Consider the following 56,540-nt stretch of genomic DNA (forward strand, 5'->3'; position numbering starts at 1 on the left):
CCATCGCGGGACAGGCCGACACGCGCGCCGCGAACGCCTATAACGCGGGCGCGGTCGGCGCGCAGCAACTCGTGCAGGCCGTGCCCGGCATCGACAAGCTCGCGCGGCTGAGCACCGAGCAGGTCGCGTCCATCGGTTCGCAGGATATGAACGACAAGGTCTGGTTCGCGCTCGCGCGGCGCATCCAGGCGCTGTTCGACCGCAACGAAGCCGACGCCGTGGTCATCACGCACGGCACCGACACGCTGGAGGAAACCGCGTTCTTCCTCGACAACGTGCTGCATACCGACAAACCGGTCGTGCTGGTGGGCTCGATGCGGCCGTCCACGGCCACGAGCGCCGACGGCCCGAGCAATCTCTACGAAGCCGTGGAGGTGGCGGCCAGTCCGTCCGCGCGCGGACGCGGCGTGATGGTCGTGCTCAACGACACCATCCAGTCGGCGCGCGGCACGACCAAGACGAACACCACGAGCGTGCAGACGTTCGCCTCGCCGAACAGCGGCCCGATCGGCTACGTCGATCCGGCGAGCGTGCGCTTTCTCACGCCCGCATTCCAGCCCGATGCGCACAAATACGCCCTGCCCTCCGGCGATCAACTGCCGCGCGTCGAGATCGTCTACTCGCACGCGAACATGGACGGCGTGCCGGTCGAGCACGCCATCGCGAGCGGCGCAAAGGGCATCGTGCTCGCGGGCGTCGGCGACGGCAACACGTCGCAGAGCGCGCTCGAAGCGCTGCAACGCGCCGCGAAACAGGGCATCGTGGTGGTGCGCTCGACGCGCGTGGGATCGGGCTTCGTGAACCGCAACGTCGAGGTCAACGACGACACCAGCGGCTTCGCCGTCTCGCTCGATCTGAATCCGCAGAAAGCGCGCGTACTCACACAACTGCTGATCGCGAACGGCGTCACCGCGCCCGCGCAGGTGCAGAAGGCGTTTGCCGCGACTTACTGAGCGCGCTCAGCCAGTCGACGCATCAAGGGCGCTCGCCGCGCGCAAGGCGCGTTTCGATCTCCGTGACCACGGGCAGCAGATCCGCGACGCTGTCGATCACGTAATGCGCGCCCGCCGCGCGCAGACGCTCGATCGCCGCCGCGCGGCGCAGCGCGAATTCGTCGGGGGCGAGCGCGTGCACTTCATCTTCGCTCAGGCCGAACGCGTTGCCGCTCACCGCCACGCCCACGGCCCAGGTGCCGCCGTTGAGACCTTCCTCGATGCCGACTTCGGTGTCGTCGACCTTGATCGCATCGCGCGCGCGCCACACGCCCAGTTGCGGCAGCGTGCGATAGATCATGTATGGCGACGGACGGCCCTCTGGCGTGTCGCCGGTGCAGACGATGCTGTCAGCTTCGAAGCCCTGCTTCGCCGCGCCCGGCACGATCCGGTCGATGATTTCGCGCGTGTAGCCCGTGGTGGAACCGATGCGCACGCCATCGGCGCGCAACTGCTTCGTCACGGCGGCCACGCCCGGAATCACGTCGCTGTATTGCGCGGCGACGGCCACGTTGCGCGGCACGAACACATCGTAGACCGCATCGATATCGGCGTCGCCGGGCACGTGGCCGTAGCGTTCCTTCCACGCCTGCGCGACGCGCGGCAGCGCCATCAGCGCCGCGATATGCGGACGCTTGGCCATGCCCATTGGGCCGCGCGCTTCGTCGATCGAAATCGGCACGCCGAATTCCTCGAAGGTTTCGACGAACGCGCCCATGGGCGCGCGCGAGCCGTAGTCGACCACCGTGCCGGCCCAGTCGAAAATCACTGCCTTGACGTGTTGCATGATCGTGAATCCTGAAGTTGCGCAGATCGCTGCGCGGCAAGAAAGCGTGCTTGAAACCAGGGCTTCGGCGCTCAGGCCGCAAGCGCCTCGCGGGCGTCCAGCGAAGCGTGCGCGGGTGCGCCGTCGGGCACGCCGAGCGTGCGCAGCGCAGCGCCGCACGCCTCGACCACGCGACGCATGACGTGCTCGTCGAGCGCGCCGATACAGCCGATGCGGAAACTCTCCACGTTCGTCAGCTTGCCCGGATAGATGATGAAACCCTGCGCCTTCATCAGCTCGTAGAAGCGTTCGAAACTGAACGACGCATGCGCGGGCGAAAAGAACGTGACGATGATCGGCGAGCGCCACGCTGCGGTCAGCAGCGGCTCGAAACCGAGCGCGCGCAGGCCGTCGACCATCACATCGCGGTTGCGCGTGTAGCGCGCGAGGCGCCCCGCCTGCCCGCCTTCGATCTCGAACAGACGCAGCGCTTCGAGAAACGCGGCGACCGCGTGCGTGGGCGGCGTGAAGCGCCACTGGCCCGTCCGGTTCATCACGTCCCACTGATCGTGCAGATCGAGCGCGAGCGAATGGCTGTTGCCCTTCGCGGCTTGCAGCGCGCTTTGCTTCGCGATCACGAAGCCGAAGCCCGGCACGCCCTCGATGCACTTGTTCGCCGAGGACACGAACGCTTCGCACGGCAGCGTGCGCACGTCGAGCGGCACGGCGCCGAATGCGCTCATCGAGTCGATCAGCAGACGGCGGCCGTGGCGCGCGGTCACTTCGGCGATTTCCTCGATCGGATTGAGGATGCCCGAGCTGGTTTCGCAATGGACGACCACGACGTGCGTGATGTCCTCGTGCGCGGCGAGCAGGCGATCGACGTCGGCGGCGCGCGGCGGCAGGTAGTCGCCCGTGTCGTGCACCGTGTGGCTGCGGCCCAGATAGCGCAGCGTGGTCGCGATGCGCTTGCCGTACGCGCCGTTGGCGAGCACCAGCGCGTGGCCGTTGCGCGGCACGAAGCTGCCCAGCATCGCTTCCACGCAGTAGCTGCCGCTGCCTTGCAGGGGCACGCAGTCGTAGTCGCCGTTTGTGTCGCCGGCGACGGCCAGCAGTGCGGCGCGCAGACGCGCCGTCATCGCGCGGAAATCGGCGTCCCACGAGCCCCAGTCGCGCTGCATCGCGGCTTTGGTCGAGGCGGCCGTGGTCAGCGGGCCGGGCGTCAGCAGGTACGGATCGGCGTGGGTGTTCAAGGCGGTGCTCCAGTCAATCGTCAGCTCGGATGCCGCTACGGTACGCGAATGAAACCCATCGGTAAAATCGATATAATCGATGAGAGTATCAGCCGAACTTATGGTCTGCCGATGACCGTTTTAAGGCGATTCGATGAATTTTCGATGATGTGCGCGAAGGAGAATCTGCCATGCAGTACGCGCAGTTGCGGGCTTTTCATGCGGTCGCCGAGCACGGCGGGTTTTCGCGCGCCGCGCAGGCGCTTTCGCTCACGCAGCCGGCGGTGTCCGACCACGTGAAGCGGCTGGAGCAGGATTTCGGCGTGAAGCTGTTCGAGCGCGCGCCGCGCGGCGTCGAGCTGACCGATCTCGGGCGGCGGCTCTATGCCATCACGCGGCAAATGGTCGGCGGCGAGCGCGCCGCGCGGCGGCTGCTCGAATCGGCGGGCGCGCTCGAATCGGGCGAACTCGCGCTGGTCGCGGACGCGCCCGATCTCGCGATCAAGCTCGTCGGTGCGTTCCGGCGCCGTTATCCGGGCGTGGTGGTGAAGCTGGCCATCGCGAACGCCACGGAATGCATGCGCCGCGTGCTGGCGAGCGAAGTGGACGCGGCGATCACGGCGGCGCATCAGGTGCATAGCCGGCTGGAGACACGCGTGCTGCGCGAGGAGCCGCTGGTGGCGGTCGTGCCCGCGGACAGTGCAGCGGCGAAGAAGCGCCGCATGACCTACGAGGAACTGGTGCGCGAGCCGATGATCTTTCGCGAAGCGCATTCGGTCACGCAGCAACTGCTCGAAGCGGAACTGGTGCGCAAGGGGTTGCAGGTGCATCCCGTGCTGTACGTCGATGGCCGCGAGGCGCTGCAGACCGCTATCGCGCAGGGACTGGGCGCGGGCGTCATCGCGGGCGCGGAGTTCGGCGAGTCGCGGCGCATCCGCGCAATCGCTTTGGTCGACTGCCAGGTGCGGATGGTCGAGTCGCTGACGCGGCTCGCGGATTCGTCGTCGAATCTGCTCGATGCGCTGTTCGACACGCCGCTCGATTGAGCGGCGCGGGATGGGTGCAGTGTCGGTGCTGCGTTGGCGCTACGCCACCACGATATCGGCGCCGACTTCGTGCAGCAGGTCGCGCAAGGTTTCCGCCTGATCCATGCGCGCGCCGTGCCGTAGATGGATGCGCAGCGCGCGGCCCTCGATGCCGTCGATCGGACGCACGAGCCGCAGCTCCAGTGCGAGACCGAGACCGTCGGGCGCATCGGCCTCGACCGGTTCGACGACGCGGGGCGAGAAACAGGCGGATTCGGACATGGCGCGGACCTCGTCGGTGAAAGGCACGGCTCATCGTAACCATGCGCTCGCGCCGCGCCAAACGAGAAATCCGCGTATGCAAATGAGCGCGCGGCGGGAGACGTTTGCTGCGCGCGCGTTTTGCGCCGTGGATCGCGGCGCGCATGAAATCACACCGTTGTCCGGCTGATGCAGGTGGTCGGCACCGCCGCCGGCGCGTATGACAAACAAGTGGCACACTGCACGGACCGTTCCGCCCAGTGTGTGGACGGGATCGGCCGGTGCGCCGATCGACAGGAACAGTTTATGGAACGCCCTTTCACCGATCGCCGCGAGGCAGGCCGCCTGCTCGCGGCGCAACTCGCGCCTTATGCCGGGCGCCGCGACGTCGTCGCGCTGGCGTTGCCGCGCGGCGGCGTGCCGGTCGCTTTCGAGGTCGCGCAGGCGCTGGGCGTGCCGCTCGACGTGCTGCCCGTGAGCCGGCTCGGCACGCCGTGGCAACCCGAACTCGCGATGGGCGCGCTGTCCTCGAACGGCGCGCAATACGTGAACGACGCGCTGATCCGGGAAGCCGGCGTGAGCGAGGCGCAATTGCAGAGCGCGCTGGCGCTCGCGCGTATCGAACTCGGTCGGCGCGAGGCGCGTTATCGCGGCGAACGCGCGGCGCTGCCGGTCGCGGGACGCGTGGCGCTGCTGATCGACGACGGCATGGCCACGGGTGCGTCGCTCAAGGCGGCGGCGCGCGCGCTGGCGACGCTCGGTCCGGCGCGCATCGTCGCCGCGCTGCCGGTGGCGCCCGCGGGTGCGCGCGCCCGGCTCGGCGACGCCGTCGACGATCTGGTGTGCGTGCAGACGCCGGCGTCGTTCATCAGCGTCGGCCAGTTCTACTTCGATTTCGATCAGGTCGACGACGAGACCGTGCGCGAGTTGCTCGACCGCGCGGCGAACGCGGGTGCCTGACACAGCAGCCTGACGCGCACACGTTGCCCGCGCAGCGTTTCTATCCCGATCACGCCGAACGCATCACGCCGGATGCACCGGCCTGGACGCCTGCTCGCCCACCACGGTCTGCCAGGGCCGCACGCCCCACGACTTCACGAGCCCCGCGCGCACGTAGGGATCGGCTTGCGCGAAGGCTTCGGCGGCCGCCGGGCTGTCGCCCTGGAACAGCAGCAGCGCCGTATCGGTCGGCTCCGCGAGCGCGCCCGCGAGCAGCAGTTCGCCGCGCTGCGCCGCGTCCCATGCGAGACGCAGATGCTCGTCGCGGTAGGCGCCGCGGCGTTCGAGGTAGTCGTCCACGAGGTCGTATTTCAGCAGGTAATGCATGGTCGCTCTCCGTTGGCGCCGGTCGTCAAAGGCGGAATGACGAATCGGCGGGATGGTGGATCAATCGTCAACAATGGTCAGGCGAAGGCGGTTTCGACGCCGTCTGCCGGTGATTGTGCCGCACGCGCGTCAACCGAAGGCATCATCAGCTCGTTTTCAGGTTGGCTTTGCCATAATGGTCGCGGCGATGGGCAATGACGATCCGGCCTGCTCGCACCACGAACCACAACGTCCAAATCCCATGGGAGTGAACGATGAAGATGCAATCCGTCATTGCTGCAATCGTGCTGGGCGGCGTGTTCGCCGCGCCGGCGTTCGCACAGACCGCCGCGCCCGCTGCGCCGAACAGCCAGCAGTCGAAAATGAAGACCTGCAACATGCAGGCCGGCGACAAGAAAGGCGACGACCGCAAGGCCTTCATGAAGGACTGTCTCTCGGCGGGCGGCGGCGCGCCGGCGAAGATGACGCAGCAAGAGCGCATGAAGGCGTGTAACCAGCAGGCCGGCGACAAGAAAGGCGACGATCGCAAGGCCTTCATGAAGCAGTGTCTTTCGAACAAGGGCTGATCGCACGCCCGATCGCGCAGGGGTCCTGAACGACTCGCTTTGCATCTGCGCTGCGCGTACTTTTCGTTCCCGCGACGCGCCGTGGCTCATGCTGCGGCGCGTCGTTTTTCATGGTGCGCCGCACAGTACGATGCACAGCGCGATGCGCACGCCCTCGCCCCTGCGCCGACGCCGCGTTTTTCTCCTATGATGGCTCCAGCGGCCGCCCTTCCGTTACACGAAAACGCACGCCCTCGGGCCGCCGCCTGGACGCGAGAGTCTGGATGATGCGCACGGCATCGCATGGAGGCGCGGATGGTCTGGAGATACAAGAATCGGTGGTTCCGCCGCTGGCTGGTGGTGATCGTCTTCTGGCTTGTGCCGGTGATGATCGTCGCGGTGCGCGAGATCCAGGACGAGATGGCCTATAACCGCGCCGATCTCCAGCGCGCACTCACCAGCTGGACATTCACCGACGCCGAACGCAGCGCCGGCGCGCCGCTGCACTGTCGCGGCACGCCTCAGGCCGCGCGCGCACAAGGCTGCCCGGCCGACGTGCTGGCCGAAAATGCCGCGCGTCACGCCGACGCGCTCAGCGAATACGCCGTGCGGCGCGCCACGCTCATGACCTACCTCTGGCATGCCTTCGTCGGCTATTGGGTCGTGCCCGCGGCCGGCCTGCTCGCGATCGGCGTCGTGCTGGGCGGCGTCAAGCGCGCACTGCGCCGCCCGGCGGCCGCCGCCAAACCCCTGCCGGAACGCTGATTTCTCCCCTGCGGCGCGGCCCTCGCCTGCCCGGAACGCCTGTCCCGGCTCAAACGGCCGGATTCGGACCCTGTGATATAAATGTAAGGCTGACTCCGTCATCGGCACGGCCATGGCGGTAAGGCGTCCGGAAAACAGAACGGAGAAGAATATGCAAGCACGTCGCTTCATCCTGAAGACTTCCATCGCGGTCGCACTCGCGGCCTCGGCTCTCGCAGGCTGCACCACCACCGGCAACCAGCCGCCCACCGAACAATCCAACGACTCGCGCCGCCAGTCGATCGACGCCAGCGTCGACGGCACCATGTCGCGTCTGTATCAGACCGTGCCGGGCTCGCGCGAACTCGTCGGCAAGGCGCGCGGCGTGCTGGTGTTTCCCTCGGTGGTTCAGGCTGGCATCGTGGTGGGCGGCGAGCACGGCGATGGCGCGCTGCGCGTAGGCGGCGGCACGGTGGGCTACTACAGCACCACGGGCGCGTCGGTGGGCGCCACGCTGGGCGTGCAGTCGAAAGCGGTCGTCTATCTCTTCATGACGCAGGACGCGCTCGACAAATTCCGCAATTCGGACGGCTGGTCGGTGGGCGGCGACGCCTCGGTCGCGCTCGTGAAGGTCGGCGCGAACGGTTCGATCGACACCACCACGGCCACCAAGCCGGTCGAGGTTTTCGTGCTGACCAACAAGGGCCTGCTCGGCGACCTCTCGCTCGGCGGCACCAAGATCTCGCGCCTGAAACTCTAAGGCGCGGCAAGTCGCGCCCGGCACGCGCGCAATGCAAAACCGGCGGCCCATGCCGCCGGTTTTTTCATGCTCACCACGCCATGCTCAGGTCGCGGACGTGTCGATCACCTTGAAGCGCGAGCGCTTGTTCGCGCGGATCACCGCCTGATACGCCTCCACGTATTCCTGCGCCATGCGGCGCGACGTGAAGCGTTCTTCAAAACGTTGCCGCACGCCCGCGCGCGGCACGCGTGCCAGGCGGTTCACGGCGGCCACCGCGCCAATCTCGTCCTCGACGATGAAGCCCGACACGCCCTCGTCCACGACTTCCGGCACCGCGCCGCGATTGAACGCGATCACCGGCGTGCCGCAGGCCATCGCCTCGATCATCACGAGCCCGAACGGCTCCGGCCAGTCGATCGGAAACAGCAGCGCATGCGCGCCTGAGAGGAATTCGGCCTTCTGGCTATCGTTGATTTCGCCGATAAACTCGACGAACGGTAGCGCGAGCAGCGGCTTGATCTCGCGCTCGAAATACTCGCGGTCGGCTTCGTCGACCTTGGCGGCGATGCGGATCGGCAGGCCACAGCGCTCGGCGATGCGAATCGCCGTATCCACGCGTTTTTCCGGCGAAATACGGCCGAGGAACGCGAGATAACGCTGCTCGACCGGCTGCGGCGTGTAGAGGTGCTCGGGCAGCCCGTGATAGACCGTGCGTAGCCATTTGGCCTGCGGAATGGGCTGGCGTTGCGCGTTCGAGATCGAAATCACGGGCGCGGTATTGAACGTGTCGAAGACCGGCTGATGCTCGGGCAGATCGAGACGGCCGTGCAGCGTGGTCACGAACGGCGTTTCCTGGCGCTTGAACACCGAAAACGAGTAGTAGTCCATATGGAAGTGCAGCACGTCGAACTGGTCGGCCTGGCGGCGCACGAGTTCCATCAGCAGCATATGCGGCGCGACCCGGTCGCGGATGCTCGGATCGAGCCGCAGCGCGCGTGGCCAGACGGCTTCGAGCTTCGCGCTCGTGACCGAATCGCCGCTGGCGAACAGCGTGACGTCGTGGCCGAGTTCGACGAGCGCCTCGGTGATGTACGACACGGCGCGTTCCGTGCCGCCATAGAGCTTGGGCGGGACCGATTCGGTCAGCGGGGCGATCTGCGCAATTCTCATCGGGTTCTCCAGCGAGTGTCTCCGGCAACGGCTGTCGCGAGGGCGTTGGCGATGCAACCTTCCAGCGCATCGACCGATTATGGGGCCGCACGGCTGGCCCACGAATGCCCCGGTTGCGCGCGCACCACATACGCCAAGCCAGGCCGGGACAGAACCGCCCGTCCCTAATCAGCCGATGCAGCCGATGCAGCCGATGCGCGCGCGCCATCTTCATTATTCGGGAAGCGGCCTGGTCGGGCCGCAACACTTTCAATTGTTATACAGACTTACACGCGGATACATCCTCGCTTTCTCGCATGGTCCGCGCGCCAGAGTGCGATTACGCGATTACGCGACTGAGCGCGGCAAGCACAATCAACGTAACGGCCACTTCCAGGCGGGCACGTCGAGCGCATCCTCGTCGGCGAGCGCGGTCGCGCCGAGGCGCCGTTCCAGCACAATCGACTGGCTGCCCGCCTCGCGTTCGAGCGCGGCGACCAGCCGCGGCGCATGCGAGACGACCAGCACCTGCGACTGCGTCGACGCCCGCGCGATCAGCCGCGCAAGCGAGGGCAGCAAGTCCGGATGCAGGCTCGTTTCGGGCTCGTCGAGCACCAGCAGCGCGGGCGGACGCGGGCTCAGCAGCGCCGCCGCGAGCAGCAGATAACGCAGCGTGCCGTCGGACAGCTCCGCGCCGCGCAACGGCCGCAAGAGCCCGTCCTGGCGCAGCGCCACCTCGAAACGCCCTTCGTGGTTCACGATCTCCGCGCGCGCGCCCGGAAACGCATCGCCGATCGCCGCATCGAGCGCCGCGCCGTCGCCGATCTCGCGGATCGTCTGCAAGGCGGCGGCGAGGTTCGCGCCGTCGTCGGAAAGCACCGGCGAATGCGTGCCGATCTGCACCTGACGCGCGGCCGCCTGCACGTCGGTGCGGAAATGATCGTAGAAGCGCCACGAGCGGATCTGCTCGCGCACCGCGATCATCTCGGGCGCGCTACGCGGGTCGGCGAACTCCGTCATCATGCTGTCGAAGCTCGCCACCGGCTGGGCGAGCGTGGTCCAGTCGTCGCTTCCCCCGCGTCCGCCGCCCTCGCCCCGGATGCGGATCATCGGCCCCTGACGATCGACCAGCAACGCCGACGGCCGCAGGATCGGCCCGCTCCAGATGCATTCGCGCTTGATCACCGGATCGAGCGCGAACTGCGAGGTGGACGCCGGCGGCGGCAAGCCCAGATCGATCGCATAGCCGAAGGTCTCGCCCGCGAAACCGAGCTTGAGGCTCACCGCGTCCTTGCGCACCGTGCCCTGCACCGCGTGCTCGCCCGCACTCACGGCGCGCGAGAAGCGCTCGGGTCCGGCCCAGAGCGTCGATTGCAGACCGCCCTCGCGCGCCAGCGACGGAATCACACCGCCGCGCGCGGTCAGCGCGAGCAGCCGCAAGGCGCGATACAGATTCGATTTGCCACTGCCGTTCGGTCCCGTGATGACGTTGAGCGAGCCGAGCGGCACGATGAGTTCGCGCAACGAGCGGTAGTTGGCGATGGCGAGCGTGGTGAGCATGTGTCGATGAGCCGAGGCGCGTCGGGTGTGAAGATCCACGCAGGATCATACGCAATCGACGCGCGACGGCAGGCAACGATGCAACGATGGGCCCAACCTTAGCGCTGATGCGGCACGCGCGCGAGATCGCTGAGGAAACGGTCGCGCCACACGCCGAGGTCGTTGCGGCGCAGCGCCTCCATATTGGTGTGATAGCGCTCCTTGCGTTCTTCGAGCGGCATCGAGAGCGCGTGCTCGAGCGCCTCCGACATGCCCGTTGCATCGTGCGGATTGACGAGTAACGCGCCCGCGAGTTCGGCGGCCGCGCCCGCGAAAATCGACAGCACCAGCACGCCCGGATCCTCGGGATTCTGCGCGGCCACGTATTCCTTGGCGACGAGATTCATGCCGTCGTGCAACGGCGTGACGTAACCCACCTGCGACTCGCGGAACAGCGACATCAGCTTCCAGCGGTCGTACTGCTGGCTCAGGTAGCGGATCGGCGTGTAATCGAGGCCCGAGTAGCGGCCGTTGATGCGCCCCGCCTCGCGCTCCAGTTCCTCGCGAATCACCTTGTAGCTGGCCACATCCGAACGCGTGGGCGGCGCGATCTGCACGAGCGTGACTTTGCCGCGCCATTCGGGCGAATGTTCGAGCAGTTGCTCGAAGGCCTGAAAGCGCTCGACGAGGCCCTTCGAATAGTCGAGCCGGTCCACGCTCATGATGAGCTTGCGTCCTTCGAGGCTCTGCTTGAGATCGAGCACGTGCTGGCGGCTTTCGTAGCGCGCGGCCTGCTCGGCGATCTCGTCGGGAAACACGCCGATGCGGTACACGCCCGTGTGCAACGTGCGTCCGTACGCTTCGAGCACGCCCTCCTCCTCGACCTCGCCGGCTGTTTCGGCGCCCTTGCCCGGCTTCGTGGCTTCGCCCAGTTCGCGCACCGTGCCGTGCGCCTCGCGCGCGATGTAGTCGTGAAACGCCTGCTGGTCGTTGCGCGTCTGGAAGCCGAGCAGGTCGTAGCAGCACAGCGATTTCACGAGTTCCTCGTGCGGCGGAATCGTCTGCAGCACCTGCGGCGAGGGAAACGGAATGTGCAGGAAAAAGCCGATGCGGTTGCGCACGCCTTCCGAACGCAGCGCCTCGGCGAACGGAATCAGATGGTAGTCGTGGACCCAGATGATGTCGTCGGGCTCGATCAGCTTGACGAGCTTGTGCGCGAGCCAGGCGTTCACGCGGCGATAGCCCGCGTATTCGTCGCGCTCGTAGCGTGCGAGGTCGTTGCGGTAGTGGAACACCGGCCAGAGCGTGGCGTTCGAAAAACCGCGGTAGTACTGGTCGTAATCCTTCTTCGTGAGACCGACGGTCGCGAACGTCACCGGTCCTTCCTGATCGAGCGTCGGGCCCGCGTTCGCCACCGTCTCGCTCACCACGTCGCCGCTCCAGCCGAACCACACGCCGCCCGCGTCCTTGAGCGCGCCGAACACGCCCACGGCGAGGCCGCCCGCCGAGCCTTTGGTTTCGGTGGGCGTCGCCACGCGGTTAGAGACGACTATCAGTCTTGCCATCGTGCTTTTCCTCCACGGATCGCCTGCTTCGCGATGTCTTCTCGTTGTTCAATTTCAGTTATAGGCCGCGCCGGGTTTGCATCTGCGTTTGCATCTGCGTTTGCATTCGTCGCTGCGCGTTGCCTCTCTTTCGCCTCGTCTTGCAACCGACGTTTCAACCGCGCTCTAACAGATCTAACGCGACGGCGCCGGCTCCTCCGCCGCGCGCGAGCCGCTGTCCGCCACCGGATCGGCTTCGGTGTTGGCCGCCGTGCTCGACGCCGCATTCGCACCGCTTCGCGACCCGCGCCGCGTGAACGCCGGCAACTCGCCCGTCGGCGCTTGCGCGCCGCTCTCCACGTCCGCCGACACCTCGGCGCGCGCCCGCGGCAAATATTGCGGATAGTGCGCGTTGATGAAGTCGAACAGCCCTTCGCGCACGCGGCATCGCAAATCCCAGTTCAGCCCCGAATCCTGCGAGCTGACGAGCACGCGCAACTGCATCGCGCGCTCGTTGGCATCGGTGACCTGCAGCACCTGCACGCGTTTGTCCCATTCGGGCGCGCGCTCGACGATGCGCGCCAGTTCCTCGCGCAGCGGCGCGAGCGGCGTGCGGTAATCGAGCCACAGAAACACCGAGCCGATGATCTGCGAGCTGCTGCGCGTCCAGTTCGTGAACGGATTCTCGATAAACCATTGCAGCGGCACGATCAGTCGCCGCTGGTCCCAGATGCGCACCGAGACATACGTACCGGTAATTTCTTCGATGCGCCCCCACTCGCCCTGGATCACGACCACATCGTCGAGCCGGATGGGCTGGGAAATCGCGATTTGCAGACCGGCAATCAGATTCCCCAGCACGGGGCGTGCCGCGATACCGGCGACCAGACCGGCGACGCCCGCCGACGCCAGCAGACTCGCGCCGATCTGGCGCACGTTCGGGAAGGTCATCAGCGCCGCGCCGAGCCCGAAAATGATGATCACGACCATCACCGTGCGCGCGAGCACGCGCGCCTGCGTGTGGATGCGGCGCGCCTGCAGGTTGTCGGCGATATCGAGCGGATGCGCCGCGATAATCGCCTCGCCGATGGCCGCCGCGCAGCGCACGGACAACCACGTCATGGCGGCGATCAGCGCAAACGCGCAGAGCTCACGCAAGGTGCTGATGAAGTGCAGCGTGTCGGGCGCCTGCCACCAGACGAACTCCAGCGCGAGCACGGCGAGCACCATGCGCGCGGGCGGGTTCACGAAGCGCACGAACACGCTCGCATACGGATACGGCCGCGCGAGCCGGCGCACGACGCGCGCGCCGAGCCAGTGCACAGCGAAAGCGAAGGCCAGCGCGATGGCGCTGACGAGGAGCGTGCCGAGCCAGTTTTGCAACGGGGCGTCGGTCAGCCGGGAAAAGTCGTCGAGAGTGGGCATCGGTGGCCAGTTCCTCCTGCGCGTGGCGACCTGGTGGAAACGGCACGGGCGGCAGGCCCGCGGGCGAGACGGCGCAGCAGCGGCGGCGCTTTCGGCATGCGGCGGCGTCACATCGTGGCGGCGTGGCAACGCGGCGTCGGCAAAAGCCGGGCCCGTCAGGCGTAACGCTACGCGAATGCGTGTAAAAACGCGCTCAAGATTGCGCCGATGGTGCGACTCATGCGGCTAATGCAGCTGGTGCGGATCGAGCGAGCGGCGCGCTGCGCGAGACGCGGCGGCCCGGAAAAGCCGCCGCGCAGGAGAATCGACTGGCGATTGCGCCGTTGGTTCAACGGCGCTACGGATGCGAGGTGATACGGCGGAGGTTGCGGCAAAAGACGGGCAGCACGGCCGGACGCGGCCGTGCCGAGGCGGCCATCAACTGCCCGTCTTGCAGGGAAACGCCTTGCCGAGCCCAAGCGAAATCGCCGTGCTGGCGTTGTAGCCCGCGATGTTCGGGTTGTCGGCGATGTACTTGCGCACGGCGTCGGTCAGCTGCGCGGAGCGCGCATCCGCCGGCAGGCAGAAGTATTGGCCGACGCGCGGGCCGGTCGTGCCGCCGATCGCGTCGATGGTGTTGAAGATGCCGTCGGCGGCACCTTCGATATACGCCGCGCACGCACTGCGCGAGGCCACGTCGGTCTTCGAGCAAAGGCGGTTGAGGTCGCTTGCGGTGAATGCGAAAGCCGAGAGCGGCAAAACGAGCGCGCCGGCGCAGAACAGAGCCCGCAGCATGGTTCTCCTTGAATCGTCGTGTGGTGCGGCGCCCCTGCGCCGCGCGCCGCCCGCCGGTGCGCGCGTGGAGCGCGGCTGCCGGCAAGGGGCAATTTCGCTATTGTGCACTGTTTTGCATAACTGCCGCTCGGGTCCGGTTCGCGCCGCACCCGCGCGGCCGTTGCGCGCGAGGCCGCGTGGCAGGCGGCCCGGGGTGCGGTCGAGCGCTGACTGAGCCGTTATCGGCCCGTTATTGCGCCGCCTGCCCCATGCGCGCCGAGAGGTCCTTGATCGCATCCGGCGCCTTGTACTGCTTGGCGAAATCGAGCGCGTTCATGCCGATCTGGTTCTTGGCCTGCAGATTCGCGCCGTGATCGAGCAGCAGATTCGCGGTGCTCATGTGATCGCCGCGCGCGGCCATCATGAGCGGCGTGGTGCCGTTCGGCGACTGCGCGTTCACGTCGGCCGAATAGCCGATCAGCAGCTTCGCGACATCGTCGTTACCGTTCGCGGCCGCGTAGTGCAGCGGGGTCCAGCCCTGCTTGTTGACGTCGGCGCCCTTGGTGATGAGCATTTTCACGAGGTCGACGTCGCCGTTCAGCGAAGCCAGCATGAGCGCGTTTTCGCCCGCCTTGTCCTGCGCGTTGATCTTGATGGCCGGGTTGTCGAGCAGCACCGCCGCGACCTTGTCCGACTTCTCGCGGGCGGCCAGCACGAGCAGCGGCATGCCCTGGTCGTCGGTCGCGTTCGGGTCCATGCCGTTGGCGATGTCCTTGGCGACGCCCTTGTCGTCGTCGAACTTCACGCCTTTCACGAGCGAATCGATCGGCGCGGCGTGGACCGGCGCGCTGACGAGCACGGCGGCGCCCATGCCGAAAGCAAGCGCGGCAGCGACGCGGCGCACGGCGGCGCCCCGGACGGTTTGCGCGGATTTCACGGTGGACAGTTGCGAATTCGAGTTCATGTCAGGCCTTAACGTTATTCGATATCTGATTGATAACACGCCGTTTTTTCAGCGGCATTGCCCGTAGCGGCTGCGTTCAGGCCGAAGCCGGAATCTTGAAGAGCCGGAAAAAATTCTGCGTGGTGGCAGCGCCGAGTTCGGCGTCCGGCAATCCGCGTTGCTGGGCAATGAATCTTCCGACATGGCTGACGTACGCAGGTTCATTGGGTTTGCCACGAAATGGCACTGGCGCAAGATACGGCGAGTCCGTTTCGATCAAAAGACGCTCGATCGGCACGCGGCGCGCCACTTCCTGCACATCGGTCGCGCTCTTGAAGGTCACGATGCCCGACAGCGAAATGAAGAAATTCTGCGCGATGGCGCGTTCGGCGATCGCCCAGGGCTCCGTGAAGCAGTGCATCACGCCGCCCGGCTCGCCCGCGCGCTCCTCTTCCATGATGCGCAGCGTGTCCTCGGAAGCGGCGCGCGTGTGGACGATCAGCGGCTTGCCGGTGGCGTGCGCCGCGCGAATGTGCACGCGAAAGCGCTCACGCTGCCATTCCATGTCGTCGATGGTGCGTTCGCCCAGACGGTAGTAATCGAGCCCCGTTTCGCCGATCGCCACCACCTTCGGGTGTTTCGCCAGCTCGACGAGGTCGGCGACCGAGGGCTCCTGCACGTCTTCGTGGTCCGGATGCACGCCCACCGACGCGTAGACGTTCTCGTAGCGGCTCGCGATATCGAGCACCGAGGGCAGCGTCTCCAGATCGACCGAGACGCACAGCGCGTGCGTCACGGACTGCTCGCGCATGTTTTCGAGCACCTGCGGCAGCCGGTCGGCGAGGCCCTCGAAGTTGATGTGGCAATGCGAATCGACAAACATGGACAAGTCCTGCGGTGAAAATCGTTAAGGCTAAGCGAGGCTCAAGGCCAGCGCGGCGCGCTGTGTGATCAAACGCGCATCAAATACGCGTCAGGCGAACATTTCACGATAGCCGAGAAACAGTTCCTCGAACACGAGCCGCGCATTGAGCGGATGGTTTTCGATCGCGCGCTGACGCGTCACGGTCTTCATGTAGCGCGCGAGCGCCGGGCTGTCGAGCTTCGCGGCGCAGCGCCCGAGCGCGGCCGCCGACTGCGGGTAATAGCGCGGACGGCCCGCCGTGCGTTCGGCCAGCAGATCGTAGACCCAGCGCTGCAACCAGCCGAGCACCAGCGGCACCGGCAGCTTTTGCAGCGTCTCGCCGCAGGCGAACGGATCGCAGGCCGGGCCTGCGGCGAGTTGGGTGAGCGTCCAGTCGCGCAGCGTGCGGTTTTCGTCGCTCGCGAGCGCGAGTGCCGCAAGCGGCGCGCCGCCCGCTTCGGCCAGCAGCCCGACCGGATCGTCCACGCCCTGCTGCGCAAGCCAGGCCTGCGCCTCGGCAGGCGCGGGCGTGCTCATCGGCCACTGGCGGCAGCGGCTGATGATGGTCGGCAGCAAACGGTCGATGCGCGCCGAGACCATCAGGAACACCACGCCCGAAGGCGGTTCCTCCAGCGTTTTCAGCAGCGCGTTCGCGGCGGCGACGTTGAGCGCTTCGGCCGGATACAGCACGACCACGCGCATGCCGCCGCGATGCGAGCCGACGCCCGTGAAATCGAGCAGCGCGCGCACCTGCTCGATGCGGATTTCCTTGCTGGGCGCGCGCCCTTTCTTGCCTTCGTCGTCGCCCTTGTCGGCTTTCTCGGGCTTGCCGTCGCTGTCGTCGCCCGTCGGGCCGACGAGGCTGGCGAGCGCTTCGGGCACCACCGCGCGGTAATCGGGATGATTGCCCTGCTCGAACCAGTGGCACGCCGGGCAGGCGCCGCACGGCTGACCGTCGGGGTGCGGCGACTCGCACAGCAGCCCCTTCGCCAGATGCTGGGCGAACTGGAGCTTGCCGATGCCGGCCTGGCCGTGCAGCAGCAGCGCATGCGGCCAGTGGCTGCGCAACTGCTGAAGGCGTTCCCAGTCGCCGCTCTGCCACGGATAGATCATATTTAGAATCAATCAGTTAGGCGAAGTTCGCGAGATTTCGCGCGAACCACGCCGTTCATATAACTTCGCCAAATAACGCTTTGCAATCAGAGCGTTGCGATGATCTGCTCAAGCTTGGCGCGAATTCCGTCGATGCTCTGCGAGGAATCGACGATCGCGAAGCGGTACGGCGCCTCTTCCGCGCGGCGCAGGTACTCGGCGCGCGTGCGCGTGAAGAACGCGTCGGTCTCGCTTTCGAAGCGGTCCGGCTCGCGCGCCGCGCCGCGCCGCTCGCTGGCGGTGTCGGGTGCGATGTCGAACAGGATGGTCAGATCGGGCTGAAAACCGCCCTGCACCCAGCGTTCAAGCGTTTCCAGCTTGTCGCGCGGCAGGCCACGGCCGCCGCCCTGATAGGCAAAGGTCGCGTCGGAAAAGCGGTCCGACAGCACCCAGTCGCCGCGTGCGAGCGCCGGCTCGATCACGCGCGCGAGATGCTCGCGACGCGCCGCGAACATCAGCAGCGCCTCGGTTTCGAGGTCCATCTGCTCGTGCAGCAGGAGGTCGCGCAGCGATTCGCCGAGCGGCGTGCCGCCCGGTTCGCGCGTCATGACCACCGTGCGGCCGCCGGCAGCGAGCTTGTGCTCGAGCTGCTCGCGGAACCAGGCCAGATGCGTGGTCTTGCCCGCGCCGTCGATGCCCTCGAACGTGATGAATCGGCCACGCGCCATTTAGTTACCCCGGATGTATTTGTCGACGGCCTTGTTGTGGTCGACGAGATTGTCGGAAAACACGCTGCTGCCGTCGCCGCGCGCCACGAAATACAGCGCGCCGGTCGCCGCCGGATTGAGCGCTGCCTGCAATGCCGCGGCGCCGGGCAACGCGATTGGCGTTGGCGGCAGTCCTGGGCGCAGGTACGTATTGTAAAGAGTGTCGGTTTGCAGATCGCGCTTGTGCAGACGCCCCAGATAGCCCGCGCCCATCCCGTAGATCACCGCCGGATCGGTCTGCAGCGGCATGCCCACCTTGAGGCGGTTCGTGAATACGGCGGCCACCAGCGGACGGTCGCCGGCCTTGCCGGTTTCCTTCTCGACCAGCGAAGCGAGCGTCAGCGCCTCGTACGGCGACTTCAGCGGCAGACCCGGCGCGCGCGCGGCCCATGCCTCGTTCAGATGCGTCTGCATGAGCTTATAGGCGCGGCGGAAGACGTCCAGATCGCTCGAACCCTTGTCGAACAGATAGGTGTCGGGGAAGAACAGGCCCTCGCCGCTGCCCTCGGGCGAAGCGGGCGCGCCGATCGCCGTCAGAAGCTGGGCGTCGTTCATGCCCGCGGTGTCGTGGCGCAGCGCCGGATTCGCGTCGAGCTCGTCGCGCATGCGCTTGAAGGTCCAGCCTTCGATGATGGTCGCGACGTATTCGTTGACGTCGCCGAGCGCCATCTTCTGCAGCACTTCGTAGGGCGTGATGCCCGCCTTGAATTCGTAATTGCCCGATTTGAGATGGCTCTGCAGGCCGAGCGCGCGGGTCATCAGCACGAACAACTGGGGCTGGACCGGCACGCCGCCGCGGCTCAACTGGGCGGTAACGCTGCGCACGGTGCTGTGCGGCTTGATGGTGACGTCGAGCTGCTGGACCGCGAGTGCAACGGGCGTGGTGGCCCAGTACCAGACACCGCCTGCGGCGGCTGCGCCCAGCACGGCGCACGCAACGCCGGCGGCAAGGCATTTCTTCAGGAGGGACATGGAAACATGACTCAGGGGGACCTCATATAATAACTGCTTGCCCTCGCTAAAGTCAGGATTGACTGTTCCCCGAATCCATGAACTCCCCGCTCGCTCCCGCTACTACGCTTTCCTCCACGCCGGCCGTGCAGGCTGATCTGCCCGCCCCGACCGCCGCCGACTTCGACGCCGCGCTCAAGGGCGGCGCCTACGCGATCCTGCCGCAGTTCGGCGTGATCGACGCCAACGGCGAAGACGCCGCCACTTTCCTGCACAGCCAGCTCACCAACGACATCCAGCATCTGGACGTCGCGGGCGCGCGCCTCGCGGGCTACTGCTCGGCCAAGGGCCGCCTGCTCGCGTCGTTCCTCGTCTGGAAAAGCGCCGAGACGATCCGCCTGCTGATCTCGAAGGACGTGCAGGCCGCGGTGCAAAAACGCCTGTCGATGTTCGTGCTGCGCGCCAAGGCCAAGCTCGTCGACGACAGCGACAAGCTGCTCGTGGTCGGCTTCGCGGGCGACGTGCGCGGCGCGCTGTCGGGCGTGTTCGACGCACTGCCCGACGGCGTGCACGTCAAGGTCGACGACACCGCCGGCTCGCTGATCCGCCTGCCCGACGCGGCCGGCCGTCTGCGCTATCTGCTGGTCGGTCCGAAGGACGCGGTCGAAGCGAAACTCGCCGCGCTCGACGGCAAGATCGCGCGCGTCACGCCCGCGCTGTGGGACTGGTTCGACATCCACGCGGGCGAGCCGCGCGTCACGCAAGCCGTGAGCGAGCAGTTCGTGCCGCAGATGATCAACTATGACGTGCTCGGCGGCGTGAACTTCAAGAAGGGCTGCTATCCGGGTCAGGAAGTGGTCGCGCGCAGCCAGTATCGCGGCACGATCAAGCGGCGCACGGCGCTCGCGAGCGTCGCGGCCGGTCTCGACGCCGCGCGTCCGGGCGTCGAGCTGTTCCATTCCGACGATCCGGGCCAACCCTGCGGCATGATCGTGAATGCGGCCGCGTCGCCCGAAGGCGGCGTCGATCTGCTCACCGAGATCAAGCTCGCGGCGCTCGAAGCGGGCAGCGTGCATCTGGGCGCCGCCGACGGCCCCGCGCTGCGCTTCTTGCCGCTGCCCTACGCACTGCCCACCGAGGTCTGACGCGTTGTCGGCGCTGGAAGTGTTGGTGTTGGCGTTCTGGCCGGTCGGAACGCGGCCGCCCTCTGCGTGCGGCCTGAGCGACGGAGGTCGCGCGCCATGTGCCTGATCGTGTTCGACTGGCGCCCGCAGGCGACCGCAGGCGCGCGCTTCACGCTCGCCGCGAATCGCGACGAGTTCCTGCGCCGCACCGCCGCGCCGCTGCAATGGTGGGCCGATGCGCCCGACGTGCTCGCGGGCCGCGATCTCGTCGGCGGCGGCACGTGGCTCGGCATGACGCGCGGCGGGCGCTTCGCCGCGCTCACCAACTATCGCGCGCCGCGCGACATGCGCCCCGACGCGCCCACGCGCGGCACGCTGGTGTCTCGCTGGCTGATGGGGTCATCGGCGGCGACCGGGACGCTGCCCGACAGCGCGCTCGGCTATCTCGACGAAGTCGCGCGCGACGGAGCGCTCTACAACGGCTTCAATCTGATCGTCGGCGACTGGACGCGCGGCGAGCTCGCCTGGTATTGCAATCGCGCCGACCGCGCGCCCGCGCTGCTGCCCGAAGGCACGCACGGCATCTCCAACGCGGTGCTCGACACGCCGTGGCCGAAGCTCGTGCACAAGCGCGCGGAACTCGCCCAACTCACGCAGCGCGCGAGCGACGGCGCCGACGTCCCGCTCGAACGTCTGATCGAGATGATGCGCGACCCGCGCGTGGCGCCCGACGCCGACCTGCCCGCGACCGGCATTCCGCTCGAACGCGAGCGCGCGCTGTCGGCGGCCTTCATCGAAACGCCCGATTACGGCACGCGCGGCACCACGGCGCTGCGCGTACGCGTGAACGGCGCGCGTCTGGACGTCGAGGCGCTCGAACGCAGCGACGACGACGGCTCGCACCGCCTCGTGCGCCCGGGCGCATTCGAGCGCCACGAACGCTACGTCATCGACACGGCGCGCTAAGCCGCTCCGCTCATCACGCCTCCACACCGAACGCCGCGCGCAACGCTTGCGCGGCGTCGGCGTGCGCGCGACGCGCGTCGTCGACGTAAGCGCCCATCTTGAAGAACTCGTGGATCATGCCGTCGTAGCGCACCAGCGTGACGTCATTGCCCGCCGCGCGCAGTTTCTCCGCGTACGCCACGCCTTCGTCGACGAGCGGATCGAACTCCGCCACCGCGATCCACGCCGGTGCCAGCCCGCGAAAATCCGGCACGCCGCTCGTGCCGCCAATGCCGTGCTTGCCGTCGAGCGGCGCGAAGCGCCAATCGTCGCGGTCTGAAGCGGCGCGCACGTAATGGTTGAAGAACCACTGGATCGTGGCTTCGGTCAGCAGATAGCCGTCCGCGAGACGCCGGTGCGAGTCCGTGTCCTGATAGCCGCCCGTGCCCGGATAAATCAGCATTTGCAGCACGGGCGCGATGCCCGCGTCGCGCGCGAGCACGGCGCACACCGTTGCGAGCGTGCCGCCCGCGCTGTCGCCGCCGACGGCCAGGCGCGCGGCGTCGATGCCATATTCCGCCGCATGCGCGTGCAGCCACATGTAGGCGTCGAAGGTGTCGTGAACGGCGGTGGGAAACTTGTGCTCGGGCGCGAGCCGGTAGTCGACCGAGAGCACGGCGCAGCGCGCGTCGTGCGCGAACATACGGCACAGCGCATCGTGCGTATCGACGCTGCCGACGGTGAAGCCGCCGCCGTGGACATACACCAGCGCGGGCAGCGGCTGCGCCCAATTCGGTTCGACCGGTGTATAGAGACGCGCGCGGATCGTCTCGCCGTCGCGCACGGGAAGGCGCAGATCGTCGACCGCGTGCATCGGCGCGGCCGCGATCTCCAGCACCGAGGCGCTTTTCTCGTAGGACGCGCGCGCGTCCTGAGGCGTGAGTTCGTGATACGGCGTGCGGCCCGCGCGGGCCACCATTTCGAGGACGAGTGCGATCTTCGCGTTCAGCGGCATGGTCCCGGTTCGTGCAGGAGAAAAAGTTGCGGATAACGCCTTGCGCAACCGGGACCGTTCGCCGGGCTGCGCGTCAGGACGCGGCGTTGGCTTTCGCCTCGGCTTTGACTTCGGGCTTGAGCGACAGCGGATCGGTCGGATTGCGCAGCGTTTCGATGTCTTCGTGACGCAGCTTGACCGAAGCGAGTATGCCCGGATGCGTGAGGATGTAAAAGCGCGCATCGCGCACGGCGTCGAACGTGGCTTTCGCGACGTCGTCGGGCGTGAGGCGGCCCGAACGCACGGCGCGCTGCAATTGCAGATCGGCGGCCTGTTGCGAGCGCGTGGGCGGCGCGTCGTTGCGCAGATCGTCGGGACGGCTGCGCTCGGCGTTGGCGATGCCCGTCGGCACGAAGGCCGGACACAGCAGCGAGCAGCTCACCACGTCGCTCACGTTCTTGAGGTCGTGATAGAGCGTTTCGGTGAGCGAGACCACCGCGTGCTTCGACGCGTTGTAGACGCCCATCGCGGGCGGCGACAGCAGACCCGCCACCGACGCAGTATTGACGATATGCGCGCGCTCGCCCTGCTTGAGCATGATCGGCGCGAAGCTGCGCACGCCGTTCGCCACGCCCATCACGTTCACGCCGAACACCCACTCCCAGTCCTTCGCGCTGCTTTCCCAGAGGAAGCCGCCCGTGCCCACGCCCGCGTTGTTGAACAGCAGATGGACCTTGCCATAGGCCTCGATCGCCGCTTGCGCGAGCGCGTCGACCTGGGCGGGATCGCGTACGTCGGTGCGCACGCCGATCGCCTGCGCGCCCTGCTCGCGGATTGCCTGCACGGCGGCGTCGAGCGTGGCGGCGTCGACGTCGGCGAGCACGAGTTTCATGCCGAGCGCGGCGGCCTGTTGCGCGAACGCGCGGCCAAAGCCGCTCGCCGCGCCGGTGATGACGGCCACGCGGCCTTCGAACTGAAATGGATCGGACATCGCGTCTCCGGTGCTATTCGTTAGGGATGCAGAAGTCATGGAAAGGGGCCGGCGCGGTTCGTCAGATCAGCTTGACGAGCTGCTTGCCGAAATTCTGGCCTTTGAGCATGCCGAGGAACGCGGCGGGCGCGTTGTCGAGACCGTCGGCGATCGTCTCGCGATACGCCAACTGTTTCTTCGCGACCAGCGCGCCGAGTTCGCCGAGCGCCTGCGGCCACACGTCCATGTGTTCGCTCACGATGAAACCCTGCACCAGCAGGCGCTGCGTGAGCAGCAGTTGCGGATACTTGAGCGGCATCGGCTCGCCGTCGTAGCCCGCGATCATGCCGCACAGTGCGATGCGGCCGAACGCGTTCATGCGCGCGAGCGTGGCGTCGAGCACCGCGCCGCCCACGTTTTCGAAATAGCCGTCCACGCCGTCCGGCGTCGCGGCCTTGAGATCGGGATACAGATTGCCGGCCTTGTAGTCGACGCAGGCGTCGAAGCCCAGTTCCTCGACCACGTAACGGCACTTTTCCGCGCCGCCCGCGATGCCGACCGCACGGCAGCCCGCACGCTTCGCCAGTTGGCCGACCACGCTGCCGACCGCGCCGCTTGCCGCGCTCACGACCACGGTCTCGCCCGCCTTCGGCGCGATGATGCGGTTCAGGCCGTACCACGCGGTGACGCCCGGCATGCCGACCGGACCGAGGTACGCGGAAAGCGGCACATGCGTCGTATCGACGACGTGCATGTCGTTGCCGTCCGAGGTCGCGAATTCCTGCCAGCCGGCCATGCCGACTACCTTGTCGCCCACCTTGAATTTCGGATTGAGCGACTCGACCACCTCGCCCACCGTGCCGCCGATCATCACCGAATCGAGCGGTTGCGGCGCCGCATACGACTTGCTGTCGTTCATACGGCCGCGCATGTACGGATCGAGCGACAGATAGTGATTGCGCACGCGCACCTGACCCTGGGCGAGCGGCGCGAGCGACGTTTCGACGAGACGGAAGTTATCGACGCTGGCAGCGCCTTCGGGACGCGAGGCGAGCAGGATCTGGCGATTGGTCTGGGTCATGAGCGTGGTCAGGCTTCGAAGAGGCGCGGCACGGGCCGCGCGGGGTGGAAACGGATGCGCGCCCGCCAGAAACAGTGATCGTTTCATTGCGGAGCGGGCGCGCAAGCCAGGCGCGAAGCCGGGCGAAAGCGACGATCAGCCGTCGCTCGGGCCCGGCTTCGCGTTGGGATCGCTGCGCAGGCGCTGGCGCGTGACGTCGCGACCCACAGCGAGCTTGCGCATGTATTTGAAGGTGCCGAGCGCCTTGGCGACGAAGTGGCCTTCGCTGTCGCGGATCTCGCCTTCGCAATAAGCCATCGTGGTCGAGCGGTGCAGCACGCGGCCATAGGCGCGCAGTTCGCCGCGACCCGGCTGCATGAAGTTCACTTTCATCTCGACGGTGACGACGCCCACGCCGTCAGCGGCGACGCTGCGCGCGGCCATCGCGAGCGCGATGTCGGCGAGCGTCATGGTCACGCCGCCATGCGCGACGTCCCACGTGTTCAGGTGACGCTCGGCAAGCGGCAGCATCACTTCGCTCGCGCCGTCGCGCGCGCTGACGAGCTGCGCGCCCAGATGGTCGACGAACGGGCTTTCGATCACCATGCCCGCGTTCTGGGCATCGTGCGGCTGTGCCGATTGTGCCGTTGGGGCCGGCTGCGCTGGCTGCTGGGCCTCGCCGCCGCTCGGCGCGCTGCCCTGGGTGGTATCTGCGGTTCCGATCATGGCGAGCTTCACACGACGTAATCGACAGCCTGACGCGACTCGACCACGCGCTTGGCGAAGTCCTTCACGACGAGGTGTTCGGGGTGAACCTGGTAAGCGTCGAGCGCGGCCTTGTCGGCGAAATCGGAAAGCAGCGCGAGATCGTAGGTCGAATCGAGACCCTCGCCCGCCACGCCGACTTCGAGATGCAGCGTGCCCGGCACGAGGTCACGGCAGGCTTCGAGCAGCGTCTTGAACTTCGCGACATTCTCGGCGCGCGTCGCGCCTTCGGCCGTTTCCTTGAGCTTCCACATCACGATATGACGAATCACGGTTTCACCTTTTCTCTGTTGCATGAACGGGGCTCGCGCGCCGTGCGAAGCACGGGCGCAAGGCAGCCGTCATGATACCCGTGCGAGCGCGCGTGCATGGCCCGCTCATGCCTTCGCGCCCGCGCCCGGCAGCGCGTTTTCGCGGGCCAGCCGGTGCGCGATCGCCCCGATCCGCAGCAGCGCATCGTCGGCGCTATGGGGTAGCGGACCCGGACAGCTCACGCGGATGCAATGCTCGAAACGCCCCGAGTTCGAAAACACGGTGCCGGGCATGATGCGGATACGCTCGGCGAGCGCCGCGTCGAACAGCGCCATCGACGACACATGCCGCGGCAACTCGATCCAGAACGCCAGCCCGCCGGCCGGCGGCGTGAAGCGCGTGCCCTCGGGAAACGCCGCGCCGATGCCCTGCGCCATACGTTCGCGCTGCGCGCGCAGCCGCTCGCGCAGGCGGCGCAAATGGCGTTCGTGCGCCTGGCTTTGCAGGAACTCGGCGAGCACGGCCTGCGAAAGCGGTTCGTTCAGGCGCGACTGCGAAAACTTCAGCATCGCGATGCGCGCGTGCCAGCGCCCGCCCGCCATCCAGCCCACGCGCATGCCCGGCGCGAGCGTCTTGTTGAACGACGTGCAGTGAATCACCGTGCCCGCGCTGTCCCACGCTTTCAGGGCGCGCGGCGCGGTCTCGCCTTCGACGAGTTCGCGGTACGGATCGTCTTCGATCACGGCCACGCCCGCCTGCGTGCACAACTCGACAATGCGCTGCTTGTGCGCATCCGGCATCACGCAGCCGAGCGGATTCTGCAGATGCGGCACCACCACCACGGCCTTCAGTTCCGGATGCTGCTGCAAGGCGAATTCGAGCGCCTCGACCGACAGCCCGGTGGTCGGGCTCGCCGGAATTTCGAGCGCGCGCAGACCGAGGCTTTCGAGCACCTGCAGCAAGCCGTAAAAACACGGCGATTCGACGGCGACCGTGTCGCCGGGCTGCGTCACCGCGCGCAGGGCGAGATTGACCGCCTCGGTGCCGCCGTTGGTCATGACGATCTCGTCGGCGTGAACGGCGAAGCCCGCCGCAAGCGCACGTCGCGCGATCACGGCGCGCAGTTGCGGATCGCCGCGCTCATGGCCCGGCGACGTGAGCAGATCGGGACGGCGCCGCAGGATGCGCACGGCGATCTTCTGCAATTCCTCGCCGGGAAACAGCGCGTCGGCGGCGGTCACGCCGCCGAGATTGAGCGCATCGGGCACCTGCTGAAAGCGCGCCACGAGCGCGGAAATGGCCGCGTGCATGCCGACGAACTGCGCGACGAGCGGTTCGCGGTGCGTCGCGTCCTGCCAGTCGGGCTCGCGCGCGGCGGGCAGCGTGTTCGCATTCGCCGCGCGCACGAAATAGCCTTCGCGCGGACGCGCCTCGATCAGCGATTCGCGTTCGAGCACGCGATAGCTTTCGGTCGCGGTGGCGAGACTCACGTCGTGCTGGCGCATGAACGCGCGCATCGACGGCATGCGGTCGCCGGGACGCAGCACGCCGCTTTCGATGGAGCGCCGGTAGTGGCCGGCGAGTTGCCGGTAAAGAGGCTGATCGGGGACGTTCATCGGTCGATGATGCCAGAGCGGCGGCCGGGCGCGACAGATACACGTCTTGTCGCTTTGCACCGATACAGCGCGATGTTTGTCACCGCTGTAGCGCAACGGATCGCGCCCCGTTGTGCCTGTTGCGCGCGCGTTCGCGCCCATAAAGTCGGGGCATGTCAGCACTTCAACGTTCAGGTCTCGATCATGCACGACTTGCCCACCCTCTCGTCTTTTGCCCCGGGCGCGCCCGACGCGGCTTTGGCGTCGCCGCCGCCGCTGCTGCGCATCGCGCCCCATCAGGTTCACTGGATCGCCTTGCGTCGCGGCGCTGCGCTCGTTGCAGTGGAAGGCGCGCTGTGCGTGACGTATCGCGATGCCGCTCTCGCCCTGGCCGGCCACGTCGCACCGCTACAGGCGCGGCGCCTCGACGAAGGCGAGCGTTATCCGATCAGCGATCGGGGCTGGTACGGCTTGAGCGGCGTGGAACGCGATGCCGCCGGCGTGCTGATCGTGCCGGCGGCCGCGTCGCCGCTCGTGGCGTGGGCGCGCCGCTGGATCGCGCGCCTTGCGGGCGTTACACGACTTCGAAAAGCCCCGCCGCGCCCTGACCGCCACCGATACACATCGTGACGACGACGAGCTTCGCGCCGCGGCGCTTGCCTTCGATCAGCGCATGACCGGTGAGACGCGCACCCGAAACGCCATACGGGTGACCGACCGCGATCGCGCCGCCGTTCACGTTCAGGCGATCGGCGGGAATGCCGAGCTTGTCGCGGCAATAGAGCACCTGCACCGCGAACGCTTCGTTCAGTTCCCACAGGTCGATGTCCTCGACCTTGAGGCCCGCCTGCTTGAGGAGCTTCGGCACCGCGAACACCGGGCCGATGCCCATTTCGTCGGGCTCGCAACCGGCCACGGCGAAGCCGCGGAAGATGCCGAGCGGTTGCAGGCCCTCGCGTTCCGCGACCTTGGCGTTCATGACCACGCAGGCGCTCGCGCCGTCCGAGAACTGGCTCGCGTTGCCCGCCGTGATCACGCCGCCGGGCATCGCCGTGCGGATCTTCGCCACGCCTTCGAGCGTGGTGTCGCCGCGAATGCCTTCGTCGGACGAGATCGTCACTTCCTTCGTGATCAGCTGGCCCGAAGCCTTGTCGGCGACGCCCGCGAGCACCGTCATCGGCACGATTTCGTCGTTGAAGAGACCCGCCGCCTGCGCCGCGGCCGCGCGCAGTTGCGACTGCACGCCGTATTCGTCCTGACGATCCTTCGAGATTTCGTAGCGTTTCGCGACGTTTTCCGCCGTCTGCAGCATGCTCCAGTAGATTTCCGGCTTGTGCTGGCTGAGCCAGCCTTCGGCCATCATGTGGCGATTCATTTCGTTCTGCACGCACGAAATGGATTCCACGCCGCCCGCCACGAACACGTCGCCTTCACCGGCAATCACGCGTTGCGCCGCGAGCGCAATCGTCTGGAGACCGGACGAACAGAAACGGTTCACCGTCATGCCCGGCACCGAGACCGGCAGGCCCGCGCGCAGCGCGATCTGGCGAGCGATGTTGGCGCCCGTCGCGCCTTCGGGATTGGCGCAGCCCATGATCACGTCCTCGACGCGCGCGGGGTCGATCTTCGCGCGCTCGACGGCGGCCTGCGTGACGTGGCCGCCGAGCGTGGCGCCGTGCGTCATGTTGAACGAGCCCTTCCACGATTTGGCGAGGCCCGTGCGGGCGGTCGAAACGATTACGGCGTCAGTCATCTGTGTGTCTCCTTGTCGATCGGCGCTTGCGCCTGTGCGCGGTGCGCCGATCCCATCCCAATGGTTTGATCCGGTGAATCTCTGTCGCTTCGAACGAACGAATGCGGGGGAATCTGCGCCCTCAGGCCGCGCCGCGCAGCACGTCGGCCGACTGCGCGCGCTTCACGCCCGCCGCCTGCAACTGCTCCCACGCGGCGGCCAGCGAGCCGTTCAGGTCGATGGCGCGCGAGGCGTCTTCGATCAGCACGGTTTCGAAGCCCGCGGCGCGCGCATCGAGCGCGGACCACGCAACGCAATAGTCGGTCGCGAGGCCGCAGCAGTACACGCGCTTCGCGCCCGTATCGCGCAGATAGCCCGCGAGTCCGGTGGGCGTCGTGCGATCGGCTTCGAGAAACGCCGAGTAGCTGTCGACGTCCACGTGATGACCCTTGCGGATGACCGCGCGCGCATGCGGCACGTCGAGATCGCGATGCAAAGCCGCGCCTGGCGTGCCCTGCACGCAGTGCGTGGGCCACAGCACCTGCTCGCCGTACGGCAGCGCGACGGTCTCGAAGGGCTGGCGCCCCGCGTGATTCGCGGCAAACGACACGTGCGCCGCCGGGTGCCAATCCTGCGTGAGCACCACATGCGCGAAGCCCTGCGCGAGCCGGTTGGCGACCGGCACGACTTCGTCGCCGTGCGCGACGGCCAGCGCCCCGCCTGGCATGAAGTCGTATTGCAGGTCGATCAGCAGGAGCACGTCGTCTGCGCTTCTCATCGTGTTCGTCCGTTCTTGCTAGCGTTGATACATCTGGTTGATACGCGTGCGGGCGTCGCTCAGTTGAACGCGCCGCCGTTCTCCGCGCGCTTGGCCAGCGACGACGCGATCTGCCAGGCGTCGCCGTTCGGCTGTTGCGCGTAGCGGCGAATCGAGCGCGCCACGTTGTAGAGACCGACCGTGTCGGCGTAGAGCATCGGGCCGCCGCGCCACAGCGGGAAGCCGTAGCCCGTGAGATAGACCATGTCGATGTCCGACGCCTTCGACGCGATGCCTTCTTCGAGAATCTTCGCGCCTTCGTTGACGAGCGCGTAGACCAGGCGCTCGACGATTTCCTCGTCGCTGATCTTGCGGCGTTCGGCGCCCGCTTCCTTCGAGTACGCGACGATCATGTCGTCGACGAGCTTCGAGGGCAGCGCATTGCGTTCGCCCGCCTTGTAGTCGTACCAGCCCGCGCCGGTCTTCTGGCCGAAGCGCCCCGTTTCGCACAGACGGTCGGCGATCTTCGAGTACTTCATGTCCGGATGTTCCTGGTAACGACGCTTGCGGATCGCCCAGCCGATATCGTTGCCCGCGAGGTCGCTCATGCGGAACGGCCCCATCGCGAAGCCGAACTTCTCGATCGCGCGGTCGACCTGCGCGGGCAGCGCGCCTTCTTCGAGCATGTAGAGCGCCTGGCGCACGTACTGCTCGATCATGCGGTTGCCGATGAAGCCGTCGCACACGCCCGAGACCACGGCCGTCTTGCGGATCTTCTTCGCGACCTGCATGACGGTGGCCAGCACGTCCTTCGCGGTTTCCTTGCCGCGCACGACTTCGAGCAGCTTCATGACGTTGGCCGGACTGAAGAAGTGCAGACCGACCACGTCCTGCGGACGCTTCGTGAAGGCCGCGATCTTGTCGACGTCGAGCGTCGAGGTGTTCGAGGCGAGAATGGCGCCCGGCTTCGCGACTTCGTCCAGACGCTTGAACACCTGCTCCTTCACGCCGAGTTCTTCGAACACCGCTTCGATGATGAGATCGGCCTGCTTGAGGTCGTCGTAGGACAGCGTCGGGCTGATCAGCGCCATGCGCGCGTCGAGCTTCTCCTGCGTGAGCTTGCCCTTCTTGACCTGCGCTTCGTAGTTCTTGCGGATCGTGGCGAGACCGCGATCGAGCGCTTCCTGCTTCGTTTCGAGCAGCGTGACCGGCACGCCCGCGTTCAGGAAGTTCATCGTGATGCCGCCGCCCATCGTGCCCGCGCCGATCACCGCGACTGTCTGGATGTCGCGCGTGGGCGTGCTCGACGGCACATCGGGAATCTTGCTCGCGGCGCGCTCGCCGAAGAACGCGTGACGCAGCGCGTGCGATTCCGGCGTTTGCACCAGTTCGACGAAGCATTCGCGCTCGTAGGCGAGGCCCTTGTCGAAGCCCTGCTTCACGCCCGCGGCGATGGCGTCGATGCACTTGACCGGCGCCGGATAGTTCTTCGACATCGCGCCCACGGTGTTGCGCGAGAATTGCAGGAAGCCTTCGGCGTTCGGATGCTCGATCTTGCGGTTGCGCACGAGCGGATGCGGACCCTGCTTGTCGGCGGCCTTGCGCGCGAACGCAACGGCTTCGTCGAGCAGATCGCCTTGCGCCATGGCGTCGAACAGGCCCGACTTCGCGAGCTTCTCGCTCGGCACCGGCGCGCCGCTGACGATCATGTTCAGCGCGGCTTCGAGGCCGATCGCGCGCGGCAGGCGCTGCGTGCCGCCCGCGCCGGGCAGAATGCCGAGCTTCACTTCGGGCAGCGCGATCTGCGCGCCGGGCGCCGCGATGCGATAGTGCGCGCCGAGCGCCAGTTCGAGGCCGCCGCCCATCGCCACGCTGTGGATCGCCGCGACCACCGGCTTCGCACTCTTCTCCACTTCCTTGATGACGGTGTGGAGCGTGGGCTCCTGGGTGGCCTTCGGCGTGTTGAATTCGGTGATGTCGGCGCCGCCCGAAAACGCCTTGCCCGCGCCCGTGATGACGATGGCCGTGACCGCCGTGTCGGCGTTGGCGCGCGCGATGCCCTCGACGATGCCGGTGCGGGTCGCGTGACCCAGGCCGTTGACGGGCGGATTGTTGAGCGTGATGACGGCGACGCCGTCGCGAGTCGTGTAAATCACTGCCGCGTTGTCCACTACCATTTGCCTGCCTCCATGCTTGCGGGCCGCGTTGTGCGTCGCCGGCTTCATTGTCCGACATTCCCGGTCAGCAGGCAGAATACCGAAAAAAGAACGTTCGTTCCATTTTTTCGATAACAAAGGCGTCAGGGTTTGTACCGACCGTCGTGCAGGTTTGGAAACAAACGGCTCAAAGCGTACGAAAAGCGCACGGAAAGCACATGAAAAACGCGGCCCGCAGGCCGCGCCGAAGCAACGCTCGACGGCTGCCGAGCGAACCGTGGTGCGGATCTAATCGGGCGTCGCCGCCGACTTGACCGGGTGCGCGCCGCCGCCCGCGTGCGCATCGATATTCGCGTCGAGCGGCTCCATCGGACATTGCTCGCTCGCCGCTGCCGCCGTGGGCAGCACGTGATCGCGGAACTGCTCGCGCAGTTTGAGCTTTTGCAGCTTGCCGGTGGCCGTGTGCGGCAGTTCGTCGACGAAAGCCACGTCGTCGGGCTGCCACCATTTCACGACCTTGCCGTCGAAATACGCGAGCAGCGCCTCGCGGGTGACCTCGGCGCCGGGCTTCTTCACCGCGACGATCAGCGGCCGCTCGGTCCAGCGCGGATGCGCGCAGGCAATACACGCGGCCTCCGCAATCGCCGGATGCGAAACCGCGATGTTTTCCAGCTCGATCGAACTGATCCACTCGCCGCCCGACTTGATCACGTCCTTGCTGCGGTCGGTGATGTGCAGGAAGCCGTCGGCGTCGATGGTCGCGACGTCGCCGGTCGGGAACCAGCCGTCGATCAGCGGCGTACCGCCCGCCTGCCGGAAATAACGGTCGATGACCCACGGCCCGCGCACATGCAGGTCGCCGAACGCGACGCCGTCCCACGGCAACTCGCGCCCGTCGTCGCCGACGATCTTCATGTCGACGCCGAAAATCACGCGTCCCTGCTTTTCGAGCAGCGCGCGGCGCGCGTCCGGCGGACGCTGCGACTGCTCCCAGTTGAGCTTCGCGAGCGTGCCGAGCGGCGACATCTCCGTCATGCCCCACGCGTGAATCACCTGCACGCCGTAGGTGTCTTCGTAAGTGCGCAGCATCGCGGGCGGACACGCCGAACCGCCGATCACCGTACGCTGCAAGGTCGAAAACTTCACGCCCGCGTCGCGCATATACGTGAGCAGGCCGAGCCACACTGTCGGCACGCCCGCCGAACAGGTCACGCCCTCGGACTCCATCAACTCGTAGAGCGACTTGCCGTCGAGATCCTTGCCGGGCAGCACGAGCTTGGTGCCGTTCAGCGGCGCCGCGTGCGGAATGCCCCACGCATTCACATGGAACATCGGCACGACGGGCAAGATCGCGTCGCGCGCCGAGAGCCCGATCGAATCCGGCAAGGACGCCGCATACGCATGCAGCACCGACGAACGATGCGTGTAGAGCGCGCCCTTCGGATTGCCGGTGGTGCCCGATGTGTAGCAGAGATTCGACGCGCTACGCTCGTCGAGCAAGGGCCAGGCATAATCGCCGTCTTGCGCCGCGAGCAGCGTTTCATACGCGAGCACCGGCGTTTTCATCGCCGGGAGACAGGATTCGTCGCACAGCGCGATCCAGCCGCGCACGTTCGGACATTGCGGCGCGAGTGCGTCGACGAGCGGCGCGAACGTGAGGTCGAACAGCACATAGCGATCGTCGGCGTGATTGACGATCCAGGCGATCTGCTCGGGAAAGAGACGCGGATTGATCGTGTGGCACACGGCGCCGAAACCGGTCACGCCGAAATACGCTTCCATGTGCCGGTAGCCGTTCCAGGCCAGCGTGCCGACGCGCTCGCCGGGCTCGACGCCCAGCGCGATGAGCGCCTGCGCGAGCTGCTTCGCGCGCGTCTCGCAATCGCGGTAGGTATAGCGGTGCAGGTCGCCCTCGATGCGGCGCGAAACGATCTCGGTGTTGCCGTGATGACGCGCGGCATGCGCGATCAGCGACGACACGAGAAGCGGCACGTCCATCATGTGTCCCAGCAGCGGCGCAGTCATGCTCGTCGGTCTCCTCGGCTCGAATGCGATCATTCTCGTTATGGGATGGAGCGGGGCTCGCCGGGTCCGGCGCGTGCGCGTGCGCGTGCGGGAGGCGTGCCGCCCGACGGTGTCGATGACAACGATGGCCTGTCCTGCACGCCGGCGGGCGCGGACTTACAATATCGGCTAATCCACAGGCGCTCAACATGTCGTTTTCACCAGGCCTTTCAGACTCGCAAGGCGGCACGTCCGCCCCCCAGGCGCCGCAAAGCGGCGCACTCGCCGACTTCGAACGCGCGCTCACCGCAGCGCGCGACGACGCGTTCGCCGCGCTCGGCGCCACCTTCCACACGCGCCTGCCCGGCGCGCCGCTGCCCGCGCCCTACGTGGTCGGGTTCTCGGCGGACACGGCCGCGCTGCTCGGGCTCGATCCGGGCGTCGTGAACGATCCGTCATTCGCGGCGTTTTTCTGCGGCAACTTCACCCGCGAACGCTCGCCCTCGGCCATGTCGTATGCGGCCGTTTACTCGGGGCATCAGTTCGGCGTGTGGGCGGGCCAGCTCGGCGACGGCCGCGCGCTGATGCTCGGCGAAGTCGAGCACGCGGGCCGGCGCTACGACGTGCAGCTCAAGGGCGCGGGCCGCACGCCCTACTCGCGCATGGGCGACGGCCGCGCGGTGCTGCGCTCGTCGATCCGCGAATATCTGTGCTCGGAAGCCATGCATCACCTCGGCATTCCGACCACGCGCGCGCTCGCCGTGACCGGCTCCGATCAGACCGTGCGCCGCGAGGAACTCGAAACGGCCGCCGTCGTCACGCGCGTCTCGCCGAGCTTCGTGCGCTTCGGCCACTTCGAGCACTTCTATTCGCAGGACAACGTCGAGGCGCTGCGCACGCTTGCCGATCACGTCATCGACCGCTTCTATCCGCAGCTGCGCGAAGCCGACGACCCGTATCTCGCGCTGCTCGATCAGGCCGTGCGCACCACGGCGGCGCTGATGGTCGAGTGGCAGGCCGTGGGTTTCTGCCACGGCGTGATGAACACCGACAACATGTCGATCCTCGGTCTCACGATCGACTACGGCCCGTTCGGTTTCATCGACGGCTTCGACGCGAATCACATCTGCAATCATTCGGATTCGCAGGGTCGCTACGCGTACCGCAATCAGCCGCAGATCGGCTACTGGAATCTCTTTTGCCTCGCGCAGGCGCTGTTGCCGCTGTTCGGCCCGCAGTACGACCAGACTGACGAGAAAGCGCACACCGAGCGCTGCATCGCCGACGCGCAACGCGTGCTCGAAGGCTTCAAGGGGCATTTCGCGCCCGCGCTCGAAGCGCGCATGCGTGCGAAGCTCGGCCTCGAACACGCGCGTGAAGGCGACGATCAGCTCGCGAACCAGCTGTTCGAAATCATGCATGCGAATCGCGCCGACTTCACGCTGACGTTCCGCCATCTCTCGCGCGTTTCGAAGCACGACGCGAGCGGCGACACGAGCGTGCGCGACCTGTTCCTCGATCGCGCCGCGTTCGACGCGTGGGCCGTCACCTATCGCGCGCGTCTCGCGCACGAAACCCGCGACGACGCCACGCGCGCCGCAGCGATGAACCGCGTCAATCCGAAGTTCGTGCTGCGCAATCACCTCGCGCAAACGGCCATCGAGCGCGCGGCACAGAAGGATTTCAGCGAAGTCGAGCGGCTCGCGACGGTGCTCAGGCGTCCCTTCGACGAGCAGCCGGAATACGAAAGCTACGCGGCGCTGCCGCCCGACTGGGCGAGCTCGCTCGAAGTCAGTTGCTCTTCGTGAGCGCGCCCCCATCTAAGCGACTCTTCCGCACTTCCCCTCGACCGCAACCCGACAGGAACCCGACATGAGCCAGGACGACCACAACTCCGACGCCTACCCCGGCCACAAGTCCGACGCCGAATGGCGCGAGAAGCTCGACCCCACGCAATACCAGGTCACGCGCCACGCGGCCACCGAACGCGCCTTCACCGGCAAGTACTGGGACCACAACGAACGCGGCATCTACGACTGCGTCTGCTGTGGCACGCCGCTGTTCGAATCCGACACGAAATTCGACGCCGGCTGCGGCTGGCCGAGCTACTTCCGTCCGATCGACGGCGAGGTAATCGAGGAGCGCACGGACCGCACGCACGGCATGCTGCGCATCGAGGTGCGTTGCAAGAACTGCGGCGCGCATCTGGGCCACGTATTCGAAGATGGTCCGGCCCCGACCGGCCTGCGGTATTGCATCAATTCGGCTGCGTTACAATTCGAGCCCAAGTAAGCGAGGCGCCGCCTCGCGCGAGGGCGCAAACGCCCGCCGGCCCTGGGGCCGCGCGGGCGTCGCGCCCTCTTTTAGCGGCTCTTAGAGCCAACTTCCAGGCCGATAATGAAATTTCTGTTTGATCTGTTCCCGATCATCCTGTTCTTCGTCGCCTTCAAGCTGTGGGGCATCTTCACGGCCACCGCCGTGGCCATCGCGGCGACGCTCGTGCAAATCGCCTGGGTCGCGTTTCGTCACCGCAAGGTCGACCCGATGCTGTGGCTGAGTCTGGGCATCGTCGTCGTGTTCGGCGGCGCCACGCTCATGCTGCACGACGAAACCTTCATCAAGTGGAAACCCACGGTGCTCTACTGGGCGTTCTCCATCGTGCTGCTGGTCTCGCAGGTCGCGTTCAGCAAGAACCTCATCGAAGCGATGATGGGCAAGCAGATCACGCTGCCCACGCGCATCTGGACGCAACTGAACTTCGTCTGGTCGGTCTTCTTCGCGCTGCTCGGCATCCTGAACCTGTTCGTCGCGTTCCACTTCTCGACCGACGCCTGGGTTGATTTCAAACTGTTCGGCGCGACCGGCATTCTGGTGGTGTTCATCGTCGGCCAGAGCCTGTGGCTGTCGCGTCACATGAAGGAAGAAGAATGAGCGACGAGTTCCTTAACGCCTCGCCGGCAGAGCGCCTCGCGCTGATCGAAACGCGCGTCACCGCGGCGCTCGCGCCGGTCGATTCGATCGTCGTGCGCGACGACAGCGCACAGCACGCCGGTCACGCCGGTGCCTCGGCGGGCGGGCATTATCACGTCACGATCGTTGCGTCCGCATTCGCCGGGAAAGCCCGCGTGGCAAGGCACCGCATGGTGTATGATGCGCTGGCCGAAGCCATGCAGCGCGGCATCCATGCACTCGCGATCACGGCGCTCACGCCCGAAGAAGCCGCGGCGCTGCCCCGCTAAGCCCCACTTTATTTGGTTCGCCCTTTTGGTTCGCCCTGTTAGGACTTACAGATGACCTTGAAGAAAACCCGTCTCTGGGTGTTGCTGGCTGCGTTCGCTGCGGCTCCCGCTTTTGCGCAGAACATCGCCGTCGTGAACGGCACGCCGATTCCGAAGGCGCGCGCCGACGCGCTCGTCGCCCAGGTCGTGGCCCAGGGCCAGCAAGACACGCCGGATCTGCAAAAGGCCGTGCGTGAAGAGCTGATCAACCGCGAAGTGCTGATGCAGGAAGCGGCGCGTCTGGGCATTCCGAATCGTCCGGACGTGAAGGCGCAACTGGCGATGGCCCAGCAGCAGGTCATCCTGCACGCGTGGATCGAGGACTTCCTCAAGACCAACCAGCCGACGGACGCCGACGTCAAGGCCATGTACGACAAGCTCACGCAAGGCGCGGGCGGCAAGGAATATCACCTGCATCACATCCTCGTCGACAACGAGCAGCAGGCCAAGGACCTGATCGCGAAGATCAAGGGCGGCGCGAGCTTCGAAGACCTCGCGAAGCAGTACTCGAAGGATCCGGGCTCGGCGAAGAATGGCGGCGATCTCGACTGGTCGGACCCGAAGGCCTACGTGCCTGAGTTCGCCGCGGCCGCTACGTCGCTGCAGAAAGGCCAGGTCACCGATACGCCGGTGCACACGCAGTTCGGCTGGCACATCATCCGCGTGGACGACATCCGCGCGATCGCCCCGCCGCCGCTCGAGCAGGTTCGCCCGCAGATCGTGCAACAGCTCCAGCAGGAAAAGCTGCTCGCGTTCGAGAAGCAACTGCGCGCGCAAGCGAAGATCCAGTAAATCCGCACCGCGGTTTTGCTGTGGAAAAAACCCCGCGACCTTTCGAGGCGCGGGGTTTTTTCATGCTGGCGGATTCAGTTCGTAGCTCGTGCTGCGCCCGCCGCTCTCGTTCTTGCGCAGCACGCCGCGCGCGAGCAGGTCGTTGATGTCGCGCAGCGCCGTATCCGACGAGCACTTGGCCAGCGCGGCCCATTTGCTGCTGGTGAGCTTGCCGTCGAAACCGTCGAGCAGACGATTGACGACCTTGGCCTGGCGCTCGTTGAACGGCGCGTCCGCCCATTGACGCCAGAAGCGCGCCTTGACGAGCACCGAGTCGAGCGTGATCTGCGCGTGATCGACCGCGCGATGCAGGGTGTCGAGAAACCAGCGCAGCCACTCGGTCACATCCATTGAACGCCGCTGCGAGCGTTCGAGAATCTCGTAGTACGCCTTGCGCTCGCGCTGGATTTGCGCCGACAGACTGTAGAAGCGCTGCGGACTGCCGTCCGCGCGCGCGAGCAGCAGATCGCCGATTGCGCGCGCGACACGGCCGTTGCCGTCGTCGAACGGATGCAGCGTGACGAACCAGAGATGGCCGAGTCCGGCCTTGATCAGCGGCGGCATCTGCGCGGGCGCGTTGACCCAGGCGAGAAAGCGCGCCAGCTCCGCTTCGAGACGCGGCGCGGGCGGCGCTTCGAAGTGCACATGCTGACGCCCGATCGGCCCCGACACGACCTGCATCGGACCGGTGGCATCGTCACGCCAGGCGCCGACGCGAATCGGCGTGAGGCCCGCATAACCGGTCGGGAACAACGCGGCGTGCCAGCCGAACAAGCGTTCGCGCGTGACCGGAAAACGGCTAGCGGCCGTCGCGTCGAGCACCATTTCCACGACGCCTTCCACATGCCGATCGACGGGCGCGAGCGCGCCAATGTCCACGCCCAGACGCCGCGCGATCGACGAACGCACCGAGACCACGCTCAGACGCTCGCCCTCGATTTCGCTGGTCTTCAGCACGTCCTCGGTGAGCGCCGCGAGGCTCGCCTGGTCACGCAGGCGCATGCCGACATCCGCGAGACGGCCCATCAGCACGCCCTGAGCGCGGCTCGCCTCGGCCATGGGCTCGGCGAGCGCCGCCATGTCGAAGCGCCACTCGGGCCAGTCGCCGGCCTGCCAGATGTAGGTGTATTCGCCGCTATTCATGCGGCGATTATGGCGCGGAATCGCCGCACGCACAATTTATTCGCCGCACATTATGCGGTGAATAGGCTCGCTATTCGCCGCATGCCCAAACAAAAACCCCGGTCACGCCCGCCGTAGCGGACCTGACCGGGGTTCCGGGGTGCGAACGGGCTGGCGCTCAATCCAGCGTCAGCCAGCCCTGGTGCACCTTAACCCACCCACTTGCGCGCGTTCTGGAACGCACGCTGCCACGGGCTCGCCTCGCCCCAGCTTTCCGGATGCCAGCTCATCGTCACGGTGCGCTGCACGCGTTCCGTGTGCGGCATCAGAACGGTGAAGCGGCCGTCGGCGGTCGTAACCGAGGTGATGCCTTGCGGCGAACCGTTCGGGTTGAACGGATAGCCCTCGGTCGCCTGACCGCGGTGATCGACGTAACGCATCGCCACCGCGACCTTCGAGATGTCGCCCTGCTGCGAGAAGTCCGCGAAGCCTTCGCCGTGCGCGACCGCGACCGGAATGCGCGAGCCTTCCATGCCGTTGAAGAAGATCGACGGCGAGCTCTGCACTTCGACCAGCGAGAAGCGCGCTTCGAACTGCTCCGACTTGTTGCGCGTGAATTTCGGCCAGGCTTCGGCGCCCGGAATCATCGAGGCGAGGCTCGACAGCATCTGGCAGCCGTTGCAGATACCGAGCGCAAACGTGTCCTGGCGCGCGAAGAAGGCTGCGAACATGTCCGCGAGCTGCGCGTTGAAGCGGATCGTCTTGGCCCAGCCTTCGCCCGCGCCCAGCACGTCGCCGTACGAGAAGCCGCCGCAGGCCACCGCGCCCGCGAAATCGGCGAGCGTGGCGCGCCCTGCGAGCAGGTCGCTCATGTGGACGTCGTGCGCGTCGAAACCGGCGCGATCGAACGCGTATGCGGTTTCGAGGTGCGAGTTCACGCCCTGCTCGCGCAGGATCGCGACGCGCGGACGCGCGCCCTTGCCGATGAACGGCGCGGCGATGTCTTCGGCCGGATCGAACGTGAGTTGCGGCTGCATGCCCGGATCGGCGGCGTCGAGCAGTGCGTCGTATTCGGCGTCGGCGCAGGCCGGGTTATCGCGCAGACGCGCGATGCGCCAGCTCACTTCGCTCCACACGCGTTGCAGCTCGGCGCGCGGCGCTTCGTAGATGCGCTTGGCGTCGCGGTAGATCTCGATCGAGTCGCGGTTGTTGAGCGTGCCGATCACGTTCGAACACACCGACAGGTTGTGCTCGCGCAGCACGGCCAGCACGGCATCGCGCTGCGTGGCCGGCACCTGGATCACGGCGCCCAGTTCTTCCGAGAACAGCGCGCGCAGCGTGCGGTCGTCGCGGCGGCCGCTGGTCTGCTTCGCCCAGTCTTTGGCGTCGCCGAAGTCGGTGCCGTGCTCGCCGTCGAGCGTGAGCATGTCGACGTTCAGCGACACGCCCGTGTGACCCGCGAACGCCATTTCGCAGACCGTCGCCCACAGGCCGCCGTCCGAGCGGTCGTGGTACGCGAGCAACTGGTCGTTCGCGTTGAGCTTCTGGATCGCGTTGAAGAACTGCTTGAGGTCTTCGGCGCTGTCGACGTCCGGCGCGGCATCGCCGACCTGTTGCGTGACCTGCGCGAAAATCGAGCCGCCCATGCGGTTCTTGCCGCGGCCCAGATCGATCGCGATCAGCACCGACTCGCCCGCTTCGTCGACACGGCGCAGTTGCGGCGTGAGGTGACGGCGCACGTCCTCGACCGGCGCGAACGCCGAGATGATCAGCGAAACCGGCGCGACCACTTCCTTCGCCACGCCTTCGTCGTTCCACTTCGTGCGCATCGAGAGCGAATCCTTGCCCACCGGAATGCCGATGCCGAGCGCCGGGCACAGTTCCATGCCGATCGCCTTGACCGTGTCGTAGAGCGCGGCGTCTTCGCCCGGCGCGCCGCACGCGGCCATCCAGTTCGCCGACAGCTTCAGCTTGTCGAGCGACGCGATGGGCGCGCTGGCGATGTTCGTGACGGCCTCGCCGATAGCCATGCGGCCCGACGCCGGCGCGTCGATCACGGCGAGCGGCGTGCGCTCGCCCATCGTCATCGCTTCGCCCTTGTAGCCGGCGTAGTCGAGCGTGGTGATCGCGCAGTCGGCGACCGGCACCTGCCACGGGCCGACCATCTGGTCGCGCACGTTCGTGCCGCCCACCGAGCGGTCGCCGATGGTGATCAGGAACGACTTGCTGCCGACGGTCGGATGGCGCAGCACGCTCTTCGCGACTTCGTCGAGCGCAATGCCCGTGACGTCGACCGGCACGAGCGGCGTGCTCGCGTGCTCGACGTTGCGGTGCATGCGCGGCGGCTTGCCGAGCAGGATGTCCATCGGCATGTCGACGGGCTGGTGGCCGCCGTTCGCGGCGAGCGCCTGCGCGTCGGTGTCGATCAGCTTCAGTTCGCGTTCGGCCGTCGCCACGCCCACCACGGCGAACGGGCAGCGCTCGCGCGCGCAGATCGCTTCGAAGTTCGGCAGATCGGCGGGCGAAATCGCCAGAACGTAACGTTCCTGCGATTCGTTCGACCAGATTTCGCGCGGCGAGAGGCCCGATTCTTCGAGCTGAACCTTGCGCAGTTCGAAGCGCGCGCCTTTATCCGCGCCGTCGACGAGTTCCGGGAACGCGTTCGACAGACCGCCCGCGCCCACGTCGTGAATGCTCAGGATCGGATTGTGTTCGCCGAGCTGCCAGCAGGAGTTGATGACTTCCTGCGCGCGACGCTCGATTTCCGGGTTGCCGCGCTGGACCGAGTCGAAGTCGAGTTCGGCGGTGTTCGTGCCGGTCGCCATCGAGCTGGCCGCGCCGCCGCCCATGCCGATGCGCATGCCGGGGCCGCCGATCTGGATCAGCAGCGAGCCCGCGGGCAGATCGTGCTTGTGCGTGTGCTGGTCGCTGATGTTGCCGATGCCGCCCGCGATCATGATCGGCTTGTGATAGCCGCGCACGGTGCCCGCGACGTTCTGCTCGTAGACGCGGAAGTAGCCGCCGAGGTTCGGACGGCCGAATTCGTTGTTGAACGCGGCGCCGCCGAGCGGGCCGTCGATCATGATCTGCAGCGGCGAGGCGATGCGGTCCGGGCGGCCGTAAACCCCATCGGCGCCCTGCGCGTCGGCCGGATTGCGGTGCGTGAGCGGCGTGGCGGCGTCGCGGGCGTTTTCCCACGTTTCGCGCGCCTCGGGCAGATCGAGGTTCGAGACCGTGAAGCCCGTGAGGCCGGCCTTCGGACGCGCGCCGCGGCCCGTTGCGCCTTCATCGCGGATTTCGCCGCCTGAGCCCGTGGCCGCGCCGGCGAACGGCGAGATCGCGGTCGGGTGGTTGTGCGTCTCCACCTTCATCAGCGTGTGCGTGAGTTCGGTGTGGCGACCGTACTGCTCGCCCGGCGCGCCGTCCGCGCCGGTCTTGCGCGGGAACCAGCGCTCGGCCACCGCGCCTTCCATGATCGACGAGTTGTCCGAGTACGCGACGATCGTGCCTTGCGGGCTGATCTTCTCGGTGTTGCGGATCATCGCGAACAGCGACAGATCCTGCTCCTGGCCGTCGATCGTCCAGCTTGCGTTGAAGATCTTGTGGCGGCAGTGCTCGCTGTTGGCCTGCGCGAACATCATCAGTTCGACGTCGGTCGGGTTGCGGCCCAGCTTCGTGAAGTTCTCGACGAGGTAGTCGATTTCGTCGTCGGCGAGCGCGAGGCCCAGTTCGCCGTTCGCCGTTTCCAGCGCCTTGCGGCCGTGGCCGAGCACGTCGACGGTCTGCATCGGGCGCGCCGGCAGTTCGTCGAACAGATGCAGCGCCTGGTCGCGCGAGGCCGCGACATTCTCGGTCATGCGGTCGTGCAGCGCCGCAGCGACGGCCGCGTGCGCTTCGTCCGACAGCGTTTTCTTACCGCCGAGCAGGCCGCTCTTGAGGATCACCGTGTACTCGACGGCGCGCTCGATGCGGCGCACGTGTTCGAGGCCGCAGTGATGCGCGATGTCGGTGGCCTTGCTCGCCCACGGCGACACCGTGCCGAAACGCGGCACGACGAGGAACGTCACCGTGCTGCCGCGCTCCTGCGGGGCCGCGAACGGCTCGCCGTAGTGCATCAGCGCTTCGATCTTCGCGCTGTCGTCAGCGGAAAGCGGCGTGGCCGAGTTGACGAAATGCAGGAACTGGCCGCGCACGCCGACGATGTTGGCATCGATACGCTGAAGCGTCTCGAGCAGGCGGGTCTGACGGAAGTCGGAGAGGGCCGAAGCACCGGGGAAACACGAGAAGTGGGCCATGGACTGGGGCGTTGCGTCGAGGTTACGTCGCGCCTGGCCTCGCACGGGTGCGTCGCGGGGGGGCGATGCGTCGCGCGCAGGCGACGACGTCGGGCCGACGTCGGGCGATGAAAGGAGACCGCGATTATAACCCGGAAGACCCCGTCCGATCGCCCCCGAGGCCGATCCGCACGCATCCCGAGGCGCACGCCCGTGCGCGTTTTCGCGATGTCGCCGCGGCAGACGGTGACGCGGCGTCCGGCACAGCCGCTTTTTTCGCGATACGGGACGGCGCAGCGGCAGCCGGCGGCCCGGCACGAACGGCGGGTGAATGGCAATAAAACGGGGCCGCCTGAGCAGTCGCCCTGCCCGTGCCCACGCGCGTTGCGGCCCGCAATCGATGCGCGCGCCACCTTGCGCCGGGCGGGTCAAGCGACGCACGCGCATGGCGAGACGGGCGATTTCGCTGCTATGATTGCGCGTTTCACCGATCGGCGCGCAGCTTGCGCGCCGCATGCCACACCCTCTTCGGCACGGCGCCCTCGTTCGACGGCACGCCGCCTGCCAGCAGATCGAATCGTCATGGATGTCATCGTCATTGGCGGCGGAATCGCCGGCGTCGCCACCGCCTACCAGCTGCGCGCGGCGGGCCATCGCGTCTGCGTGGTCGAGCGCCACGCCACTGTTGCGCAAGGCGCGACCTACGGTCATAGCGGCATCGTGCTGCCGACCCCGCTCGACGTCTGGTTCGGCCCCACCTTCCTGCGCAACGGCCGGCAGTCCTCGGGCGGCGTGATCTGCAAGACCGGTTTCACCGGTCAGGCGCGCGCCTTCGTCAAACGCCTCGCCACGCTGCACGGCTCCGAAGCCTTCGAGACGCGCTACGCGCTCCTGCGTCCGCTGATCGAATCGGCGCAAAGCGTGCTGGAAGACGCCGAAGGCCGCTTCCAGCTCGAGTACGAACAGCGCGAAGGCCTGCTCTATCTCGTGCGCGGCAGCGATGAATGGTCGCTCACGCAGCCCGCGCTCGAACTGCTGCGCCGTTTCGAGACGCCGCATCACGTGCTCACGCCGCACGAGTGCGTGGCCGCCGAACACACCATTCCCGCCGATCCGCCGTTCGCGGGCGCCGTGCGCTTCGACCAGGGCCGGGTGGCGAACTGCCCGCTCTTCGTCAAGCAGCTCAAACAGGTGCTCGATACGCTCGGCGGCGTGCAGTTCCAGACCGGCCGCGAAGTGAGCGCGGTGCGCATCGAGAGCCAGCGCGCGGCCGTCGAGCTCGCGCCGCGTCCCGACGACGCCTCGCGCACGCGCGAAGTCGAAGTGATTTCCGCCGATGCCGTGGTCGTCGCAGCCGGCGCGCAGACCGTGAATCTGCTCGCGCCGCTGGGCATCAAGCTGCCGGTTTATCCGCTGCGCATGCACACGCTGAATTCGCCGGTCGCGCACGAGGAATGCGTGCCGCACTCGACGCTGATCGACGCCGCGCGGCGCATCGCCATCACACGCATGAACCATCGCCTGCGCATTTCGGGCGGCGCGGTGCTCCAGCACGCCAAGCAGCTCGACGAGCCGCTGCCCGAATCGCTCACCGAGGAAGCGCTCGCGCTGCTCGGCGAAGCTTCGCGCGACTGGGCGCCGGGCGCCGCGCGCATTTCCGCCGCGCTCGCGTGGGAAGGCATGAAGCTGCTGTCGGCCGACGGCCTGCCGCTGGTGGGCAGCGTGGGCAACCCGCGCCTTTACGTCAACGCGGCGCATGGCCCGGCGGGCTGGGCGCTCGCGCTCGGCTCCGCGCGCCTGATCGCTCAGCAGATCTCCAACACGCGCCCCGACCTGCCCGCCGAGACGATCGAGGCGCTCTGGCCTGGGCGTAGCTAGGCGTCAGCTGGTCAGCATGATCGACGCTTTGTCGACATTCCGGGCGCGTCCGACTCAGGGCGCGTCTGACTTCCCTCCTGCTTGATCTTCCACGCGACGAACGCCAGCGCGCACGCCAAGGTCTGACGGCTCGGGTATCGTTGCGGTATCGATGCCTTCACCGCACGCGCCGCCGGCCCCTCCGGCGACGCTCGCCACCATGACCGACGCCACGCCCGCCGCTTCTTCAGCCGCTCCTTCAGCCGCTTCCACCGCCACGCTCCTCAATCCGCACGACCGCGCCGTGCCGCTCCTGACCGTCGCGCAACTGCGCGTGAGCGAGACCGCCGCGCAGTCCGCCGTGCCCGCACACACGCTGATGGCACGCGCGGGCGCCGCGGCGGCCCACTTCCTGCTCGAACAGATCGCCCACGCGCCCGCGCCGCTCGGTGCGCAGCCCGTGTGGATCGTCGCGGGACCCGGCAACAACGGCGGCGATGCGCTCGTCGTCGCGGCGCAGCTCAAGCGCGCGGGTATCACGGTCGAAGTCTGCATGCCCGTGGAAGTGAAGCCCGACGACGCACGCTGGGCGCTGGGCGTCGCGCGCGACGCCGGCGTGAAGATCGTCGATGCGCCGCCCGCGTCGTTCGACGCCTGGGGCTGGCTCGTCGACGGCATGTTCGGCATTGGGCTCGCGCGCGCGCTCGACGGCGTCTTCGCCGATCTCGCCGCACGGCTCACGGCGCGCGCCCGGCAACGCGGGCACGTGCTCGCGCTCGACGTGCCGAGCGGTCTCGACAGCGACACCGGCAACGTAGTCGGCGGCGGCCCAGCCGTGCGCGCGACCCACACCGTGACGTTCATCGCCGCGAAGCCCGGGCTCTATACCGGCGCGGGGCGCGACTACGCGGGCGCGGTCAGCGTGGCGCCGATCGGGCTGGCCGACGGTATCGACTTCAGCAACGACACGGCGCCCCAAGCGCCTACGCCCGCCGACGCGCCGGCGCGCCTCAACGCCCCCGCGCTATTCGCCGATGCCCTGCCCGCGCGCGACAACGCCACGCACAAAGGCACCTTCGGCACGCTCGCGGTGATCGGCGGCGACACCGGCATGTGCGGCGCGCCGATCCTCGCCGCGCGCGCGGCCCTGCTCACGGGCGCGGGCAAGGTCCACGCGGGCTTTCTCGGTAACGACGCCCCGCCCTACGACGCACCGCATCCCGAGCTGATGCTGCACGCGGCGGCCAAGCTCTCGCTCGACGCGATGGACGCCGTCGCGGCCGGTTGCGGCATGGGCGGCAGCGCATCGGCGCGGCAGCTCGTCGATCAGATCCTGCGTCTGAACGTGCCGGTGCTGCTCGACGCCGACGCACTCAATCTCGTCGCCCGCGACGAAGCGCTCGCGGCGCGCGTCACCGAACGCGCGCAGGTCGGCGATGCGCCTTGCGTGCTCACCCCGCATCCGCTCGAAGCGGCGCGTCTGCTCGCCGTCGATACGGCCACGGTGCAACGCGACCGCCTCGCTGCGGCGCGCGCGCTCGCGCAGCGTTTCGCGGCCGTGGCGGTGCTCAAGGGCAGCGGCACGGTGATCGCCGCGCCCGACGGCCGCGTGGCCGTCAACCCGACCGGCAACGCGGGCCTCGCGAGCGGCGGCACCGGCGACGTGCTCGGCGGCCTGATCGGCGCGCTGCTCGCGCAACGTCTGCCACCGTTCGAAGCGGCGCTCGCGGGCGTCTATCTGCACGGTCTCGCCGCCGACACGCTGGTCGAGCAAGGCGACGGTCCCGCCGGGCTCACGGCAGGCGAACTCGCGCCGATGGTGCGCAAGCTGTTGAACCGCCGCTTCTATTCGCGCAATCTCGCATCGGCTTGAACGGCGATGGGTTCTATCGGGCGCCTGGGTCGCGCCTCGGTCGAGCCTCGGTCACTGTCGGGCGCTTCGATCCAAACGCCGTTTTCTCCGCCAGACACGCAACGAAAATCGCCAACCGCCCGTTCAACCACGCGTCGAAAGATGGCTGCAAGCTTCGCGCACGCGTTCACGGCGCGCGTAGCCGTCCCAAGCGGCACGCCGTTTGCTAACCTCAGCCGTCGATCGCCATAGCGCCACGCAGCTTTGCTCGGCCCGCTATACTGATCCTCCGCGCGTTCCGCTTCCACAGAAGCCGCGCGCCTCCCCGCAGTGCGTGATGCGCGCGTCGGCCCGACCGGTCGATGCCGCCCGCCGCCTTCCATTCGTTTTTCCTCGCTCGACGAACATGACGAATCCGCTCCCCGCCTGGTCCGCGCTACAGACGCACTACGAACAGATCCGCAACGACAAGCTGCGCGACTGGTTCGCGCCCGCCAACGATCCCGCGCCGACCCGCGCCGAACGCTTCACGTATTCGGGCGGCGGTCTCGCCGCCGACTTCTCGAAGAACCGCATCACCGACGCCACGTTGAAGCTGCTCGTGCAGCTCGCGCACGAAGCCGGCGTCGAGCAGCGCCGCGACGCGATGTTCGCGGGCGAGATCGTCAACCCGACCGAAGGCCGCGCCGCCCTGCACACCGCGCTGCGCGCCACCGAGCCGAACGCGCCGTTCCACGCGCAGATCGTCGCCGAGAAAGCGAAGATGGCGAAGTTCGCCGACGCCGTGCGCAGCGGCGCCTGGACCGGCTACACCGGCAAGCGCATCCGCCATATCGTGAACATCGGCATCGGCGGCTCGGATCTCGGGCCGAAGATGGTCGTGCATGCGCTCCAGCATCTCGAATCGCCGGAGATCAGCTCGCACTTCGTCTCGAACGTCGACGGCGCCGATCTGTGGCGCACGATCGAACACATCGATCCGGAAGAGACGCTCGCGATCATCGTCTCGAAGACCTTCACGACGCTCGAAACCATGACCAACGCGCGCTCGATGCGCGACTGGTTCGTCAAGCACGGCTGCCCGGAAAGCGCGCTCGCGAAGCATTTCGTCGGCGTCTCCGCGAATCCGGCCGAAGTCGTGAAGTTCGGCATCGCCGAGGAAAACGTCTTCGAAATGTGGGACTGGGTTGGCGGCCGCTACTCGCTGTGGTCGGCGGTCGGGCTCTCGATCATGATCGCGATCGGGCCGCAACAGTTCGACGAACTGCTCGCCGGCGCGCACGATATGGACGAGCATTTCCGCACCGCGCCGCTCGACAAGAACCTGCCCGTGCTGCTCGGCATGATCGGCGTCTGGTATCGCAACTTCTTTGGTTCGCAGAGCTATCTCGTCGCTCCGTACTCCGAAGCATTGCACTACCTGCCGTCGTATCTGCAGCAGCTCGAAATGGAGAGCAACGGCAAGCAGGCGCGTCTGGACGGCCAGTTCGTCGATTACGCGACCTCGGCCATCACGTGGGGCGAGCCGGGAACGAACGGCCAGCACGCGTTCTTCCAGATGCTGCATCAGGGCACGACGATCGTGCCGATCGACTTTATCGCCGTGCTCACGCCCGAGCATCCGCTCGCCGATCATCATCCGAAACTGCTAGCGAACTGCTTCGCGCAGAGCGAGGCGCTGATGCTCGGCCGCACCGAGGAAGAAGCGCGCAAGATCGCCGGTCCGGACAAGCCCGAACTCGTGCCGCACATCATGTTCCCCGGCAATCGCCCGACCACGACGCTGCTCGTCGACGCGCTCACGGCGCGCTCGCTCGGCGCGCTGATCGCGCTCTACGAGCACAAGGTGCTGGTGCAGGCCTCGGTGTGGGACATCAATCCGTTCGACCAGTGGGGCGTGGAACTCGGCAAGATTCTCGGCAAGGTGGTCGAGGCCGACCTCACCGCATCGACCGGCGACGTGAAGGCGCACGATTCGTCGACGTCGGCGCTGATCGCGAAGGCGCGTGCCGCGCTGAAGCGCTAACAGGCGTTAGCGCTGGCTGCACAGGTTGAGTTGATGTCAGGAAAAAGGCGTGCACGGTGCAAACCGGCACGCCTTTTCGTTTCAGCGCCCGGCTTCGACGCGGCTCGCTGCGTGCGCGGCCTGCGCGCCGTCGATCACGCGATGCCCGGCCTCGATCGTGACGATCGCATCGCAGCGCTTCGCCAGCTCGATGTCGTGCGTGACGAGCACGAGCGTCGCGCCATTCGCACGGTTCAGTTCGAACATCAGGTCGATGACGGCGTGGCCCGTGGCGGCGTCGAGGCTGCCGGTGGGTTCGTCGGCGAACAGCACGGCCGGATGCGTGACGAACGCGCGCGCCAGCGCCACGCGCTGCTGCTCGCCGCCCGACAGCAGCTTCGGATAATGCGAGGTGCGCTGACCGAGGCCCACGCGTTCGAGCAAGGTCCGCGCACGCGCGAAGGCTTCGCGCGTGCTCAGACCGCCCTGCAGCTCAAGCGGCAGCGCGACGTTTTCGAGCGCGGTGAGATGCGGCATCAATTGAAACGACTGAAACACGAAACCGACCGAGCCGTTGCGCAGCGCCGCGCGCTGATCTTCCGCCATGCCGGTAAGCTCATGTCCTAGCAGACGAACCGAGCCCGCGCTCGCGCTGTCCAACCCGGCCAGCAAGCCGAGCAAGGTGGACTTGCCCGAACCCGAGGCGCCGACGATCGCCACGCTGCCGCCCGCGTGCACCGTGAGGTCGATGCCGTCGAGGATCGTGAGTTCGCCGGTTGCGTCGGTGACGCGTTTGCACAGGCCCCGTACTTCGATGACTGGATCGCTATTCATTCGCACATGATGAAGCCAAGATTAGCTGTCAAAACAAAGCGCGGCGCGCCGCGCGCCGCCCGCACCCTGCTTCCCGCGCCCGGCGCCTGCGCCGTGGCGCTGGCTGTGTCGTTCGGCGTTGCGCTGGGCACGGTCGCGCTGCCTGGCGGCGTGCGCGACGCCCATGCGGCCACCGTGCCTGCCGCACCTGCGACCCAACCCACGACGGCCAAACCCGTGATCGCCGTGCTCGGCGACAGCCTGTCCGCCGAATACGGGTTACCGCGCGACACCGGCTGGGTCGCGCTGCTGCGTCAACGCATCGCGACCGAGCGAATCGATTATAGCGTCGCGAATGCCAGCATCAGCGGCGACACGACCAGCGGCGGCCTCGCCCGTCTGCCGCTCGTGCTCCAACGCATGAAGCCGGCGATCGTGGTGATCGAACTCGGCGCCAACGACGCGCTGCGCGGTGTGCCGCTCGCCACCACCGAGAGCAATCTGCGCGCCATCATTGCCGCAGTGCGCAAGGCCAACGCGAAGCCCGTGCTGGTGGGCATGTTCGTGCCACCGAATTACGGTCCCGACTACACTCAGAAATTCCATGGTCTCTATGGCCAGCTTTCGAAGGAGCTGAAGGTGCCGCTGGTGCCGTTTCTGCTCGCCGGACTCGCCGACAAACCCGAGCTGTTCCAGTCCGACCAGCTGCATCCGACCCAGCAGGCACAGCCTTTGCTCCTCGACAACGTGTGGCCGACGCTCAAGCCGCTGCTCGGCGGCGGCGCGCAGCGCTGACGTGCGCTGCGCGCCGCGTCTTTGCGGCATGCGCGTCGCGTACCGGGTCACATCTTTGCGCCAGACGAGCGACGCTCGTCTACATTCCGAATGACCCTGACTGGAGGGATAAAACGTGAAATATTTACCTCTTATTGTCGTAACGGCAGCCCTTGCTGCCTGCGCCAATCAGCCGGTGCCGAGCGGCTCGCAATCGGTTGGCACCAGCCAGCAACCGCCTCAGGCCGTCGCGCAGTGCATCGCGCAAAAGTGGGCCAACAAATCGCAGCAGCAGGTCGTCTCGCAGAGCGTGCTCGCGAACGACCAGGCGATCGACGTCTACGTGCCGGGCCAGCAGCCGCCTAACGGTGCCGCGGCGACGGTGCGTCCGGCGTGGAACGCCAACGCCAAGACCTGGGTGGGATTCCGTGCCGGCGGCGGTGCGGGCGGCGACGCCACGGGCGATATCAGCGCCTGCCTCTAACGGGCAGCGCACGCGGCGCGGCGCTTCACGCCTCGCGCCACGTAAGCAGCAAAGAAAAAGCCCCGCGAATTTCGCGGGGCTTTTTTTGTGTCTCGGCGCCTGGAAACGGCGCTGGCGAACTTACTGGCCGTCGCCGTCGCCGTCGCTCTGCTGGCTCGACGAACCGAGCGTGCCGTAGAGCTTGACCTTCGAACGGTCGCGCAGCGCGTCGAGGTAAGCCTGAGTCTGCGACTGGCCGGCCACCTGCGCCAGTTGCTGCTGCGCTGCGGCAAGACGGTTGCCGTCGGCGGCCGCGCCGTTCGTCACGCTGTTCACGCGATAGATCGCGTAGCCCTGGTCGCCGAGATCGACGCCCACGTAGGCGGGCAGTTTCTGCGCATCGGCCTTGAACACCGCCGACAGCGCGGCGGGCGGCAGCCCTTGTGCGTCGTTGCGCGACACCTTGAGCGCCGACGAGAAACCATCGGTCGACTTCGACTTCTGCAGGTCCGCGAGCTTCGCCTCGCCTTGCTTGCGCGCCATGTCGGCGGCCAGTTGCGCAACCACCTTCTGGCGCACGGCGTCTTTGACCGCGGCGAATGCCGGGACGGCAGCCGCCTTGAAGTCGGTCACGCGCGCCGAGATCAGCGTGTTGTTGCCCACGTCGACCGCCTGCGTGTTGTTGTGCTGGCTGACCGAGTCGGTCGCGAACACCGCGTCGAGGAACTTCTTGTTGTTCAGCGGGCTGTCCGGCGGCAGCGTGGCGTTCGGCTGCGGCGTAACCGTGGCGGCCTGGATCGTCAGCTTGTACTTGTCAGCGGCCGGCTGGAGGCTCTTCGACTTTTCGTACACCATCGACGTAAAGCCGTCGCTCGCATCGGCCAGCAGCTTGGCGGCCTGTTGCGCCTTCACTTCGGTCGCGATCTGCGCCTTCACGTCGTCGAACGGCTTCGTAACCGACGGCTTGATGTCCGTGACCTTGACGATGTGATAGCCGAAGTCCGACTGGATCACGTCGCTGATTTCGTCTTTCTTGAGCTTGAAGACCGCGTCGTCGAACGCCTGGCCGCCCGCGATCATGCCCGGGCCGAAGTAGCCGAGGTCGCCGCCCTTCGAGGCCGAACCCGGATCCTGGGAATCCTTCTGCGCGAGCTGCGCGAACTGGTCCGGATGCGCCTTCACTTCGGCGAGGATCTGGTCGGCCTTCTGCTTCGCCGCGGCGCGGTCAGCCGCGCTCGCGTCCTTCGCCACCGTGATCAGGATGTGGCTCGCGCGCACTTCTTCCTGAGTCTTGTAGCGGGCGATGTTGTCGTCGTAATACTTCTTGAGGTCGGCGTCGCTCGGGTTGACCGAAGCCGCGACCGTAGCCGCCGACAGCACCAGATACTGGATCTGCGCCGTCGCCGGCGTGGCGAAGTCGTTCTTGTGCGCGTCGTAATACGCCTGCAGTTGCGCGTCGGTCGGCTGGACCTTCGCGGCGAAATCGCCGGCGCGGAACGCGAGACCTTGCACGTCGCGCTGCTGCTCCGACAGTTCGGTCAGTTGTTGCGCGAGCGACTTCGGCGTGAACGCGCTGTTGATCAGCGAAGCGGGAATCTGCTGCAGCGCCATGCTGTAGCGCACGCGCTCGTCGTACTGCTCGGGCGTCATGCCCTGCATGGCGAGCAGTTGCTTGTACTTGTCGAGATCGATCGAGCCGTCGGGGTTCTTCAGCGACGAGATGATCGGGTCGGCGAGCAGCGTGCGGCGCACGGCGTCGTCGGAAGCGGTGAGATGCAGACGCTGGACTTCGTCCTGCAGCACGCGTTGCTGGATCAGGCCGTCGAGAATGTCTTTGCGATGCTGCGGCGTATCGAAAGCGCTCGCGTCGAATTGCGCACCCATGACCTGGCGCGCCTGGTCGAGTTGCTGACGCGACGCGTTGTCGAATTCGACGCGCGTGATCTTGTGACCGTTGACGCTCGCGACATTCGCGCTTTCGTCAAAAAAGCCGCGGAAACCTTGAATACCGACGAAGCCGAGCCCTGGCAGGATCACCAGGAGCAGCATGAACATCATCAGCCGTTTGTGATTGCGGAAAAAGTCGAGCATGCGTGACCAAGCGTTGGAGAGCGCCAAAAAACAGAACGCCCGATATTACAACAGCGGCCAACAAAAAGGCGAACCGGAGTTCGCCTTCTTGCTGAGATGTCTGGCGGAGCGGACGGGACTCGAACCCGCGACCCCCGGCGTGACAGGCCGGTATTCTAACCAACTGAACTACCGCTCCATGCGGTTTGCTGCGTGCGCTGCGTCGCTAGCGATGTTTTCGCGCATTCAGTCTGCTTTAGCCTGCGTTCAGGCTGATGCACGACTGCGCGGCTCGACCGAGGTTCATCTGAAGCTGTGGTGGGTGCTGAGAGGCTCGAACTCCCGACCTACGCCTTGTAAGGGCGCCGCTCTACCAACTGAGCTAAGCACCCAGCTTCATGCTGATGACCGCCGAAAACCTGCTGAAAACTGCTGCGGCACTGCGACTTCTGCTGCGCTGCCTCATCAAGCAGCGAGCCCGCTAGTTTAGCGCATCTTTGAGCGCTTTGCCAGGCCTGAATTTCGGGACTTTGGCTGCCTTGATCTTGATAGCGTCGCCGGTGCGCGGATTGCGACCCGTGCGCGCCGTGCGCTTGCTGACCGCGAACGTGCCAAAGCCGACCAGCGTGACCGACCCGCCCTTCTTCAGCGTTCCCTTGACGCCGCCGATCACGGCGTCGAGTGCGCGCCCTGCCGCCGCTTTCGAGATGTCCGCTTGCTGCGCGATATGGTCGATCAATTCCGTCTTGTTCATTCCAGCCCCCGAGAATGTGTTGGGCAATCGTGATGGCACGCGCCATGAGACACGCCGGCGCGGCGCCGGGAAGGACATCAACTTATTGGCAAAACGACTTCGGTCTGCGCCGAAGCCCGCTCATTTAACGAGGCCGAAAGACCCGTGTCAAGCTGGGTTCCGCCCGATTTCTCCCGCGTGCATTCGATCTCGCGCGGCCATGTGAAAGCAACTTCCAAACGCCTTTCGACCTTGAAGACGCCAAGTTGGCACGCCGCGCGCACAAGCGGTTGCAAGCCCAACGATCTTCGCGGCGCGCGCAATAAAAAACCCGCGGACGAGGCCGCGGGTTCTTCGAGGGTGCTACGAAATGACGCTAGTTGAACAGCGCCAAGTGTTTCAGCTTAGTGCTTCACCACTTCGCTTGCCGCGTCTTTCGACTCGGCCACGGGCGTCTTGGCCTCTTCGGTCTTGGCCTCTTCTTCCGGCAGTGCCTGCGGCACACGTTCGAGCGCCAGTTCGAGCACCTTGTCGATCCAGCGGACCGGCACGATTTCAATGGCGTTCTTCACGTTGTCCGGGATCTCCGAGAGATCCTTGACGTTCTCTTCCGGAATCAGCACGAGCTTGATGCCGCCGCGATGCGCCGCAAGCAGCTTCTCCTTCAGCCCGCCGATCGGCAGCACTTCGCCGCGCAGCGTGATCTCGCCCGTCATCGCAACGTCGGCGCGCACCGGAATGCCCGTGAGCACGGACACCAGCGCGGTCGTCATCGCGATACCGGCGGACGGACCGTCCTTCGGCGTCGCGCCTTCCGGCACGTGGATGTGGATGTCCTGCTTCTCGAACGCTTCGTCCTTGATGCCAAGACGACGCGAACGCGAGCGCACCACCGAGCGTGCCGCTTCGACCGATTCCTTCATGACGTCGCCGAGCGAACCCGTGCGGATCACGTTGCCCTTGCCGGGCATGACCGCCGCTTCGATCGTCAGCAGGTCGCCGCCCACTTCCGTCCATGCGAGGCCCGTGACCTGACCGATCTGGTTTTCCTTCGCGGCCAGACCGAAGTCGTACTTGCGCACGCCGAGGAAGGTGTCCAGATTCGCGCTGTCCACCGTGACGGCCTTGTCGGCCTTCTTCAGCAGCAGCATCTTCACGACCTTGCGGCAGATCTTCGACACTTCGCGCTCGAGCGAACGCACGCCCGCTTCACGCGTGTAGTAGCGAATGATGTCGCGGATCGCACCTTCGGTCACGTCGATCTCGCCCGGCTTCAGCCCGTTGTTCTTCTTCTGCTTCGGCAGGAGATAACGCTGGGCGATGCTGACCTTCTCGTCTTCCGTGTAACCCGAAAGGCGGATGACTTCCATCCGGTCGAGCAGCGGCGGCGGAATGTTGAGCGAGTTCGACGTTGCCACGAACATCACATCGGAGAGATCGAAATCGACTTCGATGTAGTGGTCGGCGAACGTGTGGTTCTGTTCCGGATCGAGCACTTCGAGCAGCGCCGACGACGGATCGCCGCGGAAATCCATACCCATCTTGTCGACTTCGTCGAGCAGGAAGAGCGGATTGCGCACGCCGACCTTGGTCAGGCTCTGCAGGATCTTGCCCGGCATCGAGCCGATGTACGTACGACGATGGCCGCGAATTTCGGCTTCGTCACGCACACCGCCGAGCGCCATGCGAACGAACTTGCGGTTCGTTGCACGCGCAATCGACTGCCCGAGCGAGGTCTTGCCGACGCCCGGAGGCCCGACGAGGCACAGGATCGGCGCCTTGACCTTGTCCACGCGCTGCTGGACCGCGAGATACTCGAGAATGCGTTCCTTCACCTTCTCGAGACCGTAATGGTCTTCGTCGAGCACCGATTCGGCGTTCGTCAGGTCGTTGTTGACCTTGCTCTTCTTGCGCCACGGCAGGCCGATCAGCGTGTCGATGTAATTGCGCACGACGGTGGCTTCCGCCGACATCGGCGACATCAGCTTGAGCTTCTTCAGCTCGGCGTCGGCCTTCTTCTTGGCTTCCTTCGGCATGCGCGCGGCGGTGATGCGCTTCTCGAGTTCCTCGAGATCCGCGCCTTCTTCGCCTTCGCCCAGTTCCTTCTGGATGGCCTTGACCTGCTCGTTCAGGTAGTACTCGCGCTGGCTCTTTTCCATCTGGCGCTTGACGCGGCCACGGATGCGCTTCTCGACCTGGAGGATGTCGATTTCGGCTTCGAGCTGGGCGAGCAGATGCTCGAGACGTTCCACGACCGGGAACATTTCGAGGATGTGCTGCTTCTGGTCGAGCTTGAGCGGCAGATGCGCGGCGATGGTGTCCGCAAGACGACCGGCCTCGTCGATACCCGACAGCGACGTCAGGATCTCAGGCGGGATCTTCTTGTTGAGCTTCACGTACTGATCGAACTGCGAGACGATCGCACGGCGCAGCGCTTCGGTTTCGGCGCCGTCCGCGTGGTCGGGCTCGAGCGGCATGACCTCGCACGAAAACTGCGTTTCCTGCTCTTCGATCGAGAGCGTTTTCGCGCGCTGCAGGCCTTCCACGAGCACCTTCACGGTGCCGTCGGGCAGCTTGAGCATTTGCAGGATGTTCGCGATACATCCCACTTCGTACATGTCCTTTTCGGTCGGCTCATCCTTGGCGGCAGTTTTCTGGGCGACGAGCATGATGTGCTTGCCGCCTTCCATTGCCGCCTCGAGGGCCTTGATCGACTTCGGCCGGCCCACGAAAAGGGGAATCACCATATGCGGGAAGACTACGACGTCTCGCAGCGGGAGCAGCGGGAGCGTGGTGCGTTCCGGCGGGAGGAGTTGGGTTCCTGACATTTCATTTCCCCATGAGTGGAATCAATTCGTTCGGTAAGTGAGGCCTGAAAAGTCGATTACAAGCCTCTCGCGTGTGGGAAAAGTTCAGTGACTCCAAAAAAGTGCGCCATCGACCACAAGTGAAACGAAAAAGCCGTTCATCCCATTGTATGAACGGCTTTTTCCAGGAACTCTTTAGCCGATCACCACCATCAGTTCGACCCTGAAACCTTCGGAGCGTCTTCGTAGATCAAAAGCGGCTTGCCGTCGCCATCGATCACGTTGTCGTCGATGATCACCTTGCTCACGCCCTTCATGGTCGGCAGCTCGTACATGACGTCGAGCAATGCCTGTTCCAGGATCGAGCGCAAGCCCCGCGCCCCGGTCTTGCGGCGGATCGCCTTGCGGGCGACGGCCTGCAGCGCAGCCGGGCGAATCTCCAGTTCCACGCGCTCCATGTTGAAGAGCTTGTGATACTGCTTGACGAGCGCGTTCTTCGGCTCGACGAGGATCTTCATGAGCGCCGCTTCGTCGAGCTTGCCGAGCGTGGCGACCACCGGCAGACGGCCGATCAGTTCGGGAATCAGGCCGAACTTGATCAGATCTT

General features: G+C 66.7%; 50 protein-coding genes and 2 tRNA genes (2 of these 52 cut by a window edge). 19 read left to right on the plus strand and 33 right to left on the minus strand.

Translation table 11 applies throughout. The annotated features are described in order from the left end of the window. On the plus strand, positions 1-953 hold the 3' portion of the coding sequence (locus tag G5S35_RS07175) for an asparaginase (RefSeq protein ID WP_124260994.1). It extends 142 nt beyond the left edge of the window; only the last 953 of its 1,095 coding nucleotides appear in the window; its start codon lies off the left edge, out of view; it ends in the stop codon at positions 951-953. Positions 954-975: 22 nt separating this feature from the next. Here G5S35_RS07175 and phnX read toward each other — a convergent pair whose 3' ends face one another. Beyond that, positions 976-1,779, minus strand: coding sequence for a phosphonoacetaldehyde hydrolase (phnX, locus tag G5S35_RS07180; protein WP_110329001.1), 804 nt, complete (start codon positions 1,777-1,779; stop codon positions 976-978). A 71-nt stretch (positions 1,780-1,850) separates the two neighbouring features. Beyond that, positions 1,851-3,011 carry a 2-aminoethylphosphonate--pyruvate transaminase gene (locus G5S35_RS07185; RefSeq protein WP_408583728.1) on the minus strand — a complete coding sequence of 387 codons (1,161 nt, stop codon included), beginning with the start codon at positions 3,009-3,011 and terminating at the stop codon, positions 1,851-1,853. Between the two features lie 170 nt (positions 3,012-3,181). Here G5S35_RS07185 and G5S35_RS07190 point away from each other — a divergent pair, with 170 nt between their 5' ends. Continuing rightward, positions 3,182-4,036 carry a LysR substrate-binding domain-containing protein gene (locus G5S35_RS07190; RefSeq protein WP_065065511.1) on the plus strand — a complete coding sequence of 285 codons (855 nt, stop codon included), beginning with the start codon at positions 3,182-3,184 and terminating at the stop codon, positions 4,034-4,036. A 39-nt stretch (positions 4,037-4,075) separates the two neighbouring features. Here G5S35_RS07190 and G5S35_RS07195 read toward each other — a convergent pair whose 3' ends face one another. Continuing rightward, on the minus strand, positions 4,076-4,297 hold the full coding sequence (locus G5S35_RS07195; protein WP_065065512.1) for a hypothetical protein: 222 nt from the start codon (positions 4,295-4,297) through the stop codon (positions 4,076-4,078). Between the two features lie 285 nt (positions 4,298-4,582). Here G5S35_RS07195 and G5S35_RS07200 point away from each other — a divergent pair, with 285 nt between their 5' ends. Continuing rightward, positions 4,583-5,236: a phosphoribosyltransferase gene (locus G5S35_RS07200; RefSeq protein ID WP_074984145.1), complete on the plus strand. Its 654-nt coding sequence runs from the start codon at positions 4,583-4,585 to the stop codon at positions 5,234-5,236. Between the two features lie 63 nt (positions 5,237-5,299). Here the strand turns inward: G5S35_RS07200 and G5S35_RS07205 are convergent, their stop codons facing one another. After that, positions 5,300-5,602, minus strand: a complete 303-nt coding sequence (locus G5S35_RS07205) for a YciI-like protein (protein ID WP_065065513.1) — start codon at positions 5,600-5,602, stop codon at positions 5,300-5,302. Between the two features lie 254 nt (positions 5,603-5,856). Here G5S35_RS07205 and G5S35_RS07210 point away from each other — a divergent pair, with 254 nt between their 5' ends. From G5S35_RS07210 to G5S35_RS07220, 3 genes are all read left to right on the plus strand, one after another. Beyond that, positions 5,857-6,168: a PsiF family protein gene (locus tag G5S35_RS07210; RefSeq protein ID WP_065065514.1), complete on the plus strand. Its 312-nt coding sequence runs from the start codon at positions 5,857-5,859 to the stop codon at positions 6,166-6,168. A gap of 294 nt (positions 6,169-6,462) precedes the next feature. Continuing rightward, entirely contained in the window at positions 6,463-6,912 is a 450-nt protein-coding gene (locus G5S35_RS07215; protein ID WP_065065515.1) for a hypothetical protein, read from the plus strand. A 151-nt stretch (positions 6,913-7,063) separates the two neighbouring features. Further along, a complete protein-coding gene (locus G5S35_RS07220) occupies positions 7,064-7,651 on the plus strand; it encodes a BPSL1445 family SYLF domain-containing lipoprotein (protein ID WP_065065516.1) in 588 nt (195 codons plus the stop codon). 84 nt (positions 7,652-7,735) lie between these two features. Here the strand turns inward: G5S35_RS07220 and G5S35_RS07225 are convergent, their stop codons facing one another. The 10 genes from G5S35_RS07225 to mltG all read right to left on the minus strand — a co-directional run bounded on the left by G5S35_RS07225 (position 7,736) and on the right by mltG (position 18,721). Further along, positions 7,736-8,803, minus strand: coding sequence for a glycosyltransferase family 4 protein (locus G5S35_RS07225; protein WP_065065517.1), 1,068 nt, complete (start codon positions 8,801-8,803; stop codon positions 7,736-7,738). A gap of 354 nt (positions 8,804-9,157) precedes the next feature. Then, entirely contained in the window at positions 9,158-10,342 is a 1,185-nt protein-coding gene (locus G5S35_RS07230) for an AAA family ATPase (RefSeq protein WP_183038777.1), read from the minus strand. A gap of 98 nt (positions 10,343-10,440) precedes the next feature. Further along, the gene (otsA, locus tag G5S35_RS07235; protein ID WP_065065519.1) at positions 10,441-11,886 is read right to left on the minus strand and encodes an alpha,alpha-trehalose-phosphate synthase (UDP-forming); all 1,446 of its coding nucleotides are present in this window, start codon (positions 11,884-11,886) and stop codon (positions 10,441-10,443) included. 174 nt (positions 11,887-12,060) lie between these two features. Next, positions 12,061-13,290 (minus strand): mechanosensitive ion channel family protein, encoded by a 1,230-nt coding sequence (locus G5S35_RS07240; protein ID WP_183038778.1) that lies wholly within the window; start codon positions 13,288-13,290, stop codon positions 12,061-12,063. Between the two features lie 417 nt (positions 13,291-13,707). Further along, positions 13,708-14,064: a Rap1a/Tai family immunity protein gene (locus tag G5S35_RS07245; protein ID WP_065065521.1), complete on the minus strand. Its 357-nt coding sequence runs from the start codon at positions 14,062-14,064 to the stop codon at positions 13,708-13,710. Between the two features lie 229 nt (positions 14,065-14,293). After that, positions 14,294-15,007 (minus strand): ankyrin repeat domain-containing protein, encoded by a 714-nt coding sequence (locus G5S35_RS07250; RefSeq protein WP_065065522.1) that lies wholly within the window; start codon positions 15,005-15,007, stop codon positions 14,294-14,296. A gap of 76 nt (positions 15,008-15,083) precedes the next feature. Next, entirely contained in the window at positions 15,084-15,869 is a 786-nt protein-coding gene (locus G5S35_RS07255) for a TatD family hydrolase (RefSeq protein WP_065065523.1), read from the minus strand. A gap of 90 nt (positions 15,870-15,959) precedes the next feature. Then, positions 15,960-17,003: a DNA polymerase III subunit delta' gene (locus G5S35_RS07260; RefSeq protein ID WP_183038779.1), complete on the minus strand. Its 1,044-nt coding sequence runs from the start codon at positions 17,001-17,003 to the stop codon at positions 15,960-15,962. 86 nt (positions 17,004-17,089) lie between these two features. Next, on the minus strand, positions 17,090-17,710 hold the full coding sequence (tmk, locus tag G5S35_RS07265; RefSeq protein ID WP_065065525.1) for a dTMP kinase: 621 nt from the start codon (positions 17,708-17,710) through the stop codon (positions 17,090-17,092). Continuing rightward, on the minus strand, positions 17,711-18,721 hold the full coding sequence (gene mltG, locus G5S35_RS07270) for an endolytic transglycosylase MltG (RefSeq protein ID WP_074984152.1): 1,011 nt from the start codon (positions 18,719-18,721) through the stop codon (positions 17,711-17,713). Between the two features lie 77 nt (positions 18,722-18,798). On the opposite strand from mltG, the gene ygfZ reads away from it, so the two are divergent. Both ygfZ and G5S35_RS07280 read left to right on the plus strand, forming a co-directional pair. Next, positions 18,799-19,845, plus strand: a complete 1,047-nt coding sequence (gene ygfZ, locus G5S35_RS07275) for a CAF17-like 4Fe-4S cluster assembly/insertion protein YgfZ (RefSeq protein ID WP_183038780.1) — start codon at positions 18,799-18,801, stop codon at positions 19,843-19,845. A 96-nt stretch (positions 19,846-19,941) separates the two neighbouring features. After that, the gene (locus G5S35_RS07280; protein ID WP_183038781.1) at positions 19,942-20,790 is read left to right on the plus strand and encodes an NRDE family protein; all 849 of its coding nucleotides are present in this window, start codon (positions 19,942-19,944) and stop codon (positions 20,788-20,790) included. 13 nt (positions 20,791-20,803) lie between these two features. Here the strand turns inward: G5S35_RS07280 and G5S35_RS07285 are convergent, their stop codons facing one another. The 6 genes from G5S35_RS07285 to G5S35_RS07310 form a co-directional block, all read right to left on the minus strand. Then, positions 20,804-21,784, minus strand: a complete 981-nt coding sequence (locus G5S35_RS07285; protein WP_065065529.1) for an alpha/beta hydrolase — start codon at positions 21,782-21,784, stop codon at positions 20,804-20,806. A 73-nt stretch (positions 21,785-21,857) separates the two neighbouring features. Then, positions 21,858-22,754 (minus strand): SDR family oxidoreductase, encoded by an 897-nt coding sequence (locus G5S35_RS07290; RefSeq protein WP_074984155.1) that lies wholly within the window; start codon positions 22,752-22,754, stop codon positions 21,858-21,860. Positions 22,755-22,815: 61 nt separating this feature from the next. Further along, positions 22,816-23,814, minus strand: coding sequence for an NADP-dependent oxidoreductase (locus G5S35_RS07295; protein ID WP_183038782.1), 999 nt, complete (start codon positions 23,812-23,814; stop codon positions 22,816-22,818). A gap of 135 nt (positions 23,815-23,949) precedes the next feature. After that, entirely contained in the window at positions 23,950-24,399 is a 450-nt protein-coding gene (locus tag G5S35_RS07300; protein ID WP_065065532.1) for a PaaI family thioesterase, read from the minus strand. A 128-nt stretch (positions 24,400-24,527) separates the two neighbouring features. Then, entirely contained in the window at positions 24,528-24,830 is a 303-nt protein-coding gene (locus G5S35_RS07305) for a Dabb family protein (RefSeq protein WP_065065587.1), read from the minus strand. Between the two features lie 105 nt (positions 24,831-24,935). After that, positions 24,936-26,426: an aminotransferase-like domain-containing protein gene (locus G5S35_RS07310; RefSeq protein ID WP_065065533.1), complete on the minus strand. Its 1,491-nt coding sequence runs from the start codon at positions 26,424-26,426 to the stop codon at positions 24,936-24,938. A 72-nt stretch (positions 26,427-26,498) separates the two neighbouring features. On the opposite strand from G5S35_RS07310, the gene G5S35_RS07315 reads away from it, so the two are divergent. Next, the gene (locus tag G5S35_RS07315; RefSeq protein WP_143064423.1) at positions 26,499-27,035 is read left to right on the plus strand and encodes a hypothetical protein; all 537 of its coding nucleotides are present in this window, start codon (positions 26,499-26,501) and stop codon (positions 27,033-27,035) included. Here G5S35_RS07315 and G5S35_RS07320 read toward each other — a convergent pair. From G5S35_RS07320 to G5S35_RS07335, 4 genes are all read right to left on the minus strand, one after another. Next, the gene (locus G5S35_RS07320) at positions 26,980-28,158 is read right to left on the minus strand and encodes an acetyl-CoA C-acyltransferase (protein WP_074984161.1); all 1,179 of its coding nucleotides are present in this window, start codon (positions 28,156-28,158) and stop codon (positions 26,980-26,982) included. The two genes, G5S35_RS07315 and G5S35_RS07320, sit on opposite strands and share 56 nt — an antisense overlap. A gap of 121 nt (positions 28,159-28,279) precedes the next feature. After that, positions 28,280-28,915 carry a bifunctional nicotinamidase/pyrazinamidase gene (gene pncA, locus G5S35_RS07325; protein WP_074984163.1) on the minus strand — a complete coding sequence of 212 codons (636 nt, stop codon included), beginning with the start codon at positions 28,913-28,915 and terminating at the stop codon, positions 28,280-28,282. Between the two features lie 59 nt (positions 28,916-28,974). Then, entirely contained in the window at positions 28,975-31,071 is a 2,097-nt protein-coding gene (locus G5S35_RS07330) for a 3-hydroxyacyl-CoA dehydrogenase NAD-binding domain-containing protein (RefSeq protein ID WP_124261002.1), read from the minus strand. 267 nt (positions 31,072-31,338) lie between these two features. Next, positions 31,339-33,075, minus strand: coding sequence for a 3-(methylthio)propionyl-CoA ligase (locus tag G5S35_RS07335; RefSeq protein ID WP_065065537.1), 1,737 nt, complete (start codon positions 33,073-33,075; stop codon positions 31,339-31,341). Between the two features lie 188 nt (positions 33,076-33,263). Between G5S35_RS07335 and G5S35_RS07340 the strand changes: the two genes are divergently transcribed. The 5 genes from G5S35_RS07340 (at position 33,264) to G5S35_RS07360 (ending at position 37,124) form a co-directional block, all read left to right on the plus strand. After that, on the plus strand, positions 33,264-34,862 hold the full coding sequence (locus G5S35_RS07340) for a protein adenylyltransferase SelO (RefSeq protein WP_124261005.1): 1,599 nt from the start codon (positions 33,264-33,266) through the stop codon (positions 34,860-34,862). A gap of 64 nt (positions 34,863-34,926) precedes the next feature. Continuing rightward, the gene (gene msrB, locus G5S35_RS07345; RefSeq protein ID WP_065065539.1) at positions 34,927-35,346 is read left to right on the plus strand and encodes a peptide-methionine (R)-S-oxide reductase MsrB; all 420 of its coding nucleotides are present in this window, start codon (positions 34,927-34,929) and stop codon (positions 35,344-35,346) included. Positions 35,347-35,451: 105 nt separating this feature from the next. Then, positions 35,452-35,985, plus strand: coding sequence for a septation protein A (locus tag G5S35_RS07350; RefSeq protein WP_074984168.1), 534 nt, complete (start codon positions 35,452-35,454; stop codon positions 35,983-35,985). Next, positions 35,982-36,293 carry a BolA family protein gene (locus G5S35_RS07355; RefSeq protein WP_074984170.1) on the plus strand — a complete coding sequence of 104 codons (312 nt, stop codon included), beginning with the start codon at positions 35,982-35,984 and terminating at the stop codon, positions 36,291-36,293. The genes G5S35_RS07350 and G5S35_RS07355 overlap by 4 nt, the downstream gene beginning before the upstream one ends. A gap of 51 nt (positions 36,294-36,344) precedes the next feature. Next, the gene (locus G5S35_RS07360; RefSeq protein ID WP_074984172.1) at positions 36,345-37,124 is read left to right on the plus strand and encodes a peptidylprolyl isomerase; all 780 of its coding nucleotides are present in this window, start codon (positions 36,345-36,347) and stop codon (positions 37,122-37,124) included. 60 nt (positions 37,125-37,184) lie between these two features. Here the strand turns inward: G5S35_RS07360 and G5S35_RS07365 are convergent, their stop codons facing one another. Together G5S35_RS07365 and purL are read right to left on the minus strand one after the other, a co-directional pair. Further along, positions 37,185-38,306: a Fic family protein gene (locus G5S35_RS07365; protein ID WP_183038120.1), complete on the minus strand. Its 1,122-nt coding sequence runs from the start codon at positions 38,304-38,306 to the stop codon at positions 37,185-37,187. 188 nt (positions 38,307-38,494) lie between these two features. Continuing rightward, on the minus strand, positions 38,495-42,580 hold the full coding sequence (purL, locus tag G5S35_RS07370; protein ID WP_183038121.1) for a phosphoribosylformylglycinamidine synthase: 4,086 nt from the start codon (positions 42,578-42,580) through the stop codon (positions 38,495-38,497). Between the two features lie 561 nt (positions 42,581-43,141). On the opposite strand from purL, the gene G5S35_RS07375 reads away from it, so the two are divergent. The 3 genes from G5S35_RS07375 to pgi all read left to right on the plus strand — a co-directional run bounded on the left by G5S35_RS07375 (position 43,142) and on the right by pgi (position 48,294). Next, a complete protein-coding gene (locus tag G5S35_RS07375) occupies positions 43,142-44,437 on the plus strand; it encodes an FAD-dependent oxidoreductase (protein WP_065065544.1) in 1,296 nt (431 codons plus the stop codon). 199 nt (positions 44,438-44,636) lie between these two features. Beyond that, positions 44,637-46,289 carry a bifunctional ADP-dependent NAD(P)H-hydrate dehydratase/NAD(P)H-hydrate epimerase gene (locus tag G5S35_RS07380; RefSeq protein WP_074984175.1) on the plus strand — a complete coding sequence of 551 codons (1,653 nt, stop codon included), beginning with the start codon at positions 44,637-44,639 and terminating at the stop codon, positions 46,287-46,289. 385 nt (positions 46,290-46,674) lie between these two features. Further along, positions 46,675-48,294, plus strand: coding sequence for a glucose-6-phosphate isomerase (gene pgi / locus G5S35_RS07385; RefSeq protein WP_074984177.1), 1,620 nt, complete (start codon positions 46,675-46,677; stop codon positions 48,292-48,294). Between the two features lie 81 nt (positions 48,295-48,375). Here pgi and G5S35_RS07390 read toward each other — a convergent pair whose 3' ends face one another. After that, positions 48,376-49,107 (minus strand): ABC transporter ATP-binding protein, encoded by a 732-nt coding sequence (locus G5S35_RS07390; RefSeq protein ID WP_065065546.1) that lies wholly within the window; start codon positions 49,105-49,107, stop codon positions 48,376-48,378. Positions 49,108-49,212: 105 nt separating this feature from the next. On the opposite strand from G5S35_RS07390, the gene G5S35_RS07395 reads away from it, so the two are divergent. Then, a complete protein-coding gene (locus tag G5S35_RS07395) occupies positions 49,213-49,881 on the plus strand; it encodes an arylesterase (RefSeq protein WP_110329039.1) in 669 nt (222 codons plus the stop codon). A 115-nt stretch (positions 49,882-49,996) separates the two neighbouring features. Next, positions 49,997-50,344, plus strand: coding sequence for a hypothetical protein (locus tag G5S35_RS07400; protein ID WP_065065547.1), 348 nt, complete (start codon positions 49,997-49,999; stop codon positions 50,342-50,344). 120 nt (positions 50,345-50,464) lie between these two features. On the opposite strand, the gene G5S35_RS07405 is transcribed toward G5S35_RS07400, so the two are convergent. The 6 genes from G5S35_RS07405 to clpX all read right to left on the minus strand — a co-directional run. Next, positions 50,465-52,414, minus strand: coding sequence for a SurA N-terminal domain-containing protein (locus G5S35_RS07405; RefSeq protein WP_074984179.1), 1,950 nt, complete (start codon positions 52,412-52,414; stop codon positions 50,465-50,467). 101 nt (positions 52,415-52,515) lie between these two features. Next, a tRNA-Asp gene (locus G5S35_RS07410) sits at positions 52,516-52,592 on the minus strand. A 117-nt stretch (positions 52,593-52,709) separates the two neighbouring features. Further along, a tRNA-Val gene (locus G5S35_RS07415) sits at positions 52,710-52,785 on the minus strand. Between the two features lie 89 nt (positions 52,786-52,874). Then, complete coding sequence (locus tag G5S35_RS07420; RefSeq protein WP_065065549.1) at positions 52,875-53,147, minus strand: HU family DNA-binding protein; 273 nt, start codon at positions 53,145-53,147, stop codon at positions 52,875-52,877. Positions 53,148-53,530: 383 nt separating this feature from the next. Further along, positions 53,531-55,954: an endopeptidase La gene (gene lon / locus G5S35_RS07425; protein ID WP_065065550.1), complete on the minus strand. Its 2,424-nt coding sequence runs from the start codon at positions 55,952-55,954 to the stop codon at positions 53,531-53,533. Positions 55,955-56,145: 191 nt separating this feature from the next. After that, positions 56,146-56,540, minus strand: partial view of an ATP-dependent Clp protease ATP-binding subunit ClpX gene (gene clpX, locus G5S35_RS07430; protein ID WP_065065551.1) — the 3' portion only. It continues 877 nt past the right edge of the window; the window shows 395 of its 1,272 coding nt (coding positions 878-1,272); its start codon lies beyond the right edge, outside the window — the gene reads right to left on this strand; it ends in the stop codon at positions 56,146-56,148.

Origin of the sequence: Paraburkholderia tropica (assembly GCF_014171495.1) — a bacterium.
GTDB classification, from domain to species: Bacteria; Pseudomonadota; Gammaproteobacteria; order Burkholderiales; family Burkholderiaceae; genus Paraburkholderia; species Paraburkholderia tropica.

What these genes read in the sequence shown, in the direction of transcription:
- phnX (WP_110329001.1), bottom strand. Translation starts at nt 1,779, where the DNA reads ATGCAACACGTCAAGGCAGTGATTTTCGACTGGGCCGGCACGGTGGTC.
- G5S35_RS07190 (WP_065065511.1), top strand. Translation starts at nt 3,182, where the DNA reads ATGCAGTACGCGCAGTTGCGGGCTTTTCATGCGGTCGCCGAGCACGGC.
- G5S35_RS07195 (WP_065065512.1), bottom strand. Translation starts at nt 4,297, where the DNA reads ATGTCCGAATCCGCCTGTTTCTCGCCCCGCGTCGTCGAACCGGTCGAG.
- G5S35_RS07200 (WP_074984145.1), top strand. Translation starts at nt 4,583, where the DNA reads ATGGAACGCCCTTTCACCGATCGCCGCGAGGCAGGCCGCCTGCTCGCG.
- G5S35_RS07205 (WP_065065513.1), bottom strand. Translation starts at nt 5,602, where the DNA reads ATGCATTACCTGCTGAAATACGACCTCGTGGACGACTACCTCGAACGC.
- G5S35_RS07210 (WP_065065514.1), top strand. Translation starts at nt 5,857, where the DNA reads ATGAAGATGCAATCCGTCATTGCTGCAATCGTGCTGGGCGGCGTGTTC.
- G5S35_RS07215 (WP_065065515.1), top strand. Translation starts at nt 6,463, where the DNA reads ATGGTCTGGAGATACAAGAATCGGTGGTTCCGCCGCTGGCTGGTGGTG.
- G5S35_RS07220 (WP_065065516.1), top strand. Translation starts at nt 7,064, where the DNA reads ATGCAAGCACGTCGCTTCATCCTGAAGACTTCCATCGCGGTCGCACTC.
- G5S35_RS07225 (WP_065065517.1), bottom strand. Translation starts at nt 8,803, where the DNA reads ATGAGAATTGCGCAGATCGCCCCGCTGACCGAATCGGTCCCGCCCAAG.
- G5S35_RS07230 (WP_183038777.1), bottom strand. Translation starts at nt 10,342, where the DNA reads ATGCTCACCACGCTCGCCATCGCCAACTACCGCTCGTTGCGCGAACTC.
- otsA (WP_065065519.1), bottom strand. Translation starts at nt 11,886, where the DNA reads ATGGCAAGACTGATAGTCGTCTCTAACCGCGTGGCGACGCCCACCGAA.
- G5S35_RS07240 (WP_183038778.1), bottom strand. Translation starts at nt 13,290, where the DNA reads ATGCCCACTCTCGACGACTTTTCCCGGCTGACCGACGCCCCGTTGCAA.
- G5S35_RS07245 (WP_065065521.1), bottom strand. Translation starts at nt 14,064, where the DNA reads ATGCTGCGGGCTCTGTTCTGCGCCGGCGCGCTCGTTTTGCCGCTCTCG.
- G5S35_RS07250 (WP_065065522.1), bottom strand. Translation starts at nt 15,007, where the DNA reads ATGAACTCGAATTCGCAACTGTCCACCGTGAAATCCGCGCAAACCGTC.
- G5S35_RS07255 (WP_065065523.1), bottom strand. Translation starts at nt 15,869, where the DNA reads ATGTTTGTCGATTCGCATTGCCACATCAACTTCGAGGGCCTCGCCGAC.
- G5S35_RS07260 (WP_183038779.1), bottom strand. Translation starts at nt 17,003, where the DNA reads ATGATCTATCCGTGGCAGAGCGGCGACTGGGAACGCCTTCAGCAGTTG.
- tmk (WP_065065525.1), bottom strand. Translation starts at nt 17,710, where the DNA reads ATGGCGCGTGGCCGATTCATCACGTTCGAGGGCATCGACGGCGCGGGC.
- mltG (WP_074984152.1), bottom strand. Translation starts at nt 18,721, where the DNA reads ATGTCCCTCCTGAAGAAATGCCTTGCCGCCGGCGTTGCGTGCGCCGTG.
- ygfZ (WP_183038780.1), top strand. Translation starts at nt 18,799, where the DNA reads ATGAACTCCCCGCTCGCTCCCGCTACTACGCTTTCCTCCACGCCGGCC.
- G5S35_RS07280 (WP_183038781.1), top strand. Translation starts at nt 19,942, where the DNA reads ATGTGCCTGATCGTGTTCGACTGGCGCCCGCAGGCGACCGCAGGCGCG.
- G5S35_RS07285 (WP_065065529.1), bottom strand. Translation starts at nt 21,784, where the DNA reads ATGCCGCTGAACGCGAAGATCGCACTCGTCCTCGAAATGGTGGCCCGC.
- G5S35_RS07290 (WP_074984155.1), bottom strand. Translation starts at nt 22,754, where the DNA reads ATGTCCGATCCATTTCAGTTCGAAGGCCGCGTGGCCGTCATCACCGGC.
- G5S35_RS07295 (WP_183038782.1), bottom strand. Translation starts at nt 23,814, where the DNA reads ATGACCCAGACCAATCGCCAGATCCTGCTCGCCTCGCGTCCCGAAGGC.
- G5S35_RS07300 (WP_065065532.1), bottom strand. Translation starts at nt 24,399, where the DNA reads ATGGTGATCGAAAGCCCGTTCGTCGACCATCTGGGCGCGCAGCTCGTC.
- G5S35_RS07310 (WP_065065533.1), bottom strand. Translation starts at nt 26,426, where the DNA reads ATGAACGTCCCCGATCAGCCTCTTTACCGGCAACTCGCCGGCCACTAC.
- G5S35_RS07315 (WP_143064423.1), top strand. Translation starts at nt 26,499, where the DNA reads ATGTTTGTCACCGCTGTAGCGCAACGGATCGCGCCCCGTTGTGCCTGT.
- G5S35_RS07320 (WP_074984161.1), bottom strand. Translation starts at nt 28,158, where the DNA reads ATGACTGACGCCGTAATCGTTTCGACCGCCCGCACGGGCCTCGCCAAA.
- pncA (WP_074984163.1), bottom strand. Translation starts at nt 28,915, where the DNA reads ATGAGAAGCGCAGACGACGTGCTCCTGCTGATCGACCTGCAATACGAC.
- G5S35_RS07330 (WP_124261002.1), bottom strand. Translation starts at nt 31,071, where the DNA reads ATGGTAGTGGACAACGCGGCAGTGATTTACACGACTCGCGACGGCGTC.
- G5S35_RS07335 (WP_065065537.1), bottom strand. Translation starts at nt 33,075, where the DNA reads ATGACTGCGCCGCTGCTGGGACACATGATGGACGTGCCGCTTCTCGTG.
- G5S35_RS07340 (WP_124261005.1), top strand. Translation starts at nt 33,264, where the DNA reads ATGTCGTTTTCACCAGGCCTTTCAGACTCGCAAGGCGGCACGTCCGCC.
- msrB (WP_065065539.1), top strand. Translation starts at nt 34,927, where the DNA reads ATGAGCCAGGACGACCACAACTCCGACGCCTACCCCGGCCACAAGTCC.
- G5S35_RS07350 (WP_074984168.1), top strand. Translation starts at nt 35,452, where the DNA reads ATGAAATTTCTGTTTGATCTGTTCCCGATCATCCTGTTCTTCGTCGCC.
- G5S35_RS07355 (WP_074984170.1), top strand. Translation starts at nt 35,982, where the DNA reads ATGAGCGACGAGTTCCTTAACGCCTCGCCGGCAGAGCGCCTCGCGCTG.
- G5S35_RS07360 (WP_074984172.1), top strand. Translation starts at nt 36,345, where the DNA reads ATGACCTTGAAGAAAACCCGTCTCTGGGTGTTGCTGGCTGCGTTCGCT.
- G5S35_RS07365 (WP_183038120.1), bottom strand. Translation starts at nt 38,306, where the DNA reads ATGAATAGCGGCGAATACACCTACATCTGGCAGGCCGGCGACTGGCCC.
- purL (WP_183038121.1), bottom strand. Translation starts at nt 42,580, where the DNA reads ATGGCCCACTTCTCGTGTTTCCCCGGTGCTTCGGCCCTCTCCGACTTC.
- G5S35_RS07375 (WP_065065544.1), top strand. Translation starts at nt 43,142, where the DNA reads ATGGATGTCATCGTCATTGGCGGCGGAATCGCCGGCGTCGCCACCGCC.
- G5S35_RS07380 (WP_074984175.1), top strand. Translation starts at nt 44,637, where the DNA reads ATGACCGACGCCACGCCCGCCGCTTCTTCAGCCGCTCCTTCAGCCGCT.
- pgi (WP_074984177.1), top strand. Translation starts at nt 46,675, where the DNA reads ATGACGAATCCGCTCCCCGCCTGGTCCGCGCTACAGACGCACTACGAA.
- G5S35_RS07390 (WP_065065546.1), bottom strand. Translation starts at nt 49,107, where the DNA reads ATGAATAGCGATCCAGTCATCGAAGTACGGGGCCTGTGCAAACGCGTC.
- G5S35_RS07405 (WP_074984179.1), bottom strand. Translation starts at nt 52,414, where the DNA reads ATGCTCGACTTTTTCCGCAATCACAAACGGCTGATGATGTTCATGCTG.
- G5S35_RS07420 (WP_065065549.1), bottom strand. Translation starts at nt 53,147, where the DNA reads ATGAACAAGACGGAATTGATCGACCATATCGCGCAGCAAGCGGACATC.
- lon (WP_065065550.1), bottom strand. Translation starts at nt 55,954, where the DNA reads ATGTCAGGAACCCAACTCCTCCCGCCGGAACGCACCACGCTCCCGCTG.